This window comes from Microbacterium sp. SORGH_AS_0888, from assembly GCF_030818905.1.
Lineage (GTDB): Bacteria > Actinomycetota > Actinomycetes > Actinomycetales > Microbacteriaceae > Microbacterium.
The window spans coordinates 625,270-682,940 of sequence record NZ_JAUTAZ010000001.1 but is presented as its reverse complement, the minus strand read 5'-3'; the positions used below and the strand labels follow the sequence as shown (position 1 = coordinate 682,940).

The 57,671-nt window shown below is 71.1% G+C and carries 48 protein-coding genes, 1 tRNA gene and 2 pseudogenes (2 of these 51 only partly in view); 46 read left to right on the top strand and 5 right to left on the bottom strand.

The window, feature by feature from the left end; all coding sequences use genetic code 11:
* The 6 genes in view from alaS to aroB are tightly spaced (at most 41 nt apart) and all read left to right on the top strand, a layout consistent with a single transcriptional unit that may run on beyond the window.
* Window positions 1-1,488 carry the 3' end of an alanine--tRNA ligase gene (alaS, locus tag QE381_RS03320; protein WP_307215495.1) on the top strand. It extends 1,644 nt beyond the left edge of the window, so the window shows 1,488 of its 3,132 coding nt (coding positions 1,645-3,132); its start codon lies off the left edge, out of view; its stop codon occupies window positions 1,486-1,488.
* A gap of 1 nt (window position 1,489) precedes the next feature.
* Window positions 1,490-2,725, top strand: a complete 1,236-nt coding sequence (mltG, locus tag QE381_RS03315) for an endolytic transglycosylase MltG (RefSeq protein ID WP_307215493.1) — start codon at window positions 1,490-1,492, stop codon at window positions 2,723-2,725.
* Window positions 2,719-3,567 carry a shikimate dehydrogenase gene (locus QE381_RS03310; RefSeq protein WP_307215491.1) on the top strand — a complete coding sequence of 283 codons (849 nt, stop codon included), beginning with the start codon at window positions 2,719-2,721 and terminating at the stop codon, window positions 3,565-3,567. Before mltG ends, QE381_RS03310 begins: the two co-directional genes overlap by 7 nt.
* A gap of 4 nt (window positions 3,568-3,571) precedes the next feature.
* A complete protein-coding gene (aroC, locus tag QE381_RS03305) occupies window positions 3,572-4,783 on the top strand; it encodes a chorismate synthase (protein ID WP_307215489.1) in 1,212 nt (403 codons plus the stop codon).
* Window positions 4,784-4,824: 41 nt separating this feature from the next.
* Window positions 4,825-5,316, top strand: a complete 492-nt coding sequence (locus QE381_RS03300; RefSeq protein WP_307220392.1) for a shikimate kinase — start codon at window positions 4,825-4,827, stop codon at window positions 5,314-5,316.
* The gene (gene aroB / locus QE381_RS03295) at window positions 5,313-6,398 is read left to right on the top strand and encodes a 3-dehydroquinate synthase (protein WP_307215486.1); all 1,086 of its coding nucleotides are present in this window, start codon (window positions 5,313-5,315) and stop codon (window positions 6,396-6,398) included. The genes QE381_RS03300 and aroB overlap by 4 nt, the downstream gene beginning before the upstream one ends.
* 63 nt (window positions 6,399-6,461) lie before the next feature.
* Here aroB and QE381_RS03290 read toward each other — a convergent pair whose 3' ends face one another.
* The 3 genes from QE381_RS03290 to QE381_RS03280 all read right to left on the bottom strand — a co-directional run bounded on the left by QE381_RS03290 (window position 6,462) and on the right by QE381_RS03280 (window position 9,423).
* Window positions 6,462-7,784 carry an MFS transporter gene (locus QE381_RS03290; protein ID WP_307215484.1) on the bottom strand — a complete coding sequence of 441 codons (1,323 nt, stop codon included), beginning with the start codon at window positions 7,782-7,784 and terminating at the stop codon, window positions 6,462-6,464.
* Between the two features lie 15 nt (window positions 7,785-7,799).
* Entirely contained in the window at window positions 7,800-8,672 is an 873-nt protein-coding gene (locus QE381_RS03285) for a shikimate dehydrogenase (protein ID WP_307215482.1), read from the bottom strand.
* A gap of 103 nt (window positions 8,673-8,775) precedes the next feature.
* On the bottom strand, window positions 8,776-9,423 hold the full coding sequence (locus QE381_RS03280) for a TetR/AcrR family transcriptional regulator (protein WP_307215480.1): 648 nt from the start codon (window positions 9,421-9,423) through the stop codon (window positions 8,776-8,778).
* 59 nt (window positions 9,424-9,482) lie between these two features.
* On the opposite strand from QE381_RS03280, the gene QE381_RS03275 reads away from it, so the two are divergent.
* The 34 genes and pseudogenes from QE381_RS03275 (at window position 9,483) to pyk (ending at window position 49,848) form a co-directional block, all read left to right on the top strand.
* A complete protein-coding gene (locus QE381_RS03275) occupies window positions 9,483-11,324 on the top strand; it encodes a bifunctional sugar phosphate isomerase/epimerase/4-hydroxyphenylpyruvate dioxygenase family protein (RefSeq protein WP_307215478.1) in 1,842 nt (613 codons plus the stop codon).
* A gap of 2 nt (window positions 11,325-11,326) precedes the next feature.
* Complete coding sequence (gene aroQ, locus QE381_RS03270) at window positions 11,327-11,785, top strand: type II 3-dehydroquinate dehydratase (RefSeq protein ID WP_307215476.1); 459 nt, start codon at window positions 11,327-11,329, stop codon at window positions 11,783-11,785.
* Window positions 11,786-11,881: 96 nt separating this feature from the next.
* Window positions 11,882-12,442, top strand: coding sequence for an elongation factor P (gene efp, locus QE381_RS03265; protein ID WP_307215473.1), 561 nt, complete (start codon window positions 11,882-11,884; stop codon window positions 12,440-12,442).
* 3 nt (window positions 12,443-12,445) lie between these two features.
* Window positions 12,446-12,856, top strand: a complete 411-nt coding sequence (gene nusB / locus QE381_RS03260) for a transcription antitermination factor NusB (RefSeq protein WP_307215471.1) — start codon at window positions 12,446-12,448, stop codon at window positions 12,854-12,856.
* 44 nt (window positions 12,857-12,900) lie between these two features.
* Window positions 12,901-16,206: a DEAD/DEAH box helicase gene (locus QE381_RS03255; RefSeq protein ID WP_307215469.1), complete on the top strand. Its 3,306-nt coding sequence runs from the start codon at window positions 12,901-12,903 to the stop codon at window positions 16,204-16,206.
* Between the two features lie 78 nt (window positions 16,207-16,284).
* On the top strand, window positions 16,285-17,880 hold the full coding sequence (locus QE381_RS03250; RefSeq protein ID WP_307215467.1) for a Rieske 2Fe-2S domain-containing protein: 1,596 nt from the start codon (window positions 16,285-16,287) through the stop codon (window positions 17,878-17,880).
* Window positions 17,877-18,383 (top strand): histidine phosphatase family protein, encoded by a 507-nt coding sequence (locus QE381_RS03245; protein WP_307215465.1) that lies wholly within the window; start codon window positions 17,877-17,879, stop codon window positions 18,381-18,383. Before QE381_RS03250 ends, QE381_RS03245 begins: the two co-directional genes overlap by 4 nt.
* A 134-nt stretch (window positions 18,384-18,517) precedes the next feature.
* Window positions 18,518-19,105: pseudogene (gene pyrR / locus QE381_RS03240) on the top strand (bifunctional pyr operon transcriptional regulator/uracil phosphoribosyltransferase PyrR); the annotation flags it as partial.
* Window positions 19,106-19,107: 2 nt separating this feature from the next.
* On the top strand, window positions 19,108-20,073 hold the full coding sequence (locus QE381_RS03235) for an aspartate carbamoyltransferase catalytic subunit (protein ID WP_307215463.1): 966 nt from the start codon (window positions 19,108-19,110) through the stop codon (window positions 20,071-20,073).
* On the top strand, window positions 20,070-21,380 hold the full coding sequence (locus QE381_RS03230; protein ID WP_307215461.1) for a dihydroorotase: 1,311 nt from the start codon (window positions 20,070-20,072) through the stop codon (window positions 21,378-21,380). The genes QE381_RS03235 and QE381_RS03230 overlap by 4 nt, the downstream gene beginning before the upstream one ends.
* On the top strand, window positions 21,377-21,898 hold the full coding sequence (locus tag QE381_RS03225) for a hypothetical protein (protein ID WP_307215459.1): 522 nt from the start codon (window positions 21,377-21,379) through the stop codon (window positions 21,896-21,898). The genes QE381_RS03230 and QE381_RS03225 overlap by 4 nt, the downstream gene beginning before the upstream one ends.
* Window positions 21,895-23,047 (top strand): annotated as a pseudogene (gene carA / locus QE381_RS03220) (glutamine-hydrolyzing carbamoyl-phosphate synthase small subunit). The gene QE381_RS03225 and the pseudogene carA overlap by 4 nt, the downstream one beginning before the upstream one ends.
* Complete coding sequence (gene carB, locus QE381_RS03215; protein ID WP_307215457.1) at window positions 23,040-26,324, top strand: carbamoyl-phosphate synthase large subunit; 3,285 nt, start codon at window positions 23,040-23,042, stop codon at window positions 26,322-26,324. The pseudogene carA and the gene carB overlap by 8 nt, the downstream one beginning before the upstream one ends.
* Window positions 26,325-26,361: 37 nt before the next feature.
* A complete protein-coding gene (pyrF, locus tag QE381_RS03210) occupies window positions 26,362-27,252 on the top strand; it encodes an orotidine-5'-phosphate decarboxylase (RefSeq protein WP_307215455.1) in 891 nt (296 codons plus the stop codon).
* Window positions 27,245-28,141: a guanylate kinase gene (gmk, locus tag QE381_RS03205; RefSeq protein WP_307215453.1), complete on the top strand. Its 897-nt coding sequence runs from the start codon at window positions 27,245-27,247 to the stop codon at window positions 28,139-28,141. Before pyrF ends, gmk begins: the two co-directional genes overlap by 8 nt.
* Window positions 28,142-28,263: 122 nt before the next feature.
* Entirely contained in the window at window positions 28,264-28,518 is a 255-nt protein-coding gene (gene rpoZ, locus QE381_RS03200) for a DNA-directed RNA polymerase subunit omega (protein ID WP_307215451.1), read from the top strand.
* 89 nt (window positions 28,519-28,607) lie between these two features.
* Window positions 28,608-29,801: a methionine adenosyltransferase gene (gene metK, locus QE381_RS03195; RefSeq protein WP_307215449.1), complete on the top strand. Its 1,194-nt coding sequence runs from the start codon at window positions 28,608-28,610 to the stop codon at window positions 29,799-29,801.
* A gap of 7 nt (window positions 29,802-29,808) precedes the next feature.
* The gene (locus tag QE381_RS03190) at window positions 29,809-31,788 is read left to right on the top strand and encodes a primosomal protein N' (protein ID WP_307215447.1); all 1,980 of its coding nucleotides are present in this window, start codon (window positions 29,809-29,811) and stop codon (window positions 31,786-31,788) included.
* Between the two features lie 17 nt (window positions 31,789-31,805).
* Window positions 31,806-32,726, top strand: a complete 921-nt coding sequence (fmt, locus tag QE381_RS03185; protein ID WP_307215446.1) for a methionyl-tRNA formyltransferase — start codon at window positions 31,806-31,808, stop codon at window positions 32,724-32,726.
* Entirely contained in the window at window positions 32,723-34,075 is a 1,353-nt protein-coding gene (locus QE381_RS03180) for an RsmB/NOP family class I SAM-dependent RNA methyltransferase (protein ID WP_307215444.1), read from the top strand. Before fmt ends, QE381_RS03180 begins: the two co-directional genes overlap by 4 nt.
* A gap of 30 nt (window positions 34,076-34,105) precedes the next feature.
* Window positions 34,106-34,771, top strand: a complete 666-nt coding sequence (gene rpe / locus QE381_RS03175) for a ribulose-phosphate 3-epimerase (protein ID WP_307215442.1) — start codon at window positions 34,106-34,108, stop codon at window positions 34,769-34,771.
* 109 nt (window positions 34,772-34,880) lie between these two features.
* Window positions 34,881-35,144, top strand: coding sequence for a phosphoribosyl-ATP diphosphatase (locus QE381_RS03170; protein ID WP_307215440.1), 264 nt, complete (start codon window positions 34,881-34,883; stop codon window positions 35,142-35,144).
* Between the two features lie 45 nt (window positions 35,145-35,189).
* Window positions 35,190-36,032 (top strand): ATP phosphoribosyltransferase, encoded by an 843-nt coding sequence (gene hisG / locus QE381_RS03165; protein WP_307215438.1) that lies wholly within the window; start codon window positions 35,190-35,192, stop codon window positions 36,030-36,032.
* Window positions 36,032-36,829 carry an imidazole glycerol phosphate synthase subunit HisF gene (gene hisF / locus QE381_RS03160; protein ID WP_307215436.1) on the top strand — a complete coding sequence of 266 codons (798 nt, stop codon included), beginning with the start codon at window positions 36,032-36,034 and terminating at the stop codon, window positions 36,827-36,829. Before hisG ends, hisF begins: the two co-directional genes overlap by 1 nt.
* Window positions 36,826-37,176, top strand: coding sequence for a phosphoribosyl-AMP cyclohydrolase (hisI, locus tag QE381_RS03155; RefSeq protein ID WP_307215434.1), 351 nt, complete (start codon window positions 36,826-36,828; stop codon window positions 37,174-37,176). The genes hisF and hisI overlap by 4 nt, the downstream gene beginning before the upstream one ends.
* Complete coding sequence (locus QE381_RS03150) at window positions 37,173-37,778, top strand: Trp biosynthesis-associated membrane protein (RefSeq protein ID WP_307215432.1); 606 nt, start codon at window positions 37,173-37,175, stop codon at window positions 37,776-37,778. The genes hisI and QE381_RS03150 overlap by 4 nt, the downstream gene beginning before the upstream one ends.
* 49 nt (window positions 37,779-37,827) lie before the next feature.
* Complete coding sequence (locus QE381_RS03145; protein ID WP_307215430.1) at window positions 37,828-38,058, top strand: DUF6704 family protein; 231 nt, start codon at window positions 37,828-37,830, stop codon at window positions 38,056-38,058.
* 2 nt (window positions 38,059-38,060) lie between these two features.
* Window positions 38,061-38,837 (top strand): indole-3-glycerol phosphate synthase TrpC, encoded by a 777-nt coding sequence (trpC, locus tag QE381_RS03140; RefSeq protein ID WP_307215428.1) that lies wholly within the window; start codon window positions 38,061-38,063, stop codon window positions 38,835-38,837.
* A complete protein-coding gene (trpB, locus tag QE381_RS03135; RefSeq protein WP_307215427.1) occupies window positions 38,834-40,042 on the top strand; it encodes a tryptophan synthase subunit beta in 1,209 nt (402 codons plus the stop codon). Before trpC ends, trpB begins: the two co-directional genes overlap by 4 nt.
* Window positions 40,039-40,824 (top strand): tryptophan synthase subunit alpha, encoded by a 786-nt coding sequence (gene trpA, locus QE381_RS03130; RefSeq protein WP_307215426.1) that lies wholly within the window; start codon window positions 40,039-40,041, stop codon window positions 40,822-40,824. The genes trpB and trpA overlap by 4 nt, the downstream gene beginning before the upstream one ends.
* A 438-nt stretch (window positions 40,825-41,262) precedes the next feature.
* Window positions 41,263-42,255 (top strand): prolipoprotein diacylglyceryl transferase, encoded by a 993-nt coding sequence (gene lgt / locus QE381_RS03125; protein ID WP_307215424.1) that lies wholly within the window; start codon window positions 41,263-41,265, stop codon window positions 42,253-42,255.
* Window positions 42,256-42,307: 52 nt separating this feature from the next.
* Window positions 42,308-46,891, top strand: coding sequence for a glutamate synthase large subunit (gene gltB / locus QE381_RS03120; RefSeq protein WP_307215422.1), 4,584 nt, complete (start codon window positions 42,308-42,310; stop codon window positions 46,889-46,891).
* Complete coding sequence (locus QE381_RS03115) at window positions 46,884-48,350, top strand: glutamate synthase subunit beta (protein ID WP_307215420.1); 1,467 nt, start codon at window positions 46,884-46,886, stop codon at window positions 48,348-48,350. The genes gltB and QE381_RS03115 overlap by 8 nt, the downstream gene beginning before the upstream one ends.
* 49 nt (window positions 48,351-48,399) lie before the next feature.
* On the top strand, window positions 48,400-49,848 hold the full coding sequence (gene pyk, locus QE381_RS03110) for a pyruvate kinase (protein WP_307215418.1): 1,449 nt from the start codon (window positions 48,400-48,402) through the stop codon (window positions 49,846-49,848).
* A gap of 54 nt (window positions 49,849-49,902) precedes the next feature.
* Here the strand turns inward: pyk and QE381_RS03105 are convergent.
* A tRNA-Leu gene (locus tag QE381_RS03105) sits at window positions 49,903-49,985 on the bottom strand.
* Window positions 49,986-50,095: 110 nt separating this feature from the next.
* Between QE381_RS03105 and QE381_RS03100 the strand changes: the two genes are divergently transcribed.
* Window positions 50,096-50,713 (top strand): ANTAR domain-containing response regulator, encoded by a 618-nt coding sequence (locus tag QE381_RS03100; RefSeq protein ID WP_307215416.1) that lies wholly within the window; start codon window positions 50,096-50,098, stop codon window positions 50,711-50,713.
* A gap of 22 nt (window positions 50,714-50,735) precedes the next feature.
* On the top strand, window positions 50,736-51,584 hold the full coding sequence (locus QE381_RS03095) for a bifunctional 2-polyprenyl-6-hydroxyphenol methylase/3-demethylubiquinol 3-O-methyltransferase UbiG (RefSeq protein ID WP_307215414.1): 849 nt from the start codon (window positions 50,736-50,738) through the stop codon (window positions 51,582-51,584).
* A gap of 8 nt (window positions 51,585-51,592) precedes the next feature.
* Here QE381_RS03095 and QE381_RS03090 read toward each other — a convergent pair whose 3' ends face one another.
* Window positions 51,593-52,045: a hotdog fold thioesterase gene (locus tag QE381_RS03090; RefSeq protein ID WP_307215412.1), complete on the bottom strand. Its 453-nt coding sequence runs from the start codon at window positions 52,043-52,045 to the stop codon at window positions 51,593-51,595.
* A 55-nt stretch (window positions 52,046-52,100) separates the two neighbouring features.
* Between QE381_RS03090 and polA the strand changes: the two genes are divergently transcribed.
* The 4 genes from polA to QE381_RS03070 all read left to right on the top strand — a co-directional run.
* Entirely contained in the window at window positions 52,101-54,737 is a 2,637-nt protein-coding gene (gene polA, locus QE381_RS03085; RefSeq protein ID WP_307215410.1) for a DNA polymerase I, read from the top strand.
* Between the two features lie 19 nt (window positions 54,738-54,756).
* Entirely contained in the window at window positions 54,757-56,427 is a 1,671-nt protein-coding gene (locus tag QE381_RS03080; RefSeq protein ID WP_307215408.1) for a DUF885 domain-containing protein, read from the top strand.
* Between the two features lie 71 nt (window positions 56,428-56,498).
* Window positions 56,499-57,530, top strand: coding sequence for an LLM class flavin-dependent oxidoreductase (locus QE381_RS03075; protein WP_307215407.1), 1,032 nt, complete (start codon window positions 56,499-56,501; stop codon window positions 57,528-57,530).
* A 20-nt stretch (window positions 57,531-57,550) separates the two neighbouring features.
* Window positions 57,551-57,671, top strand: the 5' end (the start) of a protein-coding gene (locus tag QE381_RS03070) for an SGNH/GDSL hydrolase family protein (RefSeq protein ID WP_307215406.1). It continues 653 nt past the right edge of the window; the window shows 121 of its 774 coding nt (coding positions 1-121); the start codon lies at window positions 57,551-57,553; its stop codon lies off the right edge, out of view.

Here is a 57,671-nt window from a genome sequence, read left to right as displayed (position 1 = left end):
GTCGCCGTCGGCGCCGCCGCCACGACCGTCGTGGATGCGGTCAATCGCCGCGCCGCACGTCAGGCGCACTCCGCGACCCACCTGGTGCACGCGGCCCTCCGCGACACGCTGGGCCGCAGCGCCACGCAGGCCGGCTCGCTGAACCGTGCCGGATACCTCCGCTTCGACTTCACGTGGAGCCAGGCACTGTCGGATGCGACCAAGAGCGAGATCGAGGAGATCACCAACAACGCCGTGCGCGACAACCTCGAGGTCACGACGCGGGTGCTCTCGCTCGCGGAGGCCAAGGAGCTCGGCGCGATGGCGCTGTTCGGCGAGAAGTACGGCGACACGGTGCGCATGGTCGACATCGGCGGCCCCTGGTCGCGCGAGCTGTGCGGTGGCACGCATGTCTCCTCGAGCGCCGAGATCGGGCTCGTGAGCCTCGTGGGCGAGTCGTCCGTGGGCGCCTCGAACCGCCGTGTCGAAGCCCTCGTGGGACTCGACGCCTTCCGCGAGCTCGCCGCAGAGCGGTCGATCGTCTCGCAGCTCTCGACGGCGCTGAAGGCGCCGCGCGATCAGCTGCCCGCGCGGATCGCCGAGCTGACCGCGAACCTGAAGGCGGCGGAGAAGAAGATCGCCGCCTTCGAGGCGCGTGCGCTCGCGGAGCGGGCGCCGGCGCTGGCCGAGTCCGCCACCCGCATCGGGGACGTGTCGCTGGTGGCGGCATCCGTCGGCGAAGCGGCCTCGGCCGACGACCTGCGTACCCTCACCCTGCAGGTGCGGGACCGGATGAACGACCGTGCGGCGGTCGTCGCGCTGGGCGCGATCGTGGGAGGTCGCCCGACGGTCGTCGTCGCGACGAACGACGGCGCGCGCGGTCACGGAGCCCGAGCGGGCGTGCTCGCCAAGGCCGCGGCCGCCGTGCTCGGCGGAGGAGGCGGTGGACGTGACGACGTCGCCCAGGGCGGCGGCGCCGACCCTGGCACGTCTGGGCGACGCCCTCGCCGAGGTCCGCCGCCTGATCGGCGCCGCGTGAGCGGATTCCGCCGTGGCGTGCGCCTCGGCGTCGACGTGGGCAAAGCCCGGGTCGGGGTCGCACGATGCGACCCCGACGGGCTGCTCGCGACCCCGGTCGAGACCGTTCGGCGCGATGGCGTCGCGGTGGCGCGGGTCGTGGAGCTGGCTGTCGAGCACGAGGCGGTCGAGATCCTCGTCGGGCTCCCGACGTCGCTGAGCGGCGCCGACACGCCCTCCACCACGGATGCGCGAGCGTTCGCCGGGGCCGTCGCCGCCGCGGCGCCCGTCCCGGTGCGCCTGGTCGACGAGAGGCTGAGTACCGTATCCGCCCACGCTGTTCTGCGCCAGTCCGGTCGTTCGCAGCGGAACTCTCGTAGCATTGTCGATCAAGTCGCCGCCGTCATCCTGCTGCAGAGTGCGCTCGACGCGGAGAAGCAGACGGGGCGACCGGCCGGAGCACCCGTACCCCCGGCCGAGGAGAACGTCTGACATGTCCGACACCCCGCCGCCCTCCCGACGTGCCGCCCGCGAGGCGCGGGAGGCACGGCCCACCGCCGAGACCCCGTCCACGGGACAGGCGGGCGACCTGGAGGACCTGTTCACCGGGCGTGCGACGACGGAGGCTATCGGCGCCCCGCCGGCGCGTCCGACCCGTCGCCGCCGCCGCGCCGCAGGCTGGATCGCGTTCGCGATCGTCGTCGTGCTGCTGGGCGGGCTCGCGGGAGCCGGCCTGTGGGTGTGGAACACGTACGAGCCGCAGATCCGCTCGCTCATGGGATGGCAGGAGCCGAGCGACTACGAGGCCGGCATCGCCGAGGGCGAGGCCACCGTCACGATCACGTCCGGCGACACGGGCGCGAACGTGTCCGACGCGCTGTTCCAGGCCGGCGTCACCAGGACTTCCGGCGTGGTCTACTCGTACCTGGTCTCCTCGGGCCAGAACCCCGACTTCCAGCCCGGCGTCTACAAGCTGCAGCTCAAGATGACGGCGGCGGCCGCGGTCGCCGCACTGCTCGATCCCGCGAACCGCATGTCGAACACGGTCCAGCTGCAGGAGGGGCTCACGGTGTCCACCTCGCTCGAGCGGATCAGCAGCGCGCTGCAGATGTCGCTCGACGACCTGAAGGCGGCCGCCGCGGACCCGTCGGCCTACGGCGTGAGTGCGCCGTCGCTGGAGGGGTGGCTGTTCCCGGCGACGTACACCTTCGATCCCGGGACGACCCCGCACGACGTCATCCGCACGATGGTCGATCGCAGCGTGAAGGCGCTCGACGATGCGCAGGTCGCCGCGACGGACCGTGAACGCATCCTCACGATCGCGTCGATCATCCAGCGCGAGGCGCGCAACACCGACGACTTCTACAAGGTCTCGCGGGTGATCCAGAACCGTCTGGACATCGGCATGAAGCTGCAGATGGACTCGACGGCGCAGTACGGCTACGGCTCCATGCACGACGGCACGGTGTCGAGCTCCGCCGCCGCACTCGCCGATGACAACAAGTGGAACACCTACGTCATCACGGGTCTGCCGGCGACGCCGATCGCGAACCCCGGCGATCTCGCGATCGATGCGGCGCTGCACCCCGCCGCCGGGGACTGGCTCTACTTCGTCACCGTCAACCTCGACACGGGCGAGACCGTGTTCACATCCAACGACGCAGACCACGAGGCGGCGGTCGAGCAGTGGCGCGCGTGGTGCACGGATCATCCGGATGCGGGATGCTGACGCACCTCGCCGTCTGGGGTGACCCGATCGACCACAGCCGGTCGCCCGACCTGCACGCCGCGGCGTACCGCGTGCTCGGACTTGACTGGGTGTACGGGCGTCGCCGGGTCGCCGAGCACGAGTTCGCGCGCGAGCTCGAGGGGCTGGGACCGAGCTACCGTGGCCTCTCCCTCACGATGCCGCTCAAGCAGGTCGCGCACCTGCGTGCGTTCCAGCGCGATCGGCACGCGCGGCTCACGGGAGCCGTCAACACCTACCTGTTGAGCGCGGCGGGACCGCACGGGTTCAACACCGACGTCGGCGGGCTCGTACGCGACCTGCGGGAACGCGGGTTCACGGGCGTCGAGCGGGCGCGCATCATCGGCGCCGGCTCCACCGCGACGTCTGCGCTGGTCGCCCTCGCCGAGCTGGGGGCGAAGGAGGTCGAGGTCGTCGCGCGCCGGCGCACCGCGGTCGGGCCGCTGCAGCACCTGGGAGGCGACCTGCTGGGGGTCGCCGTCACGCCGGTCCCGTTCTTCGCAGACGCCTATGCGCCGGTGCCGCTCACGGTCGCCGCCCTTCCCGGCGGCGCCCCGCTGTCGGACGACGCCGCGGCCACGCTCGCGGATGCCGGCGGCGCGCTCTACGACGTGGTCTACGGCCACTGGCCGAGTGTGCTCGGGACGGCATGGCAGCGCCGGGGCGGCGAAGCCTGGGACGGGCTCGGCATGCTGCTGCAGCAGGCGGTCCTCCAGGTGCGCATCTTCGTGGGCGGCGCTCCCGACCGACCGCTCGAGAACGAGGACGAGGTGATCGCCGCGATGCGTGCGGCACTCGCCGGCGACGCCGCCGTGGGAGACTAGAGCAATGCTCCGCGTCCTCACCGCCGGCGAATCGCACGGCCCTGAACTCGTCGCCATCATGGAAGGGCTCCCCGCGGGTGTCCCCATCTCGCGAGCCGCCATCCAGGCCGATCTCGCGCGCCGCAAGCTCGGCTATGGGCGCGGTTCGCGCATGAAGTTCGAAGAGGACGAGCTCACGATCTCCGCGGGCGTGCGTCACGGTCTGTCCCTTGGCAGCCCGATCGCGGTGCGCATCGGCAACACGGAGTGGCCCAAGTGGGTCGAGGTCATGAGCGCGGAGCCCGTCGAGCTGACCGAGAAGTCGCGGGGGAGGGGCGCCGAGCTGACGCGTCCGCGCCCGGGACACGCCGACCTGGTCGGAATGCAGAAGTACGGCTTCGACGAGGCGCGCCCGATCCTCGAGCGTGCGAGCGCGCGCGAGACGGCTGCCCGCGTGGCGCTCGGCACTCTGGCCCGCGCGTTCCTCGGGGAGCTCGGCATCCGACTGGTGAGCCACACGCTCTCGATCGGGCCGGTGCGCGTGCCCGAGGGCGCCGCCCTGCCGCATCCGGACGACGTCGACACGCTCGACGCGGATCCGTTGCGCTGCTTCGATCCGGACACGAGCGCCCTCATGGTCGCCGAGGTGGACGCGGCCAAGAAGGACGGGGACACTCTCGGCGGGATCGTCGAGGTCCTCGCGTACGGTCTGCCCCCGGGGCTCGGTTCCCACGTGCAGTGGGATCGTCGACTCGACGGCAAGCTCGCGCAGGCGCTCATGAGCATCCAGGCGATCAAGGGCGTCGAGGTGGGCGACGGCTTCCTCACGACGACCCGTCGGGGATCCGCGGCCCACGACGAGCTGTTCGCGTCGGAGGACGGCATCGTGCGCGGCAGCGATCGCGCGGGCGGCACCGAGGGCGGGATGTCGACCGGGACCGTGCTGCGGGTGCGCGCCGGGATGAAGCCCATCGCGACGATCCCGCACGCATTGCGGACCGTCGATGTCGCGACGGGCGACACGGCTTCGGCCCACCACCAGCGTTCCGACGTCTGCGCCGTGCCGGCTGCGGGCGTCGTGGCCGAGGCGATGGTCGCGATCGTGCTCGCGGAGTCGGTGCTCGAGAAGTTCGGCGGCGACAACGTCGCCGAGACCCGCCGCAACCTCGAGACGTACCTCGCGGCGATCCCCGACACGCTGCGCTCCACGACGGCGAGCGACCCGGGGCTTCTGTGACCCAGGCGCCCGCCGCGCCCACGCTCGTGCTCGTCGGGCCGATGGGGGCGGGGAAGACGAGCATCGGGCGGCGCGTCGCGCGCGCGCTCGACGTGCCCTTCGTCGACACCGACGCGCTCGTCGTGCGCGACCACGGCCCGATCCCGGACCTGTTCCGGTCGCGCGGCGAGGCGGAGTTCCGGCGCATCGAGCGCGAGACCGTCGCCCGTGCCCTGGGCAATGAGGGTGTCATCGCCCTCGGCGGCGGATCGGTCATCGATCCGCAGACGCGGGCGGACCTGGCCGCGCACCGGGTCGTGCTGCTCACGGTCGCTCCCCACGTCATCGGGCACCGCATCGGCGGGGGGAACCGGCCGCTCCTCGCGGGCGAGGACCCGGTCACGCAGTGGCAGCGCATCATGGCCGAGCGCCGGCCGTTCTACGACGAGGTGTCCGACGTCGAGTTCGACACCTCGCGCGGCCCGATCTCGGAGGTCGTGCAGGCGATCGTCGACTGGGCGCGGGAGCGCATCGCAGGAGAGGCACACGTATGACAGACCAGCCGACCGTTGTCTCCGTGGGCGGCGACGCGCCGTATGACGTGACGGTGGGACGCGGCGTCCTCGACCGGATCGACGCGGCACTGCCGAGCGCGACACGGAAGGTGCTCGTCGTGCATCCGCCGACCCTGAGCGCCAAGGCCGCCGAGCTGCGGGAGCGGCTGCAGGCCTCGAGCGCCCGGGAGGTGCTGCTGGCCGAGATCCCGGACGCGGAGTCCGGCAAGCGGGTCGAGGTGGCCGCCTTCTGCTGGCAGGTCATGGGCCAGGCGGACTTCACACGGACGGACGCGGTCGTCGGGTTCGGCGGCGGCGCGGTGACCGATCTCGCGGGCTTCGTCGCCGCGACCTGGCTGCGCGGCGTCGCGCTCGTGCAGGTGCCCACGACGGTGCTCGGGATGGTCGACGCGGCCGTCGGCGGCAAGACCGGCATCAACACGGCAGAGGGCAAGAACCTCGTGGGCGCGTTCTGGCCGCCGCGCGCGGTGATCTGCGACCTCGATCTGCTGGACACGCTCAGCGCCAACGAACGGGTCGCGGGCTTCGCGGAGGTCGTGAAGGCGGGGTTCATCTGGTATCCCGAGATCCTCGACCTCATCGAGGCGGACCCGGTCGCGGCCGTCGACCCCGCGAGCCCCGCGTTCCGTCGCTGCATCGAGCTGGCGATCGAGATGAAAGCGCGGGTCGTCGGGGAGGACCTCCGTGAGGCGGGCCTGCGCGAGGTCCTCAACTACGGGCACACGCTCGGGCACGCCATCGAGCACGCGGAGCGGTACCAGTGGCGGCACGGTGCGGCGATCTCGATCGGGATGATGTACGCGGCCGAGCTGTCCCGGCTGGCGGGGCGTCTCTCGGACGAGGCGGTCGATCGGCATCGCCGCATCCTCGAGATGCTCGGCCTGCCCCTGAGCTACCGGGCCGGTGCGTGGCCGCAGCTGCTCGCCACGATGCAGCGCGACAAGAAGTCCCGCGGCGGGATGCTGCGGTTCATCGTGCTCGACGACATCGCGCGGCCGACCGTGCTGCAGGCGCCCGACGAGTCGCTGCTGTTCGCGGCCTATCAGGAGATCGGCCAGTAACCGCGAACGGGCCCCGGTGCGGGCTCCCGGTTGTGGGAGCGGCGCGCCGGGGCCCGCGGCGGCTCAGACGGCGACCGGCTGCGGCGTGCGCTGCGGGGTGACCCCGAGGTCGCCGGTCGCGACGTTCCTGGTCTCGCGTGCCGTGAGCGCCGAGCCCGCCGCGATGAGCGCGACGACCGCGGTGAACACGCTGATGACGACCCAGCCGCCCTGCGCGACGCCGCCGAGCGCCGCGACGATCGTGGGGGCGAAGCCGGCCATGAGGAAACCGAGCTGCGTGCCGATCGCCATCCCGGAGAACCGCACTCTGGTGCTGAACATCTCGCCGTAGAAAGCGGGCCAGACGGCGTTGGCGGCCGCGTAGCCGCACGAGAAGGTGAGCACGGCGAGCGCGAAGATGAGCCAGGTCTGGCCGCTCGACATCGACAGCATGTAGAACGGCATGAGCGCGGCGGACGAGAGCGCGCCGTAGACGAAGACCGGCTTGCGTCCGACGCGGTCGGCGAGCTTCCCGAACAGCGGCTGGGTGAGGAGGGCGACGAGGTTGGCGACGACGACGAGCCACAGCGTGAGACTCTCGGCCAGGCCGACCTGCTTGCCGTACGCGAGCGCGAGATTGCCGAAGACGGTCGAGACCGCGGCGATCGTGGCGCAGAGGATGACCCGGATGACGTCGCGCCAGTGATCGCGCAGGAGCGGCACGAGCGGAACGCGGGCGATCGCGCCGGCGGCCTTCGCCTGCTCGAACTCGGGCGTCTCGTGCAGGCTCCGCCGGATGAAGAACGCCACGATCACCACGACGGCCGACAGCCAGAACGGGATGCGCCATCCCCAGGTCAGCTTGAACTCGTCCGGCGCGGCGACCACGGGGATGAACACGAGCGCGGCGAGGATCTGTCCGCCCTGCGTTCCCGTCAGGGTCCATGAGGTGAAGAACGCGCGACGGTCGTCGGGCGCATGCTCGAGGGTGAGGGAGGAGGCCCCGGCCTGCTCGCCCGCCGCGGAGAGGCCCTGCAGCAAGCGGCACAGCACCAGCAGCACGGGGGCGAACCAGCCGATCTGCGCGAAGCCCGGCAGACAGCCGATGACGAAGGTCGACAGTCCCATCGTGAGCAGCGTGAACATGAGGACCTTCTGGCGCCCGATGCGGTCGCCGAAGTGCCCGAGGAAGAAGGCGCCGACCGGTCGTGCGATGTAGGCGAACCCGAAGGTCGCGAAGGACATCACGAGGGCGGCGTTATCCCCGGAGGGAAAGAAGATCTGGGGGAAGATCAGGGCGGCGGCGGAGCCGAACAGGAAGAAGTCGTAGTACTCGACGGCGCTGCCCATGAAGCTGGCGACAGCGGCCTTCACGGGGGTCTTCCGCGTCGTTGCGGCGGTGGTCATCTGTGTGGGTCCCTTTCAGACGAGGATCTCGTGGTCGGCCACGAGGGTATGGAAATGCTGCGTCATGCGGTCGGGGTCCGGGCGGACCCCGGTGATGAGCTCGAAGGCGTCGACGGCCTGGAACACGGCCATCCGTCCGCCGTCGAGGGTGCGGGCCCCGAGCGCGCGGGCCGTGGCCAGCAGCTCGGTCACGTAGGGGCGGTAGACGATGTCGGCGACCCACAGATCGGACCGGAGCAGGGCTGCCGGGAGGGGGAGACCGGGGTGCTCCGCCATGCCGGTCGGCGTGCAGTGGACGAGGCCGGACGCCTCGGCCAGGATCGTCGGCAGCTCGAGGGGAGTCGCGGCGGTCACCTGCCGGTCGTGGCGGTGGGCGAGGTCGGCGGCGAGTGCCCGCGCGCGGCTCTGGTCGACGTCGACGATCGTGAGAGCGCCCGCGCCCAGTCGCAGGAGGGCGGCGCCCACCGCGGCGCCGGCGCCGCCGGCGCCCAGCTGCACGACCCGCGTGAGGTCCGCGCCGTCCATGCCCGCCCGGAACCCGCTCTCGAATCCCGTCGTGTCGGTGTTGTGACCGCGGCGTCCGCCGTCGCCGAGCAGGACCGTGTTGACGGCGCCGAGCTCCTGGGCGACCGGGTCGATGCGGTCGAGGTAGGGGATGACCGCCTGCTTGCACGGGTGGGTGATGTTCAGCGCGTCGAAGCCGAGCCGCTCCGCCCAGTCGAGGATCTCGCCGATCCGCTCGACGCCGAGGCCGATCACGGACATGTCGATCGGACGGTACACATAGGGGAGGCCGAGGGCGGTGGCCTCAGCCATGTGCATCGGAGGGGTGAGCGAGGGCGTCACGCCCGTGCCGACGAGCCCCACGAGGTAGGGACGGTCGCTCATGTCGCGGACTCCTTCGGCCGAACGGACGGGCGTCACCCGTATGAATGTACTAACTGGTACGTCCAGAGTGAACCAAACACCGCGCCCCGTGTCAACTGTGCCCTCACTCGGAGGGGGAGGAGCTGGTCGGGGCGGTCAGCCAGCCGACGACGACGTCGCCGATGACGGCGCGCAGATGCGTCCGGCGGGCGGGATCGTCGAAGTCGATGTCGAAGAGGTACCCGAAGGTGTGGCGGTTGGCGACCTGGAACACGCAGTAGGAGCTGATGACCAGGTGGACGTCGATGGCGTCGACATCCGTGCGGAACGCGCCGACGCCACGGCCCCGTTCGAGGATGTCGTCGAGGAGGGACTTCGCCGGCTGGCTGAGCGTGCGCACGCTCGCGAGTCGGCGGATGAACTCGCCCCGGTGGATGTTCTCGATCGCGACGAGCCGGATGAAGGCATCGTGGCCGACATGGTGGTCGAAGGTCAGCTCGGCGAGACGGCGGATCGCCTCGACCGGATCGGTGTGGTCGACGTCGATGCCACGTTCCGCCTGGCGGATCCCGCGGTAGGCGTTCTCCAGCACCGCGAGGTAGAGGCCCTCCTTGCTGCCGAAGTAGTAGTAGATCATCCGCTTGGTCGTGCGGGTGAGCTCGGCGATCTCGTCGACGCGGGCGCCGGAGTAGCCCTGCGCGGCGAAGACCTCGGTCGCGACCTCCAGCAGCTCCGCTCGGGTGCGGTCGGGATCACGTCGTCGGGCGGGCACGTCGTCAGGATATCCGAGCGCATGGACCGCCTTATGTACCGCGTGGTACATTGCGGTCGATGAAGACGTCGATCGCCACCGTGTGCCTCAGCGGAACCCTCCGCGACAAGCTCGCCGCCGCCGCGGCGGCGGGATTCGACGGCGTCGAGCTGTTCGAGCCGGACCTCGTCGCGGCACCGGAGAGCCCCGAGGAGATCCGTGCCCTCGCGGAGCGGCTCGGACTCGGACTCGACCTCTACCAGCCCATGCGCGACGTGGAGGGCGTGAGCCCGGCGGAGTTCTCGCGGGTGCTTCGTCGTGCGGAGGCGAAGTTCTCGCTCATGCAGCGACTGGGCATGGACACCGTGCTGTGCTGCAGCAACGTCGCGACCGCGACGATCGACGACGATGCCGTGAGCGCGGCCCAGCTGCGCACCCTGGGGGAGCTCGCTGCCGGCTACGGCGTGCGCATCGCCTACGAGGCCCTGGCGTGGGGACGCTTCGTGGACGACTATCGTCGCGCGTGGCGCATCGTGCAGCAGGCGGACCACCCCGCCGTCGGCGTCTGTCTCGACTCCTTCCACGTGCTCTCCCGCGGTCACGATCCGGCCGGGATAGCCGACATCCCGGGGGAGCGCATCCTCTTCCTGCAGCTGGCGGACGCTCCCGCCCTTTCGATGGATGTGCTCTCCTGGAGCCGTCATCACCGGCTCTTCCCCGGCGAAGGAGCGTTCGACCTCGCCGACTTCACCCGGCGCGTGCTGGATGCCGGCTATTCCGGACCGCTCTCGCTCGAGGTGTTCAACGACACCTTCCGGCAGACCGATCCGGTGCGCACGGCGCGCCAGGCCCGCCGGTCGCTGCGGTGGCTCGAGGATGCCGTCGCCGCCCGTGCGCACGGAGACGCCGCGATCTCCGCGGATGTGGCGCTGGAACGGCTGACCCCCGTCGCCCCGCCCCGCGGCTTCGACTTCGTCGAGGTGACGGCGGAGGACACGTCCTCGGTCGAGCAGCTGCTTCAGCTGGCCGGCTTCACGCCGCGCGGCAAGCATCGGACCAAGGCCGTCACGCTCTGGTCCGCGGGCCGGGCGCGCGTGATCCTGAACGAGCAGCATGCGCGGGACCTCGCGCCCCACCTGTCGGCGTTCGGACTCGCCGTCGACGACCCGGAGGCGCAGTCGGCCCGCGCGCGCGAGCTCGAGGCGCCGCAGGCGTATCGGCGCACCTATGCGCAGGAGCACTCGCTGCCGGCCGTCGTGGCACCGGACGGCACCCAGGTCTACTGGGCGCCGGCGTCGGCGGGCGACCCCGAGTGGGCGGAGGAGTTCGAGCACGGTGACCCGCCGCATCCCTCGCCCGTCGTGGGGATCGACCACGTGAGCCTCACGCAGCCGTGGCAGGTCGTCGACGAGTCCGTGCTCTTCTACCCCGCCGTGTTCGGGCTCACCCCGATGAGTCGCACCGACGTCGCGGGCCCTCGAGGACTCGTGCAGTCGCGCGTGCTCGGCACGACGGACGGAGCCGTGCGGATACCGCTGAACGTCGCGCCGCCGATCGTCTCCGAGCGAGGTCTCGCGGGTGCCGCCGACCAGCACGTGGCCTTCCGCTGCGACGACGTCGTGACGCTCGCCCGTGAGGCTCGTCGTCGCGGGCTGCAGGTGCTGCCGATCCCGGAGAACTACTACGACGATCTGGCCGCTCGCACCGACCTCCGCGCGGACCGCATCGCCCTGCTGCGCTCGCTCGACCTCGTCTACGACCGCGACGAGGAGGGTGAGTACCTGCACTTCTACACGCAGACGGTCGGACAGGTCTTCTTCGAGTTCGTCGAGCGCGTCGGCGGCTACGAGGGCTTCGGCGCGGGCAACGCGCCCGTGCGGCTGGCGGCCCAGGGGAGCGCCCCCGTTGGAGTAGCGTCGTGACGGTGAGCACCCCGCGTCGTCTGCTGCTGGTCAACGGTCCGAACCTGAATCTGCTGGGCGTCCGCGAGCCGGCCGTCTACGGGCACGAGACGCTCGCCGACGTCGAGTGCATCGCGGCGCAGGCCGCCGCCGCTCGCGGTGTCGAGGTGCGTGCCGTGCAGAGCAACCACGAGGGGGTCCTGATCGATGCGATCCACGCCGCGCGCGAGGACTGCGCCGGGATCGTGATCAACCCCGGCGGGCTGACGCACACCTCGGTCGTCCTGCGCGATGCCCTCTCCGGGGTCGCCCTCCCGGTCGCGGAGGTCCACATCTCGAACGTGTACGAGCGCGAGGAGTTCCGTCACTTCTCCTACGTGCGCGACGTCGCGGTCGTCCACGTGATCGGCGAGGGCGTGGCAGGCTACGCCACGGCCGTCACCCGCCTCCTCGACACGATCGCCGGCGTCGCCGACGGCTGAGCCCACGTCGCGGTCAGGGGTCGTCGGTACGCCGTAGAATAGGCGGTCGGGCCGCGCGGCGAGCCCACGAACCTCCACCGAACGGAAACTCCACGCATGGCATCCACCGCAGACATCAAGAACGGCGTCGTCCTCAACATCGACGGCCAGCTCTGGAGCATCGTGGAGTTCCAGCACGTCAAGCCCGGCAAGGGCGGTGCGTTCGTCCGCACGAAGATGAAGAACGTCCTGACCGGCAAGGTCGTCGACAAGACGTTCAACGCGGGCGCGAAGATCGAGATCGAGAACGTCGACCGCCGCGACTTCCAGTACCTCTACACCGACGGCGACTCCTTCGTGTTCATGGACACGAGCGACTACGACCAGATCAACGTGCCGGCGGCGACGGTGGGCGATGCGGCCAACTTCCTGCTCGAGAACCAGATGGTCACGATCGCCCTCAACAACGGCAACCCGCTCTACATCGACCTGCCGGCTTCTGTCGTGCTCGAGATCACCTACACCGAGCCCGGCCTGCAGGGCGACCGCTCCTCGGCCGGCACGAAGCCCGCGACGGTCGAGACCGGCTACGAGATCCAGGTGCCGCTGTTCCTCGAGACCGGCACCAAGGTCAAGGTCGACACCCGCACCGGGGACTACCTCGGTCGCGTCAACTGACGCGTGAGCGCCCGCAGCAAGGCGCGCAAGCGCGCCCTCGACATCCTCTTCCAGGCCGACGTCCGCGGCGACGAGCCGGCGGTCGTGCTGGCGGCCGAGGCCCAGCGCGCCGCGAGCGAGCCCGCGCGGCAGGCCTCGTGGCTCTACGCACGGGAGATCGTCGACGGGGTCATCGACCACCGTGACGAGATCGACGAGCAGATCGTCACGCACGCGCGCGACTGGAAGCTCGAACGGATGCCGGCGGTCGACCGGGCGGTCCTGCGCATCGGCGTGTGGGAGCTGCTGTTCAACGACGAGGTGCCGAGCGCGGTGGCGATCGACGAGGCGGTGGAGCTCGCGAAGGAGTTCTCGACCGACGAGTCGGGCTCTTTCGTGCACGGTGTGCTGGGACGCATCGCCCGCACCGCCTGACGCGACCGCCCGCCCTGTCGGTGGCGGCTGCGAGGATGGGACGCATGCCCGCGCCGTACGTCGACCTCGTCGAGGTGCGCGCGATCGCCTGGGGCGGCGCCTATGACCGGGGCGTCGCCTGCTTTCGTGCGGGTGCCGTGGCGAGCCTCGCCTGGGACGCGCCCACCCGCACCCTGACGAGCGTCGTCCGAGGAAGCGGCAGCGTGCCCTATCGCTGCACGATCCTGCTGGACCCAGCGCGTGAGCGGGGACGGATCCTCTCCACACGCTGTTCCTGCCCTCTGCAGGAGGACTGCGAACACGCGATCGCGACGCTGCTCGCGGCCAACGCGCGTGCGGCCCCGGTGCCGCCGTCACACGCCGAGCCGGTCCCGTCCCCTTCGCGGCCGTCGGCCCCGCCACCGGCGAAGCCCGGATGGCGGGCACTGCTGGCCGACCGAGCGCCGGCGGGCGAGGTGCCCCTCGCGCTCGGCCTGGAGCTGCGACAGCGCGCGCCCTACCGAGCCGACGACTGGGCGCCGCGACGGACGGCCGCCGCCACGGCGCGGAGTCTGGTCCACGCCCGGCCCGACGACCTCACGCTCGCGGCTCGCCCGCTCCTGCGCAGCGAGCGCACGGGCGCCTGGATCAAGGGCGACGCGTCATGGGATGTCGTGCGTCGCGACCGCGCGCGTTTCGCGCCCGCGCAGGCCCGTTGGATCAGGGAGCTCGGCGAGATCCTCGGCGCCGCGCGGCCAGGAGCGCCCGCGGCCGACCCGGGCGAGTGGCTCGCGCTCGACACGGCTGGTTCCTCCCTGCTGTGGACGCACCTCGCGCGGGCCGCCGGGGCGGGCGTGGCGCTCGTGCCGGTCTCCGCGGAGCAGACCATCGCGCTGGCCGATGCCGCCGATGCGGCCGTCGGGGTCGAGGTCCAGGACGACGCGGACCGGCTGCGCGTGCGCGCCGTCGCGACGATCGCCGGCACAGAGCCGGGTCTCGTGCGCCCGATCGGCTCGTCCGGTGTGTACACGGTCGCGCCCGACCGCGACCCGGTTCCGATCGTGCTCGCACCGGTCGCGCTCTCCGACCCGATCCGAGAGCTGCTCCGCGCGGGCGGCGAGCTCGAGGTCCCCGCCGCGGACCGCGAGGCGTTCGTGGCCGAAGCGGTGCCCCGGCTCGCCCGCCGGACCACGCTACGACTGCCCCGCAGCATCCCGCCACCGCCGGCGGCGAGGCCCACCGCGGTCGTCGCCGTCCGGTTCGGTGCCGACGACACGGTCGAGGTCGGCTGCGCCTGGTCGTACCCCGGCCTGCCCCGGATCGACGCGGATGCCCGCCCGGACGCGGATCGCGACGTCGCCGCCGAGAGCCGTATCCTGGCCGCCCTCGCCGCGCCGTGGCAGGAGGCGCTGGACACGCCGTTCGCTCCGGCGGCCACCCTCCGGGGAGACGAGACGGCCGTGTTCGCCGCCGACGTCCTGCCCTCGTGGCAGCGCCTGCCGGAGGTTCGGGTCGAGGGCAACACGCCGTCGAGGCGTTACACCGAGCTGACGGAAGACCCGAAGATCCGGGTCACGACGGTCGAGACGGCGCAGCCGGACTGGTTCGACCTGGGCGTCGTCGTGTCGGTGGGGGAGCGACGTGTTCCGCTCGCGGCGCTCATCACGGCGCTCACACGCGGCAGGAAGCGGCTGCTGCTCGCCGACGGCGCATACTTCTCCCTCGCGCAGGCGTCGCTGCACCGCCTGCGCGATCTGCTCGCCGAGGCGGCCGAGCTGGACGAATGGGAGCCCGAGGCGCTGCGGCTGAGTCGCCACCAGACGGACCTGTGGACCGATTTCGAGGATGTCGCCGACATCGCCGAGCCGGCGCTCGCCTGGCGTGCGCTCGTCGAGGGGCTGCGCGATGCCGACTCGGTTCCCGCGGCCGAGCTGCCCGCCTCCGTGCACGCGACGCTGCGTCCGTATCAGAAGCGGGGCTACGACTGGCTCGCATTCCTGTGGCGCCATCGGCTCGGCGGCATCCTCGCGGACGACATGGGTCTCGGCAAGACGCTCCAGCTGCTGAGCCTGGTCGCGCACGTCCGCTCGGACGCCGATGCGGGGCCCGTGCTGGTGGTCGCGCCGACGTCGGTGATGCCGACGTGGGCCGCGGAGGCGACGCGTTTCACCCCGGGGCTGGTGGTGGTCGGCCTCGAGGAGACGCGGGGTCGCCGCGGCCGTCCGCTCGCGGACGCGATCGCGGGGGCGGACGTCGTGCTCACCTCTTACGCGATCCTGCGGCTCGACGCCGCCGAGTTCGCCGGAGTCTCATGGTCGGCCGTCGTCCTCGATGAGGCGCAGTTCGCCAAGAACCCGCGTACGAAGGTGTACCGCGCGATCGCCGGTCTTCGGGCCCGTGCCGTGTACGCCGCGACCGGGACCCCGCTGGAGAACGGGCTGGAAGACCTCTGGGCGCTGCTCTCGCTCACCGCGCCCGGGCTCTTCCCCTCCGCCCGACGGTTCCGCGAGGAGTACGTGCAGCCGATCGAGCAGGGCAAGGTTCCCGAGAACGCCGAGGCGGCTCCCTTCCGGGCGGATCGGCTCGCGCGTCTGCGCCGCCGCATCCGCCCGCTCCTGCTGCGCCGCACGAAGGCGGCCGTCGTGACCGAGCTGCCGCCCAAGCAGGAGCTCGAGCTGCGTGTCGCGCTCGACCCGGCGCATCGCGCGCTCTATGACCGGGTGCTGCAGCGCGAGCGGCAGAAGGTGCTGGGGCTGCTCGACGATCTCGACCGGAACCGGTTCATCGTGTTCCGCTCGCTGACGCTGCTGCGGATGCTGAGCCTCGCGCCCGTGCTGGTGGACGAGCGCCACGCGGCGATACCGTCCCGCAAGCTCGAGGCGCTCCTCGACCGTGTCGTGGAGCTCGCCGCCGAGGGACACCGTGCCCTCGTCTTCAGCCAGTTCACCTCGTTCCTGCGGCTCGCCGCCGACCGGCTGACGGCGGCGGGCATCGCCCACGAGTACCTGGACGGGTCGACGGCTCGGCGGGGCGAGGTCGTCGACCGGTTCCGGTCCGGAGACGCGCCCGCCTTCCTCATCAGTCTGAAGGCGGGCGGCTTCGGCGTGACCCTCACGGAGGCGGACTACGTCTTCGTCCTCGATCCGTGGTGGAACCCCGCCGCCGAGGCGCAGGCCGTCGACCGGGCGCACCGGATCGGCCAGGAGAACACCGTGCTGGTCTACCGCCTCATCGCCGCCGACACGATCGAGGAGAAGGTCCTGGCGCTCCAGCAGCGCAAGGCGCGGCTGTTCCAGGCGGTCGTGGACGACGACGCGTTGTTCTCGCAGGCGTTGTCGGCCGACGACATCCGGGCCCTGCTCGAGCGCTGACCGTTTTGCACGGCGGGCCCGAAGGGTGCCCGTGCCGGCCCCGCGTAGACTCGTGAGTCGTTCGACAGGAGGAACCGCATGCGGATCACCGGCCTCGGCCACGCGGGAATGTTCATCGAGACGACGGGCGGCAGCATCCTCTGCGATCCCGTGATCGGCCCCTCGTTCTTCGGCTCGTGGTTCCCGTTCCCCGACAACCGCGGACTCGACTGGGAGCGGTTCGGCGCCGCCGACTTCCTCTACATCTCGCATCGTCACCGCGATCACTTCGATCCCCGCCTGCTGGAGCGATACGTGCGCAAGGACATCCGCGTCCTGCTGCCGGACTACCCGACGGACGACCTCGAGACCGATCTTCGTGCGCTCGGATACGACAACATCGTGTACACGCAGGCCGGTGTCCCGCTGGAGTACGAGAACGGGCTGACGCTCATGGTGACGCCGCTGCGTGCGCCCAGCGACGGCCCGATCGGCGACTCGTCGTTGAGCGTCGACGACGGGACGGCGTCGATCCTCAACCAGAACGACTCGCACCCGCTGGACCTCGAGAAGCTCCTGTCGTTCTCGCACCCCGACGCCTACTTCACGCAGGTGTCCGGAGCGATCTGGTGGCCGATGGTCTACGACCTGCCGCAGGACGCGAAGCAGAACTTCGCCAAGCTCAAGCGCGACGCGCAGAACAAGCGCGCGATGTACTACATCGACAAGGTCGCCGCGCCCCACGTGTTCCCGATGGCGGGGCCGCCCATGTTCCTTCGTGAGGAGCTGTTCCGCTACAACGGCCACGGGCTCGAGGACGACTCGATCTTCACGGACCAGGCGCAGTTCCTCGCCCACATGGCCGAGGCATCGCCGCAGCAGAAGGGCTACCTGTTCGTGCCGGGCACGCAGGTCGACCTCGAGGGGGGCGAGATCCGGGTCACCCAGACGCTCTACACGGAGGCCGAGATCGAGCGGATCTTCGCCGACAAGTGGGAGTATCTGGCCGAGCAGCGCGACAGTCGCCAGGGCGAGGTGCGCGCCGAGGAGGCGCGGCGTTCTCCCGTGCTGGCCCCCGATGAGATGCTCGCCGCGATCAAGGAGTGGTGGGAGCCGCTGCTGCGCCGCGCCCGCACGATCCGCAACGGGGTCGGCGGCAACGTGCGGTTCCGGATCAGCGAGCTCGACATGGTCGTCGACTTCCCGAAGGCGAAGGTGCGCGAGTACGCCGGCGAGGAGTGCGTGTACTGGTACACGATCCCCGCCGATCTCGTCTCCACCAACATCGCCGACCACGAGATCGACTGGTCGAACTCGATCTTCCTCTCGATGCAGTTCTCGGTCGGACGGGCCGGCAAGTTCAACGAGTTCCTGACGACGTTCCTCAAGTGCCTCTCGCGCGACCGGATCGAGTACGTCGAGAACTGGTACGCCGAGCAGTCCGACCAGACCGAGGATGCCGAGATCGGCGACTGGGTCGTGCAGCGCCGTTGCCCGCACCTGCGCGCCGACCTCACCAAGACGGGCAAGATCGAGGACGGCGTGCTGACCTGCTCGCTCCACGACTGGAGCTGGGACCTCGCGAGCGGCAAGTGCCTCACGACGCAGGGGCACCCCATCCGGTCCCGGCGTCGGACGGACACGCCCGCGGGAGCCGACGCGGAGGCACCGGCCGAGACGGTCGCGCGCGCGTGAGCCCGGAGGCTCCGGAGCGCACGCTCGTCGTGCTGCGGCACGGCAAGGCCGCTTATCCTCACGGCGTCGCCGATCACGATCGTCCTTTGGCCGACCGCGGCCGTCGCGAGGCGGCACGCGCCGGGGATTGGCTCCGCGCGCACGTCCCTCCGGTCGACCTCGTGCTGTGCTCGTCCGCCGTTCGTACCCGTGCGACGCTCGCGGCGACGGGGATCGACGCGCGGGCTGAGGTTCTCGACGAGCTGTACGGGGCGTCGGCGCCGGACTGCATCGACCTCGTGCGCGCCCATGGCGGGGATGCCCGCACCGTGCTCGTGGTCGGCCACGAGCCCTCCGTGTCGCTGACGGCACGGCTGCTCGCGGCGGACCGTGACGGCGAGACGGCGCTGCGCATGCGGGACGGGTTCCCGACCTCGGGCATCGCGGTCCTCCAGGTGCCGACGGCCTGGGCCCACCTCGCGCCGCGTTGTGCGGAGCTCGTCGACTTCCACGTGCCGCGCTGACCGGGCTCGCCGTCCGCCGCTCCCCACCGCGTGCCTCCGCGACGACGTCGGCATCGTCGCGCGACCCCCGATACCACACCGCGCCGCGCCGGCGGCACGCTGGCGGGCCCGGCTGCCGGACCGGCTAAAATCGATCGACACCACAGCAACCTTTAACACCGTCCGAGAGGCGGAGAAGGGAGCGGCGGATGAGCACGCGAACCGTGCTGCATGAGGCCGACATCGCCCGCGCGTTGACGCGGATCGCCCACGAGATCCTCGAGTCGAACAAGGGATCGGAGGGCCTCGTGCTCCTCGGCATCCCGACCAGGGGAGTGCCGCTCGCACGTCGCCTCGCGGGCCTCATCGGAGAGTTCGGCGGCGACTCGGTTCCCTCCGGGGCCCTCGACGTGACGATGTATCGCGACGACCTGGCGCAGCACCCCACCCGCACACCGCATCGCACCGACATCCCGGCCGGAGGCATCGACGGCAAGACCGTCGTGCTGGTCGACGACGTGCTCTTCAGCGGCCGCAGCATCCGCGCGGCGCTCGACGCGCTCGGCGACATCGGACGTCCGTCGGCGGTGCGGCTGGCGATCCTGGTCGACCGCGGCCACCGCGAGCTGCCGATCCGCCCCGACTTCGTCGGCAAGAACCTCCCGAGCGCCCGTGACGAGCGCGTCAACGTGCGGCTCGCCGAGACCGACGGCGAAGAGTCCGTCACGATCGAGGGGCGCTGAGGATGCGGCACCTGCTCGACACGCGCGGCCTCGACCGTGCCGATGCGCTGCGCATCCTCGACGTCGCCGAGGACATGGCGGACACGCAGCGGCGCGAGGTCAAGAAGCTCCCGACGCTGCGGGGCAAGACGGTGGTCAACCTCTTCTTCGAGGACTCCACGCGCACCCGGATCTCCTTCGAGGCCGCGGCGAAACGGCTGAGCGCGGATGTCATCAACTTCGCCGCGAAGGGCTCCAGCGTCTCGAAGGGGGAGTCGCTGCAGGACACCGCCCAGACGCTGCAGGCGATGGCCGCCGACGCGGTCGTGATCCGCCATCAGGCCTCGGGCGCGCCGCGGACGCTCGCGACGAGCGGCTGGATCACGGCGGGGGTGGTCAACGCGGGCGACGGCACGCACGAGCACCCGACCCAGGCGCTGCTGGACGCCTTCACGATCCGCAAGCGCTTCTTCGGCGAGGACAGCAGGGGGCGCGACCTCGCGGGACTGCACGTGACCATCGTCGGCGACATCCTGCACTCCCGGGTGGCCCGCTCGAACGTGTGGCTGCTGCACACGCTGGGCGCCGAGGTGACCCTCGTCGGCCCGCCCACCCTCATCCCGCAGGACGTCTCGGCGTGGCCGGCCGGCGTGTCCTACGACCTCGACGAGGCGATCGCCGAGGGACCGGACGCGCTCATGATGCTCCGTATCCAGCTCGAGCGGATGAACGCGGCGTATTTCCCGACCGAACGGGAGTATTCCCGCGCCTGGGGGCTCGACGCGCGGCGCCTGGCGGCCCTGCCGGCCGATAGCATTGTCATGCACCCGGGACCCATGAACCGTGGCCTGGAGATCTCGGCCGATGCGGCGGACTCGCCCCGGTCGACGGTGCTGGAGCAGGTGACCAACGGCGTCTCGATCCGGATGGCAGTGCTGTACCTGCTGCTGGCGGGCGAACGCGGCGAACAGAACGAGGAGGCACGGTGAGCGAGACACTCCTCATCCGCGGCGCACGCATCCACGACGGGGACGCCGCGGACATCCTGATCGCCGACGGCACGATCGCCGAGATCGGCACCGGCGTCTCCCGCTCCGGGGCGACCGTGGTCGACGCCGACGGCCTCATCGCCCTCCCCGGGCTCGTCGATCTCCACACGCATCTGCGCGAGCCCGGCTACGAGGCCAGCGAGACCGTGCTCACGGGCTCCCAGGCGGGAGCCGCGGGCGGCTACACGGCGCTGTTCGCGATGCCGAACACGTCCCCGGTCGCCGACACGGCCGGCGTGGTCGAGCAGGAGCTCGCGCTCGGCGAGGCGGCGGGCTACCTGGCGGTGCAGCCGATCGGCGCGGTGACGGTGGGCCAGAAGGGCGAGCGTCTCGCCGAGCTGGGCGCGATGGCGCAGTCGCGCGCCCGCGTGCGCGTGTTCAGCGACGACGGGTTCTGCGTCTGGGACCCGCTCATCATGCGCCGCGCCCTGGAGTACGTGAAGGCCTTCGACGGCGTCGTGGCGCAGCACGCCCAGGACCCCCGTCTCACGGAGGGCGCCCAGATGAACGAGGGCACGGTGTCGGCCGAGCTCGGACTCGCCGGCTGGCCGGCGGTCGCCGAGGAGTCGATCATCGCGCGGGACGTCCTGCTGGCCGAGCACGTGGGTTCGCGGCTGCACGTGTGCCATCTCTCGACGGCCGGCTCGGTCGACATCATCCGCTGGGCCAAGAAGCGCGGCGTCAACGTCACGGCAGAGGTCACGCCCCACCACCTCCTGCTCACCGAGGAGCTCGCTCGGGGCTACGACGCGCGGTTCAAGGTCAATCCGCCGTTGCGACGCGATGAGGACGTGCACGCGGTGCGAGAGGGGCTCGCCGATGGGACGATCGACATCGTCGCGACCGATCACGCTCCCCACCCGCACGAGGCGAAGGCCTGTGAGTGGGCTGCGGCGGCGAACGGCATGGTGGGGCTCGAGAGCGCCCTCCGGGTCGTTCAGCTCGCGATGGTCGAGACCGGCCTCCTCGGCTGGGGCGACGTCGCGCGCGTCATGAGCGCGGCGCCGGCGCGCATCGGGCGTCTCGCCGGGCAGGGACGGCCGATCGCGGTCGGCGAGCCCGCCCATCTGAGCCTGCACGACCCCGCGGGTGCCACGGTCTTCGACCGTGACTCGCTCCGGGGACGCAGCATCAACTCGCCGTATCTCGGCCGGGAGCTCCCCGGGCGCGTGGCGTGGACCCTGTACGCCGGAAGGCCCACGCTCCGAGACGGTGTCCTGGCTCCGGCAGAGGAGGTCGCCCGATGACCCGCGAAGCCGCACTTCTGGTCATGCTCGGCGCGGCCGTGCTCCTTCTCGGCCTCATGGCATGGGGCTGGTGGCGTCGCACGCGACGGGACGCGGGCCTGATCGCCCCGGCGGGGGAGATGCCCGCCGACGCGCGCGTGCTCGGCGACTTCCCCGGCCTCTACGTCGCGACCACGGCGCAGGGGAATCCCCTCGAGCGGCTCGCGGTCAGGGGACTCGGCTTCCGGGCGAGGGGACTCGTCGTCGTCACGGACGCCGGGATCCTGTTCGACCTCGCCGGCGCTCAACGCCTGTTCATCGACCGCGCGCGCATCGCCGGCGTCGGGCAGTCCACCGTCGCGATAGACCGCGTGGTCGAGCGAGGCGGGCTCGTGCGCCTCAGCTGGCGTGCGGGCGATCCCGGTGACGACACGGTCGTCGACTCGTACTTCCGGCCGCAGGAGGCCTCGGCGCGCGCTCTCGTCGCGGCGATCGAGCCCCTGCTGCCCTCCGCCACCCCGACAGGAACGCAAGGATGACTCGTTTCACCACTGACCCCGCCGTGCTCGTTCTCGAGGACGGCACCCGGCACACCGGCCGGGCCGTATGGCGCTCGCGGCACGACGCTCGGCGAGGTCGTCTTCACGACCGGCATGACCGGCTACCAGGAGACGCTGACCGATCCGTCGTACGCCGGCCAGATCGTGCTGCAGACCGCCCCCCACATCGGCAACACCGGGATGAACTCGGAGGATGTCGAGTCCCGTCGCATCTGGGTCGCGGGCTACGTCGTGCGCGACCCCTCGCGCGTCGTCTCGAACTGGCGCTCCGAGAACTCCCTCGACGAAGCGCTCGAGGCCGACGGCATCGTCGGCATCAGCGGCATCGACACGCGGGCGGTGACACGCCGCATCCGCTCGGAGGGCTCCATGCGCGGCGGTGTCTTCTCCGGCGAGGCCGCCGGCCTCGACCCGGAGGAGCAGCTGCGCATCGTCCGCGAGGCGCCGCAGATGGCGGGGCAGAACCTCTCCGCGCACGTCTCGGTCGCCGCCGTCGAGGTGACGCCCGCCACGGGTGAGCGGATCGGCAACCTCGCCGTGCTCGACCTCGGCGTGAAGCAGGCGACGATCCACAATCTCGCCGCGCGCGGTTTCGACGTGCACGTGCTGCCGCAGACCGCCACGATCGAGGACGTCCGGGCGATCGAGCCCGTCGCCGCGTTCTACTCGAACGGTCCGGGCGACCCCGCTGCCTCCGAGTCGCACGTCGCGCTGTTGCGGGCCATGCTCGACGAGCGCCTGCCCTTCTTCGGCATCTGCTTCGGGAACCAGCTGCTCGGGCGCGCGCTCGGCTTCGGCACCTACAAGCTGCCGTTCGGCCACCGCGGCATCAACCAGCCGGTCCTGGACAAGCAGACCGGCCGCGTCGAGATCACGGCGCAGAACCACGGCTTCGCGGTGGACGCCCCCATCGAGGGGGTCGTGGACAGCCCCCACGGCTACGGCCGGGTCGAGGTCAGCCACATCGGCCTCAACGACCAGGTCGTCGAGGGGCTTCGTGCACTCGACATCCCCGCGTTCAGCGTGCAGTACCACCCCGAGGCGGCCGCCGGTCCCCACGACGCCAACTACCTGTTCGACCGCTTCCGTGACCTCGTCGTCGCGAACCTGAAGGAGAAGAATGCCTAAGCGCGACGACATCCATTCCGTCCTCGTCATCGGCTCCGGCCCGATCGTCATCGGCCAGGCCTGCGAGTTCGACTACTCCGGCACCCAGGCGTGCCGCGTGCTGCGCGCCGAGGGCGTGCGCGTGATCCTCGTCAACTCCAACCCGGCGACGATCATGACCGATCCCGACTTCGCCGACGCGACCTACATCGAGCCGATCACGCCAGAGGTGATCGAGACGATCATCGCGAAGGAGAAGCCCGACGCGATCCTGCCGACCCTCGGCGGGCAGACGGCGCTCAACGCGGCGATGGCCCTCCACCAGCGCGGCATCCTGGAGAAGTACGGCGTCGAGCTCATCGGCGCCAAGGTCGAGGCGATCCGCAAGGGCGAGGACCGGCAGATCTTCAAGGAGCTCGTGATCGAGGCGGGCGCGGATGTCGCGGCCTCCGTGATCTGCCACTCGATGGACGACCTCCTCGCCGGCGCGGAGAAGCTCGGCTACCCGCTCGTGGTGCGTCCGAGCTTCACGATGGGCGGTCTCGGCTCGGGCTTCGCCTACGACGAGGCGGACCTGCGCCGCATCGGCGGGGCGGGGCTCCACGACTCGCCCACGCACGAGGTTCTGCTGGAGGAGTCGATCCTCGGGTGGAAGGAGTACGAGCTCGAGCTCATGCGCGACATGGCCGACAACACGGTCGTCGTCTGCTCGATCGAGAACGTCGATCCCGTCGGCGTGCACACGGGCGACTCGATCACGGTGGCGCCCGCCCTCACGCTCACGGATCGCGAGTACCAGCGTCTCCGCGACATCGGCATCGACATCATCCGCGCGGTCGGCGTCGACACCGGCGGCTGCAACATCCAGTTCGCGGTCGATCCGGCGACGGGACGCATCATCGTGATCGAGATGAACCCGCGGGTGTCGCGCTCCTCGGCGCTCGCGTCGAAGGCGACGGGCTTCCCGATCGCCAAGATCGCGGCGAAGCTCGCGATCGGCTATCGCCTCGACGAGATCCCGAACGACATCACGAAGGTGACGCCGGCGAGCTTCGAGCCGACGCTCGACTACGTCGTGGTCAAGGTGCCGCGGTTCAACTTCGAGAAGTTCCCGGCCGCAGACGCGACCCTCACGACGACCATGAAGTCGGTGGGCGAGGCGATGGCGATCGGCCGCAACTACACGACGGCGCTCCAGAAGGCCTTGCGCTCGCTGGAGAAGCGCGGGTCGAGTTTCCACTGGGGCGAGGAGAAGCGGTCGGTCGCCGAGCTGCTCGAGATCGCGAAGACGCCCACGGACGGGCGCATCGTCGTGCTGCAGCAGGCGCTGCGACTCGGCGCCACCGCGGAGCAGGCGTTCGAGGCCACCAAGATCGACCCCTGGTTCATCGACCAGATGGTGCTGATCAACGAGGTCGCGGAGTTCGTGCGGACGGCGGCGGAGCTCGATGCCGGCACCCTCCGCATCGCGAAGGAGCACGGCTTCAGCGACGCGCAGCTCGCGCAGCTGCGCGGCATCACGGAGGAGGAGGTCCGGGGGCTGCGTCACGGCCTCGGCATCCGCCCGGTCTACAAGACGGTCGACACCTGCGCGGGCGAGTTCCCGGCGCTCACGCCCTACCACTACTCGTCCTATGACACCGAGACCGAGGTCGCGCCGAGCGACCGCACGAAGGTCGTCATCATCGGCAGCGGGCCGAACCGCATCGGACAGGGCGTCGAGTTCGACTACTCGTGCGTGCACGCCTCCTTCGCGCTCGCGGATGCCGGGTACGAGACCGTCATGGTCAACTGCAACCCCGAGACCGTCTCGACCGACTACGACACGAGCGACCGGCTCTACTTCGAGCCGCTGACGCTCGAGGACGTCCTCGAGGTCCTGCACGCGGAGTCCGCCTCGGGCGAGATCCTCGGCGTCATCTGCCAGCTGGGGGGCCAGACCCCGCTCGGCCTCGCGAAGGGGATCGAACAGGCCGGCTACCGCATCCTCGGCACGAGCCCCGCCGCCATCGACCTCGCCGAGGAGCGCGAGCTGTTCTCGCGGCTCCTCGACGACGCCGGCCTCGTGGCGCCGCGCAACGGCACCGCGATCGATGTCGACGGCGCGGTCGCGGTCGCGGAGGAGATCGGCTACCCCGTGCTGGTCCGCCCGAGCTTCGTGCTCGGCGGCCGCGGCATGGAGATCGTCTACGACACCCCGAGCCTGCGCGACTACTTCGTCCGCGTCGCCGACCAGGCGATCATCGGCCCCGGGATGCCGCTGCTGGTCGACCGGTTCCTCGACGACGCCGTGGAGCTCGACGTGGACGCGCTGTTCGACGGCACCGACCTGTACATCGGCGGCGTCATGGAGCACCTGGAGGAGGCCGGCATCCACTCGGGCGACTCGAGCTGCACGCTGCCGCCGATCTCCCTCGGACGCACCGAGATCGACCGCGTCCGCGAGGCGACGCGGGCCATCGCGCAGGGCGTGGGGGTGCGCGGGCTGCTGAACGTCCAGTTCGCCGTCTCCGCGGGTGTGCTCTACGTCATCGAGGCGAACCCCCGTGCCTCTCGCACGGTGCCGTTCGTGTCGAAGGCGCTCGGCATCCCGCTCGCCAAGGCGGCCAGCCGCATCATGGCGGGCGCCACGATCGCCGAGCTCAAGGCCGAGGGGATGCTGCCGCCCGAGGACGGCTCGCGCGTCCCGCTCGACGCGCCGGTCGCCGTCAAGGAGGCCGTGCTGCCGTTCAAGCGGTTCCGCACGGCCGACGGCCGCACCGTGGACTCCGTGCTCGGTCCGGAGATGCGCTCCACCGGCGAGGTCATGGGAATCGACCTCGACTTCCCCGCAGCGTTCGCGAAGAGCCAGGCGGCCGCCTACGGGGGGCTCCCGACATCCGGGACCGTCTTCATCTCCGTCGCCGACAGCGACAAGCGCGAGGTCATCTTCCCCGCACGGCGCCTGCAGGAGATGGGCTTCCGCATCATCGCCACGGAGGGCACCGCGGAGATCCTCGCCCGCAACGGCATCCGCGCCGAGGTCGTGAACAAGTACTCCGCGACCCAGGCGTCGGGCGAGCGCAACATCGTCGATCTGATCGACGCCGGTGAGGTCGACATCGTCGTGAACACGCCCTCGGGCGGCTCGACGCGCGCCGACGGCTACGAGATCCGCGCGGCTGCCGTCGCGGGCGACAAGGCGCTGTTCACGACGATCGCGGTCATGGGTGCCGCCGTCAGCGCGCTGCCGATCCTGCGCGAGGGCTTCGCGGTCAAGAGCCTGCAGGAGTACGCGGCAGACCGGGCGAAGGCGTGACCCGCTCATCACGCGCGCGGGTCGCAGATTCGCGCGGATGTCGCAGGATGTCGCCCGAATCGTGCGACATCCGCGCGGTCGTGCGACCGTGGACGGCGTCGTGAGCTTCGGCGACCGCCTGCGGGCGGCGCTGGAGGCCCACGGGCCGTTGTGCGTCGGCATCGATCCGCACGAGCACCTGCTCCGGGAGTGGTCGCTGCCGGTGAACGCGCAGGGCGTGCGCGAGTTCGGCCTGCGGGTCGTCGCCGCGGCCACGGGGCGCGTGGGCGTGGTGAAGCCGCAGGTGGCGTTCTTCGAGCGTTTCGGCGCCGCGGGCTTCACGGCCCTCGAAGAGGTGCTCCGCGCGGCGCGTGACGCGGAGCTGATCGTGATCGCCGACGCCAAGCGCGGTGACATCGGCTCCACGATGGCGGGCTACGCCGCTGCCTGGCTGGACGAGGGGTCGCCGCTCGAGGCGGATGCGGTCACGCTCAGCCCGTATCTCGGACCGGACTCGCTCGACGAGACGTTCGCGTACGCGCGCGAGCGGGGCAAGGGCGTCTTCGTGCTGGCTGCGACCAGCAACCCGGAGGCGGGAGAGCTCCAGCGTGCCGTCGGCGCGTCGGGCAGCGTCGCCGCCGACGTCGCCCGAGCGGTGCGCGCGTTCGCCGTCGCGCCGGGTCTGCACGACCTGGGGCTCGTCATCGGGGCGACGGTCGACCGCTCGACCTTCGGGCTGTCCGACGACGCCCTCGCGGACGTTCCGATCCTCGCGCCCGGATTCGGCGCGCAGGGCGCGGAGCCGGCCGACCTCGGACGTCTGTTCGGCGCCCTCGCGGGAAACGTGGTCGCGAGCGAGAGCCGCAGCATCCTCTCGGCGGGCCCGGAGGGTCTCGCCGCCCGAATCGAGCAGCGCCGAGCGCTGTACCCGGAGGCACGGCATGGTTGACGCGCAGCACCCGCCCGAGGTGGATCGTGTGGCGGCGTCGCGGCGTGCGGTCGAGGCTCGACGCGCGCGCGCGAGCCTCAAGCGCGACATCGCGACCCGGGTCGTCTCGCCGCAGGAGGCTCTGCGCCGAGCGATCGCGGACCCGACCTCGCCCGCCGGGACGCTCCGCGTACCCGACTTCCTCACGGCTCTCCCCGCGATCGGGGAGAGCAAGCGCGACCGGATCCTGGCCGAGCTGGGCATCTCCCCGGTCAAGCGGCTGGGTGGTCTGGGCGTGCGTCAGCGTCGTACGTTGGCGCAGTGGCTCGACACGCGGATGCCCGAGCCGACGCCGCGTCCCCATCGGAGCCGGCTGGTCGTGCTGGCGGGTCCCACCGCCGTCGGCAAGGGCACCGTGGCGGAGCAGATCCGCCGCGAGCACCCGGAGATCCTCCTGTCGGTGTCGGCGACGACCCGCCCGCCGCGTCCCGGGGAGGTCGACGGCGAGCACTACTTCTTCGTCGACGACGCCCGTTTCGACGCGATGGTCGCGGGCGGCGAGCTGCTCGAGCACGCGACCGTGCACAACAAGTACCGGTACGGCACGCCGCGGGGACCGATCGAGCAGGCTCTCGCCGCCGGCCGCTCCGTGCTGCTGGAGATCGATCTGCAGGGCGCGCGCCAGGTGCGCCGGGCGGCTCCCGACGCGACGCTCGTCTTCCTGCTCCCGCCGAGCTGGGACGAGCTCGTGCAGCGTCTGGTCGGACGGGGCACGGAGGACGCCGAGGAACGCGCCCGCCGGCTGAGGACGGCGAAGCGCGAGCTGGCCGCGCAGGGCGAGTTCGATTTCCACGTCGTCAACGCCGAGGTCGCCGAGGCCGCTCGGCAGGTCGCCGCCCTGGCGAGCTGACCCGCGCCGTCCGCGTGGCACCGGAGCGTGCGCACGGCGACGTGCCTTAGAATAGAGGGATGCTTCGTGCGCCGGCCGTGCGCACGACTCTCCGCCGTCTTCTTGAACCAGGAGGTTCCGCCGTGGCCGGACACACCCAGGGCATCATCGACCCGCCCATCGACAGCCTGCTCGAGAAGGTCGACTCGAAGTACCAGCTCGTGATCTACGCCGCCAAGCGCGCCCGCCAGATCAACGACTACTACTCGGACCTCCACGAGGGAAACCTCTTCGACAACGTCGGTCCGCTCGTGGACTCCACGATCGAGGACAAGCCCCTCACGATCGCGCTGCACGAGATCCACGAGGACAAGCTGCGCCTTCGCCAGGCCGACTGATCCTGCCGTGAACGCAGCCCCGACACCCCGGTGTCCGGGGCTGCGTCCATAATGATGGCTGAGCCCGCGATGCACCAGGAGATACACCGATGACCGAGTTGCGCCTGTTCACGTCCGAGTCCGTCACCGAGGGGCATCCCGACAAGATCTGCGATCAGATCTCGGACTCGATCCTCGACGCTCTGCTCGCGGTCGACCGCGACAGCCGTGTCGCGGTCGAGACGCTCGTGACGACGGGGCTCGTGCACGTCGCCGGCGAGGTGCGCACCTCGGGCTATGTCGACATCCCCACGATCGTCCGGCAGGTCGTCAACCGCATCGGCTACACCTCCAGCGACACCGGCTTCGACGGCGACTCGTGCGGGGTGAGCGTATCGATCGGTGAGCAGTCGACCGACATCGCCCACGGCGTCGACACGGCGCTGGAGCACCGCGAGGGCGCGTCGTCCGATCCGCACGACGCGCAGGGCGCGGGCGACCAGGGCATCATGTTCGGGTACGCCACGAACGAGACGCCGCAGCTCATGCCGACGGCGATCTGGGCCGCGCACCGCATCGCCGAGCGACTCACGGACGCGCGCCGCAGCGGAGCGCTGCCCTTCCTCCGGCCCGACGGCAAGACCCAGGTCACGCTCGGCTACGAGGGTCAGGTGCCGCGCACCGTCGAGACCGTCGTGCTGTCCACGCAGCACCACCCCGACATCTCGCAGGCGGCCCTGCGCGCCGCGGTGCAGGCGGAGGTCATCGACCCCGTCCTCGCCGAGACCGGTCTCGACGTCTCGAACGTCGAGTACTTCGTCAACCCCGCGGGCCCGTTCGTCACGGGCGGGCCGAAGGGCGACGCCGGGCTCACGGGGCGCAAGATCATCATCGACACCTACGGCGGGGCGGCTCGTCACGGCGGCGGCGCGTTCAGCGGAAAAGACCCGTCCAAGGTCGACCGGTCCGCGGCGTACGCGATGCGGTGGGTCGCCAAGAACGCCGTCGCCGCAGGCCTGTCCGACCGCCTCGAGGTCCAGGTCGCCTATGCGATCGGCAAAGCCAAGCCCGTGGGGCTGTACGTCGAGACGTTCGGCACGGGACACGTGTCCGACGAGCTGATCACGCGGGCGATCCTCGAGGTCTTCGACCTGCGACCGGCCGCGATCATCGAACAGCTCGACCTGCTGCGTCCGATCTACGCTCGCACGGCCGCCTACGGGCACTTCGGTCGCGAGCTGCCCGAGTTCACCTGGGAGCGGCTGGACCGCGTCGACGAGCTGCGCGCCGCCGCCGGGGTCTGAGCGGCCCGTGAGCGCCCGCCGCGTCGCGCGCGTGCTCATCGATTCGCCGCTGCCGCAGCTCGATCGGCTGTTCGACTACGACATCCCGCCCGAGCTGGTGGACGCCGCGGTTCCCGGCGTGCGGGTCAAGGTGCCGTTGCGCTCCCTCGGCCGCGTCGTCGACGGCTACCTCGTGGAGGTGGGCGAGGCAGCGGATGCGGAGCGTCCGCTGTCCGCGCTGGATGTCGTGGTGTCACCTGCCCGGGTGCTGCCGGAGCGGCTCTATCGTGTCGCGCGTCGCGTCGCCGACCGCGCGGCCGGCAGCGCGAGCGACGTCCTGCGGCTCGTCATCCCGCGCCGCATGGTGCGTGCCGAGAAGGCCTGGGCCGCAGCACCTGCGCCCGCGGCGCCCGAGGTCGCTCCCGAGACCCTCCGGTGGGCTCAGGAGGTCCTGGGCGCCTATCCCGGGCTCACATCGGCCTTGGCGGCGGGGGAGCGTCTCGCGGTCGACGCCCCGCCCCGCCCTCTCACCCTGCCGGACGGCACCGTCATCGGCGCATGGGCCGTGCTGCTGTGCGCCGCCGCGGTCTCGACTCTTGCGCAGGGCCACAGCGCCGTGCTGGTCGTGCCGGACCATCGTGACCAGGAGCAGCTGGCCGCCGCGCTGGCCGCGCACCTGCCCGGCGATGCGGTCGTGCGCGACGACGCGCGCAGGCCGGCACCCGCTCGCTACGCTGCCTACCTGCGCGTCCTGGCCGATGCGCCCTGCGTCGTGATCGGCAACCGTTCGGCCGTGTACTCGCCCGCGGCGCGGACGGGGCTGGTCGCGATCTGGAACGACGGGGATCCCCTTCTCGGCGAGCCGCTGAGTCCCGGGGTCCATGCGCGGGACGCGGCCCTCGTTCGGCAGGAGCTCGAGGGCGGTGCGCTCCTGTTCGCCGGGCACACCCGGACGACGGACGTCGAACGTCTCGTCGCCGTGGGCTGGGTGCGCGATGTGCCCGCCGTGCGACGGCAGAGCCCCCGAGTGGTGCTGAGCGCGCCCGCCGACGGACTCGCGCAGGCGCGTATTCCATCGCAGGCGTTCGCCGCCGTCCGGGAGGCGCTCACGACCGGTCCGGTACTGGTGCAGGTGGCGCGGCCGGGCTACGCACCCGTCGTGGTGTGCGCCGATTGCCGGCGACCGGCGCGATGCGTGCACTGCACGGGCCCTCTGCGCGTGCGCAGTGCGCGGCGGCTGCCGGAGTGCTCGTGGTGCGGGCGGGCGGCCACGGGCTGGCGCTGCGGGCACTGCGAGGGTTCCGGTCTGCGTCTGGCCTCGGCGGGCAGCGAGCGGACCGCGGACGAGCTCGGACGGGCGTTCCCGAACACGCGTGTGATCGTCGCGGACGCCGATCATCCCGTCACCCAGGTCGAGGGCCGACCCGCGCTCGTCGTCGCGACCCGCGGCGCCGAGCCGCTCGCCGACGGCGGGTACCGAGCCGTGCTGCTGCTCGACGGCGATCGGATGCTGCTGGCCGAAGACCTGCGCATCGGCGAGTTCTGCCTGCGCTGGTGGTCGGATGCGGCGGCTCTCGTCGCGCCCGGAGCGCCGGTGCACCTCGTCGGCGTGACGGGGCCGGTGGCCCGCGCGCTCGCGACCTGGACGCAGCCGGCCTATGCCCGGTCGGAGCTCGCCGAGCGGGCGCCGCTGAAGATGCCGCCGGCGGTGCGGGTCGCCTCGCTCGAGGGCTCGCCCGCGTCGGTCTCTCAGGCGCTCGAGACCCTTCGCGCGGAGGTGCCCGGCCTCGCGCCCGACGCCGTGATCGGTCCCGCCCGCCAGCCGGGAGAGGACCCGCCGCTCGACCGCGCCCTCGTGCGTTTCGAGTACGCGCAGGGTTCGGTGGTGTGCCGGTCGCTGCGCGCGAGCGTCGTCGCGGACGCCGTGCGGGGCCGCCGTCCCCGACGCGGCGGACCGGGTCGGCCTACACTCAGAGTGCGGGTCGACGTACCCGATCCCGACCTCTGATCCGGCCCAGGAGCTTCATGCGTCTCGTTTTCGCGGGCACCCCCGCGGCCGCCGTCCCGTCACTCGAGCGGCTCGCCGCATCCGGTCACGAGATCGCGCTCGTGGTGACGCGCACCGACGCACCGCTGGGTCGGAAGCGTGTGCTCACGCCGTCGCCGGTGGCGGCAGCGGCGGAGCGCCTGGGGCTGGAGGTGCTGCGCGCGGATCGTCTCGACGGCGCCGCGACGGCGCGCGTCGCCGCGCTCGAGCCCGACCTCGGCGTCATCGTCGCGTACGGCGGGCTCGTGCGGGAGCCGTTGCTGTCGACGCCGCACCACGGCTGGATCAACCTGCACTTCTCGCTCCTTCCGCGCTGGCGCGGTGCCGCCCCGGTGCAGCGCGCGCTGATCGCAGGCGATCGCGAGGTCGGAGCCGCCGTCTTCCGCCTCGTCCCGGAGCTCGACGCCGGCGACGTCTTCGCCCAGGAGCGCGTCCCGGTGCCTCCGCTCGCGACAGCCGGCAGCCTGCTCGACGAGCTCGCGGCGAGCGGCAGCGCGCTGCTCGCCGATGTCGTGGACGAGATCGGCGCGGGCACGGCGATCGCCCGGCCCCAGGTGGGGGAGCCCACCTACGCGGCCAAGCTGACGGTGGAGGACGGCCGCATCGACTGGAGCGCCGACGCGGACGCCGTGCTGGGCCGTCTGCGTGGCACGACGCCCGAGCCCGGTGCGTTCACGACGGTCGACGGCGCGCGTCTGAAGGTTCTGTCGGCGCATCGCGCGGATGCGGCCGTGGCGCTGCCTCCGGGGCGGATGGCCGCCGCGGGGCGCGAGGTGGTGGTCGGAACCGCCTCCGACCCCATCGCCCTCGACCGTGTACAGCCGGCGGGCAAGCAGCCGATGGCCGCCGGCGACTGGTGGCGCGGGCTGCGCGGCGGCGACCCGGTGGCGGGATCATGACGGGGCCGCGTCGCGTCGCCTATGACGTGCTGCGGGCCGTCCATGCGGACGACGCCTACGCGAACCTCCTCCTGCCGACGGCGATCGACCGTGCCGGGCTGCCACCGAAGGACGCCGCGCTGGCGACGGAGCTCGCCTACGGCACGCTTCGTCGAGAGGGCACCTACGATGCCGTCATCGCCGCGGCGTCGAACCGCGACATCGCCGCGATCGACCCCGAGGTGCTCGACGCCCTGCGACTGGGCGCGCACCAGATCCTCTCGACCCGCGTCGCCTCCCACGCGGCGGTCCACGAGACGGTCGATCTCGTCCGTCGCGTCGCCGGACCCGCGGCGACCGGCTTCGCGAACGCCGTGCTCCGGCGCATCGCGCGCGACACGCCGGGCGAGTGGATGTCGCGCATCGAGGCCGCGGCGCGCTCGGACGACGAGCGCATCGGCCTCGCCACGGCCCACCCGGTCTGGATCCTCCGCGCCTTCCGGCGCGCGCTGGCGGCGGAAGGGCGGGCCGACGAGCTCGACGACCTCCTGCGCGCCGACAATCTCGCACCCCAGGTGACCCTCGCGGTGCTGCCCGGTCTTGCCGAACGGCCGCACGACCTCGCGCCGACGCCCTATTCGCCGCTCGGCGCGCGTTCGCCCGGCGGCGATCCGGGCGAGCTCGTCCGGAGCGGCCGCATCCGGGTCCAGGACGAGGGATCACAGCTGGCGGCCCTCGCCCTGACCCGCGCCGTCCCGGTGAGCGCCGGGGAACGGTGGCTCGACCTCTGCGCCGGCCCGGGAGGCAAGACCGCGGTTCTCGCGGCCGAGGCGCTCGCGCACGGCGCGACGCTCGAGGCCAACGAGCCGGTGCCGGCACGGGCGGGCCTGGTGCGGCAGGCGCTGGCCGGCGTCCCGCTGGAGGTCGCTGTCAGCGAGGAGGACGGTCGCGTGCGCGCCGGGCGCGGCGGCTACGACCGCATCCTCGTCGACGCCCCGTGCACGGGGCTCGGGGCGCTCCGCCGACGCCCGGAGGCCCGCTGGCGCAAGCATCCGGGCGACGTGCCCGAGCTCAGCGCGCTGCAGGGCGAGCTCCTCTCGGCGGCACTCGCGGCGCTGAAGCCCGGCGGCGTCGTGGCGTACGTCACGTGTTCGCCTCACCTGGCGGAGACGGCGGCGGTGGTCGCCGACGCCCGGCGGGAGTGGGGCGAGCGCGTGGACGAGCTCGACACGAGAGCGGTGCTGCAACGCGTCTCGCGAACGCCGCTGGATCTGCCCGAGCCCGCCGACGGGTCCGGACGCGCCCAGTTGTGGCCGCACCGGCACGGGACGGACGCGATGTTCGTCGCCCTGCTGCGCCGGCGCGACTGAGCCCGGCTCGCCGGCCGCGATAATGGGGCGGTGAGTCAGCCCCGCATCAACCCCTCGATCCTCGCCGCCGACTTCGTCAACATGCAGTCCGAGCTCGCCCGCATCGCGGCGGCCGACTTCGTGCACGTCGACGTCATGGACAACCACTTCGTGCCGAATCTGACGTTCGGCCCGCAGATGGTCGAGCGGATCCAGCAGACCAGCCCGGTCCCGCTCGACGTGCACCTCATGATCGACGACCCGGACCGGTGGGCGCCGGGCTACGCCGAGCTGGGGGCCGCGAGCGTGACGTTCCACCTCGAGGCGGCGCGCGAGCCGCTCGCGCTGGCCCGACGGCTGCGCGAGATCGGCGCGCGTGCCGGTGTCGCCATCAAGCCGGGCACGCCGGCCGAGGCGTTGTACGACCTGCTGGGCGAGGTCGACCAGTTCCTCGTCATGACGGTGGAGCCGGGCTTCGGCGGGCAGTCGTTCATGCCGGAGACGATGCCCAAGCTCCGCGCGCTCGCGGCCGAGGCCCGCAGGCGCGGCACGGAGGTGTGGCTGCAGGTCGACGGGGGCATCTCGCTGTCCACGATCGGCCAGGCGGCCGAGGCGGGCGCCGACACGTTCGTCGCCGGGTCCGCGGTCTTCGGCGCCGAGGATCCCGAGCGCGCGATCACGGCCCTCCGCGACGCCGCCGCCACCCACCGCCACTGACCGCGAGACCAGTCCCGCGCGCCGAGACCGGCGGGTTACCCACTGGTCTCGGCGGCGCAGACTGGTCTCGCGGGTCCGGGAGCGTTCCGGGGGACGGTAACCTGGGTGGGTGAAGACGTTCGACACTCTGTTCGCTGAGCTGAGCGAGAAGGCGGCCACCCGTCCCGCCGGCTCCGGCACGGTGGCGGAGCTGGATGCCGGTGTGCACACGATCGGCAAGAAGATCGTCGAGGAGGCCGCCGAGGTGTGGATGGCGGCCGAGTACGAGCCGCTCGACGCCGCCGCCGAGGAGATCTCGCAGCTGCTCTACCACCTCCAGGTGCTCATGCTCGCGAAGGGCCTGAGCCTGGAGGACGTCTACCGACATCTGTGAGCGCGTCCCTCGACCCTCCGCTCTAGACCCGAAAGCTGCCGCACCATGCTGCGTATCGCTGTGCCGAACAAGGGATCACTGGCCGAGACGGCCGCCGAGATGCTCGCCGAGGCGGGCTACATCGGCCGCCGCGACCCCAAGGACCTGCACGTCATCGACCCCGTGAACGAGGTCGAGTTCTTCTACCTCCGCCCGAAGGACATCGCCACCTACGTCGGCTCGGGAGCCCTCGACGTCGGGATCACCGGTCGCGACCTGCTCCGGGACGCTCGGATGCCGGGGGCACGCGAGATCGAAGCGCTCGGCTTCGGCGGCTCCACCTTCCGCTTCGCCGGCCCTCCCGGCCGGTTCTCGGAGATCGCGGACCTCGAGGGCATGCGGGTGGCGACCGCCTATCCGGGCCTCGTGGACTCCTTCCTCGACGAGCTCGGCGTCGCGGTCGATCTCGTGCCCCTCGACGGCGCGGTGGAGTCGGCCGTGCAGCTGGGGGTCGCGGATGCGGTGGCCGACGTCGTGTCCACGGGAACGACGCTGCGGCAGGCCGGACTCGAGATCTTCGGACCGAAGCTCCTGGAGTCCGAGGCCGTCCTGATCACGGGCGCCGACGAGCCCGAGGGGCTGGACACGCTCCTGCGCCGCCTGCGCGGTGTGCTCGTCGCCCGTCGTTACGTGCTGATCGACTACGACCTGCCCGCCGACCTGGTCGAACAGGCGGTCGCGATCGCACCGGGGATCGAGTCGCCCACGATCTCGCCCCTGCGCGACCCCGCGTGGGTCGCGGTGCGGGTCATGGCGCCGCGCAGGACGGTGAACCAGGTGATGGACGATCTCTACGCGATCGGGGCCCGCGCCATCCTGGTCTCGGCGATCCACAACGCGAGGCTCTGATGAGCCTGGTGTGCCGGGTCATCCCGTGCCTCGATGTCGCCGCCGGACGCGTGGTCAAGGGCGTCAACTTCGAGAACCTGCGCGACATGGGGGATCCGGTCGAGCTCGCCCGGATGTACTTCGCGCAGGGCGCCGACGAGCTGACGTTCCTCGACGTGACCGCGACGGTCGATGAACGCGCGACGACGTACGACGTCGTGCGGCGCACCGCCGAGGAGGTCTTCATCCCGCTGACGGTCGGGGGAGGCGTGCGCAGTGCCGATGACGTCGCGCGGCTGCTCTCGGTCGGCGCCGACAAGGTCGGCGTGAACTCCGCCGCGATCGCCCGCCCGGCGCTCCTGGACGAGATCGCGGACCGCTTCGGCGCGCAGGTGCTCGTGCTCTCGCTCGACGTGAGGCGGGCCGAGGGCACGCCGTCGGGGTTCGTCGTGACGACCCACGGTGGACGCACACAGACCCAGCTCGACGCGCTCGCGTGGGCGCGCGAGGCGATTGATCGCGGTGCCGGCGAGCTGCTGGTGAACTCGATCGACGCCGACGGCACGAAGGACGGATTCGACCTGGAGCTGGTCGCGCTGATGCGCGAGATCTCGAGCGTCCCGGTGATCGCGTCCGGCGGAGCCGGTGCGGCGGAGCACTTCGCCCCCGCCATCCGCGCCGGCGCCGATGCCGTGCTCGCCGCGTCCGTCTTCCACTCCGGACAGCTCACGGTCGGTGACGTCAAACGGGCCATGACCGCGGAGGGCATCGCCGTGCGCGAGACCGCCACGAGTGACGAACGGAGCATGCTCTCATGAGCGAGAGCGTCGAGGAACGGATCGCCCGCGTCGCCTTCAACGCCGACGGTCTCGTGGCCGCCATCATCCAGCAGTGGGACTCGGGCGAGGTGCTCATGCTCGCGTGGATGGATGCGGAGGCCCTCCGCCGCACCCTCACGACCGGACGGGTCACGTTCTGGTCGCGCTCGCGGCAGGAGTACTGGCGCAAGGGCGACACGTCGGGCCACATCCAGCTCGTGAAGGGCGCGCGCCTGGACTGTGACGGCGACGCCGTGCTCATCACGGTCGAGCAGGTGGGCGCCGCCTGCCACACCGGCACCCGAACCTGCTTCGACTCCGACGACCTGGACCCGGTGCGCGCGTGATCCGTCGGGCCCGGCTGCTCTCCGTCGTGGCGATCCTGCTCGGCGGTGCGCTCGGCCTCATCTCGTCGACGCAGACGTGGATCCACGTCGCGCTGACCGACGGGGCGTCGGCGGACCTCACGGTGGCGGGCGCGGGGGCGATCCCCGTCCTCGCGCCGCTCAGCCTGGCGGTGCTGGCGCTCGGCCTCGCGCTCTCGATCGTCGGGCCGGTGCTGCGCTACGTCTTCGGCGTCATCAGCATCCTCGCCGGCGGCGCCCTCATCTGGGCGATCACGGCGATCCTGCTCGGTCCTCCGGTCTCGGCGATGGCCGCGGCCGTCACCCAGGCGACGGGGATCGCCGGCGGCACAGCGGTGGCGGCGCTGGTCGGCGGCACGACCCTGACCGCCTGGCCCGCCGTCGCGCTCCTCTCGTTCGTGCTCGTCACGGCGGCGGGTGCGTTCGTGATCGCGACCGCGCGGCGCTGGCAACGCGGCGGACGCCGGTACGAGGCGGCGCGCGCGGCACGGCGCGACGTCACTGCGGGTCCGCTCGACGCGATCGACTCCTGGGACGATCTGAGCCGGGGCGACGACCCCACGACGACCGGGACGGCCCGCTAGACTGGCCATCGGGGCGCGACAGCCGCGCGCCCGCATGCGAAGGAGACACATGAGCAACCCCATCGGCGACCCCGGACACGGACACTCGCCGGCGGCCTGGGCCGCCGTGATCATCATGCTCGTCGCGGTGTCGATCGGCACGCTCTTCTTCTTCCTCGATGTCCCCGCGATGGTCTGGGCCTCGGCCGTCCTGCTCGTTGTGGGCCTGATCGTCGGCTGGATCCTCTCGAAGGCCGGCTACGGCGTCAACGGCCCGAAGTACGCGCCGAAAGAGCATTGAGCATGCTCGCCGACCTCACGGCCGGCGCGGTGGAGGATGCGGAGTCCCGCGCCGAGCGGACCCCGTTGGCGGCGCTCGAGCGCGAGGCGCTCGCGCAGCCCGCCGCGCGCGACGCGCTTCTGGCGCTCGCTCCCGGCGACCGCGTGAAGATCATCGCCGAGGTGAAGCGCGCGAGCCCTTCCCGTGGCGACCTCGCCGACATCCCCGACCCGGCCCATCAGGCGCGCCAGTACGAGATCGGCGGCGCGAGCGCGATCTCGGTGCTCACCGAGCAGCGCCGTTTCAAGGGCAGCCTCGACGATCTGCGCGCTGTCCGCGCCGCGGTCGACATCCCGGTCCTGCGCAAGGACTTCATCGCGACCCCGTACCAGGTGGTCGAGGCGCGCGCCGCGGGCGCGGACATCGTGCTGCTGATCGTCGCTGCCCTCGACCAGCAGCGGCTGGTCGAGCTGCACGCACTCGTCCGCGAGTGGGGGATGACGCCGCTCGTGGAGGCGCACTCCGCGGAGGAGCTCGCGCGCGCCGCCGACCTCGGCGCTCAGCTGATCGGGATCAACGCCCGTGACCTCACGACGTTCGAGCTGGACCGTGACCTGTTCGGAAGGTTGGCGGGATCCTTTCCGGAAGGCGCCATCAAGGTGGCCGAGTCAGCCGTGCTCACCCCTGCGGACGTGGCGCACTACCGTTCCGCCGGCGCCGACGCCGTGCTCGTCGGCGAGGCGCTGGTCACGGGCGAGCCGGTGTCGACGCTCCGCTCATTCCTGGGAGAAGACGTATGAAGCTCCGTGAGGCCAAAGGCCCCTTCTTCGGCGAGTTCGGCGGGCGCTACATGCCCGAGTCGCTCATCGCCGCGATCGACGAGCTGACCGAGGTCTACGAGAAGGCGATCGTCGATCCGACGTTCAGCGCAGAGCTGGAGCGGTTGCTGCACTCCTATGCGGGTCGACCCTCGGCGCTCACCGAGGTGCCGCGCTTCGCCGCGCACGCCGGCGGCGGGCGGGTTTTCCTCAAGCGCGAGGATCTCAACCACACCGGCTCCCACAAGATCAACAACGTCCTCGGCCAGGCCTTGCTCACGCAGCGGCTCGGCAAGACGCGCGTCATCGCCGAGACCGGCGCCGGCCAGCACGGGGTGGCGACGGCGACCGCGGCGGCGCTGTTCGGTTTCGAGTGCGTCGTGTACATGGGCGAGGTCGACACCGAGCGTCAGGCGCTCAACGTCGCGCGCATGCGGCTGCTCGGCGCCGAGGTCATTCCCGTACGCACCGGCTCGCGCACGCTGAAGGACGCGATCAACGAGGCGTACCGCGACTGGGTCGCGAGCGTCGAGAACACGAACTACATCTTCGGGACGGCGGCGGGGCCGCATCCGTTCCCCGCCATGGTGCGCGACTTCCAGAAGATCATCGGCGAGGAGGCGCGCGCGCAGCTGCTCGATGAGGTCGGACGGCTCCCCGATGCGGTGTTCGCCTGCGTGGGCGGCGGCTCCAACGCGATCGGCATGTTCGATGCCTTCCTCGACGACGACGGCGTGAAGCTGTTCGGCGTCGAGGCGGCCGGCGACGGCGTCGACACCGAGAAGCACGCGGCATCCATCGAGCGCGGACGTCCCGGCGTCCTCCACGGCGCGAAGACGTTCGTGCTGCAGGACGAGGATGGGCAGACGATCGAGTCGCACTCGATCTCGGCGGGCCTGGACTACCCGGGAGTCGGCCCGGAGCACGCCTGGCTCGCCTCGATCGGACGGGCCGACTACATCCCCGCCACCGACGACGAGGCCATGCAGGCGCTGCGGCTGCTGAGCGAGACCGAGGGGATCATCCCGGCGATCGAGTCGGCGCATGCTCTCGCCGGTGCGTTGCGCGTGGGCCGGGAGCTCGGCCCGGACGCGTTGATCGTGGTGAGCCTGTCGGGCCGCGGCGACAAGGACATGGACACCGCCGCCCGCTACTTCCACCTCTACGACCAGGAGGCGCAGGCATGACCTCCCGTGTCGCCGCCGCGATCGACGCGGCGGCCGCCGAGGGGCGCGGCGCGTTCGTCGGCTACCTCCCGTTGGGCTACCCGGATCTGCGCACGAGCATCGAGGCCGCCGTCGCGCTGGCGGAGGCCGGTGCGGACGTCATCGAGCTCGGACCGCCCTACTCCGACCCGGTCATGGACGGTCCGCTCATCCAGGAGGCCACCCAGGCGGCGCTGGCGGCGGGATTCCGGCTGCGCGACCTGTTCCCGGCGGTCGCCGAGATCACCTCGCGCGTCGAGGTGCCGGTGCTCGTGATGACGTACTGGAACCCCGTGTTCCAGTACGGCGTCGATCGCTACGCCGACCAGCTCGCTGCCGCGGGCGGGGCCGGCCTCATCACGCCCGACATCACGCCGGAGGCGGCGGCGGACTGGATCGCGGCGAGCGAGCGCACCGGGCTCGACCGTGTCTTCCTCGCGGCGCCGACCTCGAGCGACGAGCGCCTGCGGCTCGTCGCGGAGAACTCGACCGGCTTCGTCTACACGGTCTCCACGATGGGCATCACGGGCGAGCGCTCCGAGTTGGACGCCGCCGCTCGCACGCTCGTCGGCCGGCTGCGCGAGCACGGCGCCGGGCACGCGTGCGTCGGCATCGGCATCTCGACCCCCGAGCAGGTGTCGACGACCGTCGGCTATGCGGACGGCGCGATCGTCGGCTCCGCGCTCGTGCGCGCCCTTCGCGACGGTGGGGTGGAGGGTCTGCGGACCGCCGCATCCGCTCTCGCCGCGGCTACGCGCCGCTGACTCTCGTCCCACGCTGCGTGCCGCCCCGGACCGTCGCACCGTCCGCCGTTCTCGGGTGCGCATAACTCAGGCAGAACGGTCCTGTGCCCGCGCCTCGGGCTTGTTCGACGCGGTTCTGCCTGAGTTATGCGCAGTGGCGCGCCGTGGGCATGGCGGAGGGTCGTGCGGTCGGGGGAGGCGGGCGTCGGGTCTGTCGGGAGCGCGCCGCAGGCCCGCGGGGGACTGTCTCGCCGACCCACACGCCGCGCGGCCGTCCGGGGTGGCCGCACCGTCCGCCGTTCTCGGGTGCGCACAACTCAGGCAGAACGGTCCTGTGCCCGCACCTCGGGCTTGTTCGACGCGGTTCTGCCTGAGTTATGCGCAGTGGCGCGATCCGCAGCCCGGACCGCGCAGGGCCCCCCACACGCCGACGGCGCTCGGGCAAGTAGACTCGCGGGCGTGACTTTTGCCGCGCCGCTGTTCGCCAGCATCCCGAGCCCCTCGATCAGCTACTTCGACATCGGGCCGCTGCGCATCCACTTCTACGCGCTGTGCATCATCGCCGGCATCATCGTCGCGGTGCTCTTGACGAACCACCGACTCGTGAAGCGGGGGGTGGAGCCGTGGGCCGTCATCGACATCGCGCTGCTCGCGGTTCCGCTCGCGCTGATCTGCGCCCGCGCCTACCACGTGCTGACCCACTGGGGCTTCTACTTCGGCGACGGCAAGAACACGTGGAACCCGTTCCAGCCGGGCTCGGTGTGGGCGATCTGGGAGGGCGGGATCGCGATCTACGGCGCCCTGATCGGCGGTGCGATCGGCGCGTACCTCGGCTGCCGCTGGACGGGGATCCGGTTCTGGACGTTCGCGGATGCGCTGGCTCCCGGCCTCATCATCGCCCAGGCGATGGGCCGGTTCGGCAACTACTTCAACCAGGAGCTGTTCGGCCTGCCCACGACGGGCTGGTGGGGGCTCCAGATCGACTCCGACAACTCCGCCTTCCCGCCGGGACTGCCCGCGGACACGCTCTTTCTGCCGACGTTCGCGTTCGAGGTGATCTGGAATCTCCTCGGAGCGGCGGTGATCCTGTGGGCGGGTCGTCGGCTCATGCTGCAGTGGGGTCGCACGTTCGGCCTGTACCTCGTCTGGTACAGCGCGGGTCGCATCCTGTGGGAGTCGATCCGGATCGATCCGAGCGACGTCTACCTCGGCCTGCGCACGAACGTCTGGGCGGCGATCCTCGGCGTGATCATCGGTCTCTCGATCCTGGTCGTGCAGAAGAAGCGGCATCCGGGGCTCGAGCCCTCGCCGTATCGCCCGGGTCGGGAGTGGAAGGGCAAAGCGCCTGTACAATCGCAAGATACGGACGACTTCGTTGACGTGAGCGAACCACCTGCGACCGAAGTCTCCGCACCCGACGGCGCTGCCACAAGCTCTGCCACAGCGAACTAAGTCCCGGGCCGATGTCGTCCCAGCATCAATCATCAATGTGAGGACGGTAGGTATGGCATCGAGCCCCCGTCACAGTGCCGAGAGCGCTTTCGGCTCCTTCCCCGAGCGTCAGGGCATGTACAACCCTGCGTTCGAGAAGGACGCCTGCGGTCTCGCGATGGTCGCGACGCTGCGCGGCGAGCCCGGCCACGACATCATCGATCTGGCACTCACCGCGCTGCGCAACCTCGAGCACCGCGGTGCGATCGGGTCGGACGCGGGCACCGGCGACGGCGCCGGCATCCTGACCCAGATGCCGGATGCCTTCCTGCGCGCCGTTGTCGACTTCGACCTGCCGCCGGTGGGGGAGTACGCGGCCGGTCTCGCCTTCCTGCCGCGTGACGCGGACGAGCGTGCCGCGCAGAAGCGGAGGATCGAAGAGATCGCCGCCAGCGAGAACGTGGTCGTGCTCGGATGGCGCGAGGTCCCCACGGCCGAGGACAACCTCGGAAAGCTGGCGTTCGAGGCCCGGCCCGCGTTCGAGCAGCTGTTCGTGTCGCGGCCTGCCGTCGGAGACGCCGAGGCGCTCTCGGGGATCGCGCTCGACCGTCGCGTGTACCGCCTGCGCAAGCGTGCGCGGCGCGAGGCGGGGGCGTACTTCGTGTCGCTGTCCTCCCGCACCCTCGGGTACAAGGGCATGGTCACGACGCTGCAGCTCGAGCCGTTCTACCCCGACCTGCAGGACGAGCGGTTCGCCTCCGAGCTCGCAGTCGTGCACTCGCGGTACTCGACGAACACGTTCCCGTCCTGGCCGCTCGCCCAGCCGCTGCGCATGCTCGCGCACAACGGTGAGATCAACACCGTCAACGGCAACCGCAACTGGATGCGTGCGCGGCAGTCGCAGCTCGAGTCGGAGCTGCTCGGCGACATCCGTCCGCTGCTGCCGATCTGCACCGAGGGGGCGAGCGACTCGGCGTCATTCGACGAGGTGCTGGAGCTCCTCACGCTGACGGGGCGGAGTCTTCCGCACGCCGTCATGATGATGGTGCCCGAGGCCTACGAGAAGCAGCCCGACCTGGACCCCGACCTGCGCGCCTTCTACGAGTACCACTCGATGCAGATGGAGCAGTGGGACGGCCCGGCCGCCCTCATCTTCACCGACGGCACGGTCGTCGGCTCGACCCTCGACCGCAACGGCCTGCGTCCGGGACGCTGGACCGAGACGACCGATGGCCTGGTCGTCATCGGCAGCGAGACGGGCGTGCTCGACTTCGCGCCCGAGCGCATCAAGCGCCGCGGCCGCCTGCAGCCCGGGCGCATGTTCCTGGTGGACACGGCGCAGGGCCGGATCATCGAGGACGAGGAGATCAAGGCCGAGCTCGCCCACCTGCATCCGTGGCAGGAGTGGCTGGACGCCGGTCGCGTGCGCCTGGCGGACCTTCCCGAGCGGGAGCACATCGTGCACCCGATCGCGTCGATCACGCGGCGTCAGCGCACCTTCGGATACACCGAGGAAGAGGTGCGGATCCTCCTGACCCCGATGGGCCAGAACGGTGCGGAGCCGCTGGGAGCGATGGGCAGCGACACGCCCGTCGCGGTGCTGAGCGATCGTCCCCGGCTGCTCTTCGACTACTTCGTCCAGCAGTTCGCGCAGGTCACGAACCCGCCGCTCGACTCGATCCGCGAAGAGGTCGTGACCTCCCTCTCGCTCGGTCTCGGGCCGGAGCCGAACCTGCTGAGCTGGGGGCCCGACCACGCCCGTGCCGTCACGCTCGACTTCCCGGTCATCAACAACGACGAGCTCGCGAAGATCCAGCACATCGACACGGCGGTGCCCGGACGCAGCTCCGTGACCGTCCGCGGCCTGTACCGCGTCGAGGCCGGCCACAAGGGCATGCAGAAGCGCCTGGCGCAGATGTGCGCCGAGGTCGACCACGCGATCGAGGACGGCGCCGAGTTCATCGTGCTGAGCGACCGCGACTCGAACAAGGACCTCGCGCCGATCCCGTCGCTGCTCATGCTGTCGGCGGTCCATCACCACCTCATCCGCAACGAGACCCGCATGAAGGTCGGGCTCGTCGTGGAGGCGGGCGACGTGCGCGAGGTGCACCATGTCGCAACCCTCGTGGGCTACGGCGCGTCCGCGGTGAACCCGTACCTGGCGATGGAGACGGTGGAGTACCTGGTCCGCGCCGGCTTCATCACCGGCATCTCGCCGGAGAAGGCCGTCAAGAACCTGATCTACGCGCTCGGCAAGGGCGTGCTGAAGATCATGTCCAAGATGGGCATCTCGACGATCTCGTCCTATGCGGGCGCGCAGGCGTTCGAGGCGGTCGGCCTGAGCCAGGAGCTCGTCGACGCCTACTTCACGGGCACGGAGACCAAGCTCGGCGGCATCGGACTCGATGTGATCGCGTCCGAGAACGCGGCGCGTCACGCCTTCGCCTACCCGGAGGATGCGGCTGCCCGCGCCCACGAGCGGCTCTGGACCGGGGGCGAGTATCAGTGGCGCCGAGACGGTGCACCGCACCTGTTCAACCCGGACACCGTGTTCCGGCTGCAGCACTCGACGCGCACGCGCCGCTACGACATCTTCCGCGAGTACACGAAGCTCGTGGACGACCAGGCGGCCGAGCTCAAGACGCTGCGCGGCCTGTTCCAGCTGCGCACCGGCGAGCGTCCGCGCGTGCCGATCGACGAGGTCGAGTCGGTCGCCTCGATCGTCCGGCGCTTCTCGACGGGCGCGATGAGCTACGGCTCGATCTCGCGCGAGGCGCACGAGACGCTCGCGATCGCGATGAACCGGATCGGCGGCAAGTCGAACACGGGCGAGGGCGGCGAGGATGTCGAGCGCCTGCTCGACCCTGAGCGTCGCAGTGCGATCAAGCAGGTGGCATCGGGCCGCTTCGGCGTCACGAGCCTCTACCTCACCGAGGCCGACGACATCCAGATCAAGCTCGCGCAGGGCGCCAAGCCGGGCGAGGGCGGCCAGCTGCCGCCCACGAAGGTGTATCCGTGGGTGGCGCGGACGCGTCACGCGACCGCGGGTGTGGGCCTCATCTCGCCCCCGCCGCACCACGACATCTACTCGATCGAGGACCTCAAGCAGCTCATCTTCGACCTGAAGCGGGCCAACCCCGAGGCGCGCGTGCACGTGAAGCTCGTCAGCCAGTCCGGGATCGGCGCGGTCGCCGCGGGAACCGCGAAGGCGCTGGCCGACGTGATCCTCGTGTCCGGCCACGACGGCGGCACCGGCGCGAGCCCGGTGAACTCGCTCAAGCACGCGGGAACGCCGTGGGAGCTGGGCCTCGCCGAGACGCAGCAGACGCTCATGCTCAACGGCATGCGCGACCGCGTCGTCGTGCAGGTCGACGGCCAGCTCAAGACGGGACGCGACGTGATCATCGGCGCACTCCTGGGCGCCGAGGAGTTCGGCTTCGCGACCGCTCCGCTGGTGGTGTCCGGCTGCATCATGATGCGTGTGTGCCACCTCGACACGTGCCCGGTCGGCGTCGCGACGCAGAACCCCGTGCTGCGCGAGCGCTTCACCGGCAAGCCGGAGTTCGTCGTGAACTTCATGGAGTTCATCGCCGAGGAGGTCCGGGAGTACCTGTCGGAGCTCGGGTTCCGCTCGCTCGACGAGGCCATCGGCCACAGCGAGCTGTTGGACGTCGACCGCGCCGTGCGGCACTGGAAGGCGAGCGGGCTCGACCTCTCGCCCGTGCTGGAAGGGCCGCGGTTCGCGGACGACGAGCCGCGTCGCAACCTGCGTCATCAGGAGCACGAGCTCGACGAGCACTTCGACGTGCAGCTGATCGAGCGGGCTCAGGACGTGATCGCGCACGGCGGGCAGATCCGCATCGACCTGCCGGTGCGCAACACGGCGCGCGCGGTCGGGACGATGCTCGGTCACCACGTGACCAAGGCGCACGGCGAGAACGGGCTGCCGTCCGGATCGATCGAGGTCAACCTGTCCGGCTCGGCCGGTCAGTCCTTCGGCGCGTTCATGCCCGCCGGGATCACGCTCCGGCTGGAGGGCGACTCGAACGACTACGTCGGCAAGGGCCTCTCCGGCGGCCAGATCGTCGTGCGGCCTCCGAAGGGCGCGGGCTTCGACGCGGCGCGCAACGTGATCGCGGGCAACGTGATCGGCTACGGTGCGACGCAGGGCACGATGTTCCTGCGGGGCATGGTGGGCGAGCGTTTCCTCGTGCGCAACTCCGGGGCGACCGCGGTCGTCGAGGGCGTGGGCGACCACGCGCTCGAGTACATGACCGGCGGTTTGGCGGTCATCCTCGGACGCACGGGGCGCAACCTCGGCGCGGGGATGTCGGGCGGCATGGCATACGTCTACCGGCTCGACCCCGCGCAGGTGAACCGCGAGGCGCTGAGCAGCGGTGAGCTGTCGCTGGGCGAGCTGGGCTCCGGCGACGCCGAGATGCTGCACGACCTGCTCACGCGCCACGAGGCCGAGACGGGCTCGACCCTCGCGGCTGCACTCCTCGACGACTTCGAGGAGGAAGTGAAGAATTTCGTCCGGGTCCTGCCGCGCGACTACGCCGCGGTGCTGCAGACCCGGGAGGCGGCACTGGCCGAGGGGCTCGACCCCGACGGCGACGTCGTCTGGAACCGCATCCTGGAGGTGACGGGTGGCTGATCCCAAAGGCTTTCTGAAGGTCACCGAGCGCGAGCTGCCCCCGCGGCGGCCGGTGCCGGTCCGCATCCTCGACTGGAAAGAGGTGTACGAGCCGGGTGACTCGGCGGTGCTCCGTCGCCAGGCGGGTCGCTGCATGGACTGCGGCATCCCGTTCTGTCACAAGGGATGTCCGCTGGGCAACCTCATCCCGGAGTGGAACGACCTGACCTGGCGCGGCGAGGGTCGCTCGGCGTCCGAGCGTCTGCACGCGACGAACAACTTCCCGGAGTTCACGGGACGGCTGTGCCCGGCGCCGTGCGAGAGCTCGTGCGTCCTCGGCATCAACCAGCCCGCCGTGACCATCAAGCAGATCGAGGTGTCGATCGTCGACGAGGCGTTCGGCAACGGCTGGATCGAGCCCGAGCCGCCGGCCCGGCTGACGGGCAAGACCGTCGCGGTCGTGGGATCGGGTCCCGCCGGGCTCGCCGCCGCGCAGCAGCTGACGCGCGCCGGCCACACGGTCGCCGTGTTCGAGCGCGACGACCGCATCGGCGGGCTGCTGCGATACGGCATCCCCGACTTCAAGATGGAGAAGCGTCACATCGAGTCGCGGCTGCGGCAGATGCAGGACGAGGGCACGCGCTTCCGCGCGGGCGTCGAGATCGGCGTCGACATCTCCTGGAGCGACCTGCGCAACCGTTACGACGCGGTCGTGATCGCGACCGGTTCCACGGTTCCCCGCGAGCTGTCGATCCCCGGACGCGACCTGGACGGCGTGCACGTGGCGATGGAGTACCTCGTCGAGTCCAACAAGGCGATCGCCGGCGACCAGGTGCCTCACCAGATCACGGCCGAGGGCAAGCACGTCGTCGTGATCGGCGGCGGCGACACCGGTGCCGACTGCATCGGCACGGCGCACCGGCAGGGGGCGCTGAGCGTCACGAACCTCGCGATCGGCAAGCAGCCGCCCGCCAGCCGCACGGACGAGCAGCCCTGGCCCATGATGCCGACGATCTTCGAGGTGCAGTCCGCGCATGAGGAGGGCGGCGAGCGGGTGTACCTCGCCTCGACCGTCGAGTTCCTCGCGAACGACGCCGGCGAGGTCCGCGCGCTGCGCGTGGCCGAGACGGAGTTCGTCGACGGCCGCCGCGTGCCCAAGAGCGGCACCGAGCGCGAGATCCCCGCGGACCTCGTTCTGATCGCGATGGGCTTCACCGGCCCCGAGCGGGGAACCCTCGAGGCGCAGCTCGGCGCCCAGTTCACGGGTCGTGGCAACGTCGAGCGCGATTCCGAGTACCAGACGACCGCGCCGGGCGTCTTCGTCGCCGGCGACGCGGGGCGCGGGCAGTCGCTCATCGTGTGGGCGATCGCCGAGGGACGTGCCGCTGCGGCCTCCGTCGACCGCTATCTGATGGGCGAGACCCAGCTCCCGTCGCCGGTGCGGCCGACCGATGTCGCCATCGGACTGCAGCCCGCGTAGTCTGGAATTCCACCCGCACAATCGAACACAAACCGGAGCACACGAACGGATGAGACGCGCCAAGATCGTCGCAACCCTCGGCCCGGCAACGTCCTCGTATGAGATGGTCCGCGCGATCATCGATGCGGGGGTCGACGTTGCCCGACTCAACCTCAGTCACGGTGATTACTCCGTGCACGACGCGAACGTCGCGAACGTCCGGCGCGCAGCCGACGACGCACGACGAGCCGTCGCCATCCTCGTCGACCTGCAGGGGCCGAAGATCCGGCTCGGCCGGTTCGCGGACGGCCCGCACGAGCTCGCTCCCGGCGACATCTTCAAGATCACGGTCGAAGACGTCCCGGGCACGAAGGAGCTCGTCTCGACGACCTTCAAGGGACTGCCCCAGGACGTCAAGCCCGGTGACTTCCTCCTGATCGACGACGGCAAGGTCCGCGTCGAGGTCGTGGAGACCGACGGCACGGTCGTCACGACGAAGGTCATCGTCGGCGGCCCGGTGTCGAACAACAAGGGCATCAACCTGCCCGGTGTCGCCGTCAACGTCCCGGCGCTCTCCGACAAGGACGAGGCGGACCTGCGCTGGGGTCTTCGGGCCGGCGCCGACATCATCGCGCTCTCGTTCGTCCGCAACGCGGCCGACGTGACGCGCGTGCACGAGATCATGGCGGAGGAGCAGCGGCGTGTGCCGGTCATCGCCAAGATCGAGAAGCCGCAGGCGGTCGACAACCTCGAGGAGATCATCGACGCGTTCGACGGCATCATGGTCGCCCGTGGCGACCTCGGCGTGGAGCTGCCGCTCGAGGCGGTTCCGATCGTTCAGAAGCGCGCGGTCGAGCTGTGCCGCCGCATGGCCAAGCCGGTGATCGTGGCCACGCAGATGCTCGAGTCGATGATCTCGAACCCGGTGCCGACCCGTGCGGAGACGAGCGACGTCGCCAACGCGGTGCTCGACGGCGCCGACGCGGTCATGCTCTCGGGGGAGACGAGCGTCGGGGCCTACCCCGTGACGGTCGTCGAGACGATGGCGCGGATCATCGCCTCCACCGAGGACCACGGCCTCGAGCGCATCGCGCCGCTCACGACGAAGCCGCGGACGCAGGGCGGAGCCATCACGCTGGCCGCCATGGAGGTCGCGGAGTTCGTCGAGGCCAAGTATCTCTGCCTGTTCACGGAGTCGGGTGACACGGCCCGGCGGATGTCGCGGCTGCGCCCCCGCATCCCCATGCTCGCCTTCGCGCCCGAGCCGGCCATCCGTCGGCGGATGGCGGTGACCTGGGGCGTGCAGTCGGCACTCGTCGAGCACGTCGCGCACACCGACCTCATGTTCCTTCAGGTCGACGACTACTTCCTCTCGAACGGACTGGCCGCCGAGGGCGACAAGGTCGTCGTGATCTCCGGGTCCCCTCCCGGCATCATCGGCTCGACCAACGACATCCGCATCCACCGGATCGGCGACGCCGTCAACGGCCGTGCGCCGATCTACCAGGCCGGCAGGTAGCGGTCCGGATGCGACGGAAGGGGATGCCTCATGGGAGGCATCCCCTTCTTCGTGTGCCGGCGGTGGGAGTCGAACCCACACGCCCTTCCGGGCAACCGAGTTTGAGTCGGTCGCGTCTGCCATTCCGCCACGCCGGCCGGCCGATCGAGCCTATCGCGGATCCCCGTGCCACGGGATCCACGTGCCGCCTGGGTCGCGACCGTGGCGGTGGCCGTGCGGGCCGCGGCCGGTGCCGTAGGATTCAAAGGTGACTGAGCAAGACGAAACCGCGAAATCCGCCCCCGCCCCCCGACGCGTCGTGGTGGCCGAGGACGAGTCGCTGATCCGGCTCGACATCGTGGAGATCCTGCGCGACAACGGCTACGACGTGGTCGGCGAGGCCGGAGACGGCGAGACCGCCGTGGCGCTGGCGACCGAGCTGCGTCCCGATCTGGTGATCATGGACGTGAAGATGCCGCAGCTGGACGGCATCTCCGCCGCCGAGAAGCTCAGCAAGGCGCACATCGCGCCCGTTGTGCTGCTGACGGCCTTCAGCCAGAAGGAGCTCGTGGAGCGCGCCAGCGAGGCGGGCGCGCTCGCCTACGTCGTGAAGCCCTTCACGCCGAACGACCTGCTGCCCGCGATCGAGATCGCTCTCGCCCGGTACGAGCAGATCATCACGCTCGAGGCCGAGGTCGCCGACATGGTCGAGCGCTTCGAGACCCGCAAGCTCGTCGACCGTGCCAAGGGGCTCCTCAACGAGAAGATGGGGCTGAGCGAGCCGGAGGCGTTCCGCTGGATCCAGAAGGCGTCCATGGACCGCCGTCTGACGATGCAGGACGTCGCGAAGGCGATCATCGAGCAGCTCGCGCCAAAGAAGGGCTGAACGCCGCGCGCGTGGGTGCCGGATGACCGCTCAGGGCGAGCACGTCGACATCGACGCACGCGCGGCGCGCGAGGCCAACCTCGCGAACTGGAACGACCGCGCGGAGCTCCACGAGCACGCCTACGGCCTCGAGGCCTACGACGACCCCGCGCACCTGTCGCGTGTGGTCCGTGACGACCTGGCGGCGCTCGCGCCGTTCGTGCCCTCCGTCGAGGGGCTCGACATCTGCCACCTGCAGTGCCACATCGGCACGGACACGCTGTCGTTCGTCCGTGCCGGTGCGCGCGTCACCGGCGTCGATTTCTCGCCCGTGGCGCTGGAGGCGGCCGCGCGGCTCGCGGACCGGCTCGGTCTGACAGCCCGGTGGGTCCTGAGCGATGCCCTCGAGGCCCGCGCCCGTGTCTCGGGCGACTTCGATCTGGTCTACACCAGCATCGGCGCCATCTGCTGGCTCGACGATCTCGAGCGGTGGGCGGCGCAGGTCGCGGGCCTGCTCCGCCCCGGCGGGACGTTCTACATCCGTGACGGTCACCCCATGCTCTACACGCTCGACGAGAACGCGCCCGGTCTCGTCGTGCGGTACCGGTACCTCTCCGACGGCACCGCCGCATCCTGGGACGACGACTCGACCTACGTGGGCGACGGCACGGTCGCGCACGCGCGGAGCTACGAGTGGCCGCATCCGCTCTCCGAGATCGTGAACGCGCTGATCGGCGCGGGGCTCGTGCTGATGCGGCTCGACGAGGGCACGCTGCTGCCGTGGCGCTTCAGCGAGCGCATGGTCGAGGTCGACGGCGGATGGATGTGGCCCGAGGCCGAACGCCTGCTCGCGCCGTGCACCTTCACGATCGTGGCGCGCAAGCCGGCCTGAGCGCGGGGTCAGCCGGCGGCCGGAAGCTCCTTGATCAGATTGGTGATCCGGACCGTGCTGCAACGGCGGCCGTCCTCGTCGCGCACGACGATCTCGTGCACGGCGAGGCTGCGCCCCGCGTGCAGGGGCGTGCAGATGCCGGTCACGAGGCCGGAGACCGCCGAGCGCGTGTGCGTCGCGTTGATGTCCACGCCCACGGCGAGGCGCGTCCCGGCGCCCGAGGCGAGGGTGGCCAGCAGGTTCGCGTGCATGGATCCGAGGCTCTCCGCGAGCACGACGTAGGCGCCGCCGTGGAGGAGCCCCACCGGCTGCGTGTTGCCCTCGACGGGCATGGTCGCGATCGCCCGCTCGGGGGTGAACTCGACCCACTCGATGCCCATCTTCTCGGCGAGCGCGCCGCCCCCGCGCCGCCGCACCCAGGCGAGGCCCTCGGCCGGGTCGAAGGGCGTCGTCGGTTTCATGCGGCTCCTCGTGGACGGCGGATCGGGTGTCGGCGGTCGCGTCTAGGCTGACAGGGTGACCGACTCCTCGAAGCCTACTCTGCTGGTCGTCGACGGCCATTCGCTCGCGTTCCGGGCGTTCTACGCACTCCCCGTCGAGAACTTCACGACGAAGGACGGCCAGCACACCAACGGCGTCTACGGCTTCCTGTCGATGTTCGTGAACCTGCTCAAGAACGAGAAGCCGACGCACGTGGCCGTCGCGTTCGACACCTCGCGCGTGTCCTTCCGCACCCGTGAGTACCCGGAGTACAAGGCGAACCGCAGCGAGACGCCCCCCGAGTTCAGCGGTCAGATCCCGCTCCTGCAGGAGTGCCTTCGGGCGATGGGAGTCACGGTGCTGTCGAAGGAGGACATCGAGGCCGACGACATCCTGGCGACGCTGGCCACGCAGGGTGCCGAGACCGGTTTCGACGTGCTCGTGTGCTCGGGAGATCGTGACACGATCCAGCTCGTGACCGATGAGATCACGCTCCTGTACCCGAACGTGCAGGGCGTGTCTCAGCTCAAGCGCTACGACCCGGCGACCGTCCTGGAACGGTACGGCGTCCCGCCGGCGCAGTACCCCGAGATCGCGGCGCTCGTCGGCGAGACCAGCGACAACCTGCCCGGGGTGCCCAAGGTGGGAGAGAAGACGGCCGTGAAGTGGCTGACCCAGTTCGGCTCGCTCGACGCCGTGCTCGAGCACGCCGACGAGATCAAGGGCGTCGTGGGCGGCAATCTGCGGGAGCACATCGACGACGTCCGTCGCAATCGGGCGCTCAACCGGCTGCTGCGGGATGTCGAGCTCCCGGTGACGCCGGCCGAGCTCGAGCTGCGTCCGCTCGACGCGCAGGCCGTGCGCGACGTGTTCGCGCGGCTCGAGTTCCGCACGCTCCTGCCACGCGTGTTCGAGGCGACCGGAGCCACCGAGACGGCGGAGGACACGCGGACGCAGGCGGCGGCGCCGGTCCCGGCCGAGATGGCGACCGCGGGCGCTCTGGCCGAGTGGGTCGCGGCCGCAGCCGGCGTCGTGGGTCTCGTCCTGGTGATCGAGGGCGGAACGATCCGCCGGATCGGGCTCGCGGCGGGCGACGCCGCGGTCGAGGCGGACTGGACGGACGGCGTCGGCGCGGACCTCGGCGACTGGCTGGCCTCCGACGCACCCAAGGCCCTGCACGACGCCAAGCCGCAGCTGAAGGCGCTTCGCCGCATCGGCCTCGATCTCGGGGGGCTTCGTGTCGACACGCTCCTGGCGGGGTGGCTCGTGCGTCCGAGCTTCCCCGACAAGACCCTGGCCGACCTCGTCGAGCGATATCTCGACGAGAAGCTGCCCGAGGCCGACCCGAACCAGCTCGTGCCCGAGCACGACGGCGCCACACCCGGCCAGCTCGCCTGGTTCACGCGCCGTGTGGGCGAGGCGGTCCTCGCCGACCTGCCCGGTCGCGTGAGCGAGGTGCTCGCCGACATCGAGCTGCCGACGACGCGGTCGCTGGCCGACATGGAGCTTGCCGGGGTGACGGTCTCGCACGAGAAGCTCTCGAGCTTCTCCGCCGAGCTCGCGGCGCGCGCCGAGGGGATCGCGCAGCAGGCGTACGCCGCGATCGATCGCGAGGTCAACCTCGGCTCGCCCAAGCAGCTGCAGGAGGTTCTGTTCGAGCATCTCCAGCTGCCGAAGACGCGCAAGACGAAGACGGGCTACTCGACCGATGCCGCCGTTCTCGCGGAGCTGCAGGAGAAGAGCCCCCACCCGTTCCTCGACCTGCTCCTCCAGCACCGTGAGGCGACGAAGCTCCGGCAGATCATCGAGTCGCTCGACGCGGCGATCGGCGACGGCGGGCGCATCCGCACGACGTACCTGCAGACGGGCTCGCAGACGGGGCGTCTCTCCAGCACGGACCCGAACCTCCAGAACATCCCCGTCCGCACGGCGGAGAGCCGCCGCATCCGTGCCGCGTTCGAGGTCGGAGACGGGTACGAGACCCTGCTGACGGCCGACTACTCGCAGATCGAGATGCGCATCATGGCGCACCTCTCGGGCGATCCGGGCCTCATCGAGGCGTTCAACGCGGGAGAAGACCTGCACCGTTTCGTCGGTGCGCGGGTGTTCGGCGTCGATCCCGGAGAGGTGACGCCCGCCATGCGCACGAAGGTCAAGGCGATGTCGTACGGCCTGGTCTACGGTCTGTCGGCGTTCGGCCTGTCCAAGCAGCTGCGCATCGAGCAGTCCGAGGCGAAGCAGCTGATGATGGAGTACTTCGCGCGCTTCGGTGCGGTGCGCGACTATCTGCGCTCCTCGGTGGAGCAGGCCCGGATCGACGGCTACACGGAGACCATCTTCGGTCGCCGTCGTCCGTTCCCCGACCTCACCAGCCCGAACCGGGTGCTGCGCGAGAACGCGGAGCGCGCCGCGCTCAACGCTCCGATCCAGGGCAGCGCCGCCGACATCATGAAGCTCGCGCTCGTGCACATCCACGACGAGCTCGCGGCTGCAGGGCTCCGCTCGCGCGTGCTGCTGCAGATCCACGATGAGCTCGTGGTCGAGGTCGCACCGGGGGAGTGGGATGCCGCCGAGCGCATCGTCCGTGAGCGCATGGCCGACGCCGCCGAGCTGACGGTGCCGCTCGATGTGCAGATCGGCCGCGGCGCGAACTGGGATGACGCCGCGCACTGACCACGCCTAGGCTCGAAGGATGACCGAGTACGAACGCCTCCCCACTGCCGTCGATCGCATCGCCGAGGAGTGGGTCGACACGATCTCCGAGCTCGATCCCACGACGGCGACCTACATCGGTCGTCCCGGCTACGACGGGCGGTTCGGGGACTACTCGCCCGAGGGGGCGGAACGCCTCGCCGATGCCGTCCGCGGCACCCTGCGCGAGCTGGAGGCCGCGGACGCCGCCGACGACGTCGACGAGGTCACGAAAGCCGACCTGCGGCGTGAGCTGAGTCTGACGCTCGAGCTGCATGAGGCCCGGACGCACCTGCGCGACCTGAACGTCATCGATTCGCCGGCCCAGAACATCCGCGCGGTGTTCGACCTGATGCCCACCGACACGATCGACGACTGGGCGGTCGTGTCGGAGCGGCTCGCGGCGCTGCCCGCCGCCGTCGCGGGCTACGTGCAGACGCTGCGTGCCGGCATCGACGCCGGTGTCGTGCCGGCTCGCCGCCAGGTGCAGGAGGTCGTCACGCAGATCGGGCGCTACACGGCGCCCGACGGCTTCTTCGCCGCTTTCGCGGCGGACGCGGCGCCCGAGCAGGGCGAGCTCCCGGCGTCGCTTGCGCGGGACCTCGCCGAGCGGGCGGGTGCCGCGCGAGTGGCCTATGACCGCCTCGCCGACTTCCTCAGAGCCGAGCTCGCGCCGGCGGCATCGGCGACAGATGCCGTCGGGCGCGAGCTGTACGCACTGCACTCGCGTCGCTTCCTCGGCGCCGCGATCGATCTCGACGAGACCTATGCGTGGGGTGTCGAGGAGCTTGCGCGGATGACGGCCGAGCAGGAGCATGTCGCGGGGAGCATCGCGCCCGGGGCGAGCGTCGAAGAGGCCATCGCGCTGCTGGAAGCGGACCCCGCGCGCAAGCTCCACGGAACCGTCGAGCTGCAGGAGTGGATGCAGGCCACCAGCGACCGTGCGATCGAGGCGCTCGGCCGCTCGCACTTCGACATCCCGGAGCCGGTGCGCCGGCTCGAGTGCATGATCGCGCCGACGAACGAGGGCGGCATCTACTACACGGGGCCCACCGACGACTTCTCCCGTCCCGGCCGGATGTGGTGGTCCGTTCCGGAGGGCGTGACCGAGTTCGACACGTGGCGTGAGCTGACCACCGTGTACCACGAAGGTGTGCCGGGGCATCATCTCCAGATCGCTCAGGCCGTCGTCAACCGCGGCCAGCTGAACGCGTGGCGGCGGCTGCTGGCCGGCACCTCCGGGCACGCCGAGGGGTGGGCCCTCTACGCGGAGCGGCTGATGGCGGACCTCGGCTATCTCGACGACCCGGCCGATCGGCTCGGCATGCTCGACGGGCAGCGGATGCGTGCTGCTCGGGTCGTGCTCGACATCGGCGTCCACCTCGGAAAGCCGCGTCCCGACGGCGAGGGCGTGTGGGACCACGACTACGCGTTGGATTTCCTGCGCCGCAACGTGAACATGCCGGACCCGTTCATCCGGTTCGAGGTCAACCGTTACCTCGGCTGGCCCGGCCAGGCGCCGTCCTACAAGGTCGGGCAGCGCATCTGGGAGCAGATCCGGGACGATGTGCGCGAGCGCGAGGGAGACGCCTTCTCGATCAAGGAGTTTCACCGTCGCGCGCTCGGCATCGGAGGCGTCGGACTCGACACCCTGCGCAGCGCGCTCGCCTGAGCCGCGGGGAATGCGGGGGAGCCCGACGGGGTTGTCCCTGACCTATATGCGCGTGAATGAAAGGCAGGGACATGCGTCAACCCGTGGAGTTCGGACTGGACACGTTCGGAGACGTCACCGTCGATGACGAGGGCGTCCGCCTCAGCGATGCCCAGACCATCCGCAACGTCGTCGCGCAGGCCGTGCGCGCGGACGAGGTCGGCCTGCAGTTCTTCGGGGTGGGGGAGCACCACCGCAGGGAGTTCGCGGTGTCGAGCCCGGAGATCGTGCTCGCCGCCGCGGCCGCCCAGACGCGCGACATCCATCTCGGGACCTCCGTCACGGTGCTCTCCAGCGACGACCCCGTGCGTCTCTACGAGCGTTTCGCGACGCTGGATGCGGTCTCGAACGGCCGCGCGGAGGTGACGCTCGGACGGGGCTCGTTCGTCGAGTCGTTCCCCCTGTTCGGCTACGACCTCGCGGACTACGAGGTGCTGTTCGAGGAGAAGCTCGAGCTGTTCGCGCAGCTCCTCGCGGAGCGACCCGTGACGTGGCAGGGATCGAAGCGTGCCGCGTTGGAGCGTGCCGACGTGTTCCCCAAGACGGAGCACGGCATCCGTGCCTGGGTCGGCGTCGGCGGCAGTCCCGAGTCGGTTGTCCGCACCGCGCGCTACGGCTACGGGCTGATGCTCGCGATCATCGGAGGACCGGCGGCGCAGTTCCGCCCCTTCGTCGACCTGTTCCGACGCTCGCTCGACGCCTTCGGACACGAGTCGCAGCCCATCGGCATCCACTCGCCGGGGCACCTCGCCCCGACCGATGAAGAGGCCTGGGAGCAGCTGTATCCCGCGTTGAAGGCCAATCGCGACGCGATCGGCGCCGAACGCGGCTGGCCGCCCTACAACCGCATGCAGTTCCAGCGCGACATCGGGCCGGGCGGCGCGGTCTACGCGGGCTCGCCCGCGCGGGTGGCGGAGAAGATCGCGGACACGCTCCGGACGCTGGACGCCGACCGGTTCGATCTGAAGTTCTCGAACGGGACCCTGTCGCACGAGCACATGATGCGCTCGATCGAGCTCTACGGCACCGAGGTCGTGCCGCGGGTGCGCGAGCTGCTGGCGTGAGCGCGGCGTAGGCTGAATCGGTGAGTGCTGTCCGCTTCGTCGCGATCGGCGACTCGTTCACCGAGGGAGTGGGCGATGAGCAGCCGGACGGCACGGTACGGGGGTGGGCCGACATCGTCGCGCAGGGCTGGGCCGACGCGA

Bases quoted from the DNA above. Each gene is read 5' to 3' on its own strand.
- QE381_RS03180 (WP_307215444.1), top strand. From the start codon at position 32,723: ATGACGGGGCCGCGTCGCGTCGCCTATGACGTGCTGCGGGCCGTCCAT.
- QE381_RS03090 (WP_307215412.1), bottom strand. From the start codon at position 52,045: ATGAAACCGACGACGCCCTTCGACCCGGCCGAGGGCCTCGCCTGGGTG.
- aroB (WP_307215486.1), top strand. From the start codon at position 5,313: ATGACAGACCAGCCGACCGTTGTCTCCGTGGGCGGCGACGCGCCGTAT.
- QE381_RS03145 (WP_307215430.1), top strand. From the start codon at position 37,828: ATGAGCAACCCCATCGGCGACCCCGGACACGGACACTCGCCGGCGGCC.
- trpB (WP_307215427.1), top strand. From the start codon at position 38,834: ATGAAGCTCCGTGAGGCCAAAGGCCCCTTCTTCGGCGAGTTCGGCGGG.
- aroC (WP_307215489.1), top strand. From the start codon at position 3,572: ATGCTCCGCGTCCTCACCGCCGGCGAATCGCACGGCCCTGAACTCGTC.
- metK (WP_307215449.1), top strand. From the start codon at position 28,608: ATGACCGAGTTGCGCCTGTTCACGTCCGAGTCCGTCACCGAGGGGCAT.
- trpC (WP_307215428.1), top strand. From the start codon at position 38,061: ATGCTCGCCGACCTCACGGCCGGCGCGGTGGAGGATGCGGAGTCCCGC.
- QE381_RS03290 (WP_307215484.1), bottom strand. From the start codon at position 7,784: ATGACCACCGCCGCAACGACGCGGAAGACCCCCGTGAAGGCCGCTGTC.
- hisI (WP_307215434.1), top strand. From the start codon at position 36,826: ATGAGCGAGAGCGTCGAGGAACGGATCGCCCGCGTCGCCTTCAACGCC.
- hisF (WP_307215436.1), top strand. From the start codon at position 36,032: ATGAGCCTGGTGTGCCGGGTCATCCCGTGCCTCGATGTCGCCGCCGGA.
- QE381_RS03235 (WP_307215463.1), top strand. From the start codon at position 19,108: ATGCGGCACCTGCTCGACACGCGCGGCCTCGACCGTGCCGATGCGCTG.
- QE381_RS03095 (WP_307215414.1), top strand. From the start codon at position 50,736: ATGACCGCTCAGGGCGAGCACGTCGACATCGACGCACGCGCGGCGCGC.
- fmt (WP_307215446.1), top strand. From the start codon at position 31,806: ATGCGTCTCGTTTTCGCGGGCACCCCCGCGGCCGCCGTCCCGTCACTC.
- efp (WP_307215473.1), top strand. From the start codon at position 11,882: ATGGCATCCACCGCAGACATCAAGAACGGCGTCGTCCTCAACATCGAC.
- carB (WP_307215457.1), top strand. From the start codon at position 23,040: ATGCCTAAGCGCGACGACATCCATTCCGTCCTCGTCATCGGCTCCGGC.
- QE381_RS03285 (WP_307215482.1), bottom strand. From the start codon at position 8,672: ATGAGCGACCGTCCCTACCTCGTGGGGCTCGTCGGCACGGGCGTGACG.
- trpA (WP_307215426.1), top strand. From the start codon at position 40,039: ATGACCTCCCGTGTCGCCGCCGCGATCGACGCGGCGGCCGCCGAGGGG.
- QE381_RS03300 (WP_307220392.1), top strand. From the start codon at position 4,825: ATGGGGGCGGGGAAGACGAGCATCGGGCGGCGCGTCGCGCGCGCGCTC.
- QE381_RS03080 (WP_307215408.1), top strand. From the start codon at position 54,757: ATGACCGAGTACGAACGCCTCCCCACTGCCGTCGATCGCATCGCCGAG.
- hisG (WP_307215438.1), top strand. From the start codon at position 35,190: ATGCTGCGTATCGCTGTGCCGAACAAGGGATCACTGGCCGAGACGGCC.
- gltB (WP_307215422.1), top strand. From the start codon at position 42,308: ATGGCATCGAGCCCCCGTCACAGTGCCGAGAGCGCTTTCGGCTCCTTC.
- pyrF (WP_307215455.1), top strand. From the start codon at position 26,362: ATGTCGCAGGATGTCGCCCGAATCGTGCGACATCCGCGCGGTCGTGCG.
- QE381_RS03310 (WP_307215491.1), top strand. From the start codon at position 2,719: ATGCTGACGCACCTCGCCGTCTGGGGTGACCCGATCGACCACAGCCGG.
- QE381_RS03275 (WP_307215478.1), top strand. From the start codon at position 9,483: ATGAAGACGTCGATCGCCACCGTGTGCCTCAGCGGAACCCTCCGCGAC.
- QE381_RS03225 (WP_307215459.1), top strand. From the start codon at position 21,377: ATGACCCGCGAAGCCGCACTTCTGGTCATGCTCGGCGCGGCCGTGCTC.
- pyk (WP_307215418.1), top strand. From the start codon at position 48,400: ATGAGACGCGCCAAGATCGTCGCAACCCTCGGCCCGGCAACGTCCTCG.
- gmk (WP_307215453.1), top strand. From the start codon at position 27,245: ATGGTTGACGCGCAGCACCCGCCCGAGGTGGATCGTGTGGCGGCGTCG.
- mltG (WP_307215493.1), top strand. From the start codon at position 1,490: ATGTCCGACACCCCGCCGCCCTCCCGACGTGCCGCCCGCGAGGCGCGG.
- QE381_RS03255 (WP_307215469.1), top strand. From the start codon at position 12,901: ATGCCCGCGCCGTACGTCGACCTCGTCGAGGTGCGCGCGATCGCCTGG.
- QE381_RS03075 (WP_307215407.1), top strand. From the start codon at position 56,499: ATGCGTCAACCCGTGGAGTTCGGACTGGACACGTTCGGAGACGTCACC.
- QE381_RS03250 (WP_307215467.1), top strand. From the start codon at position 16,285: ATGCGGATCACCGGCCTCGGCCACGCGGGAATGTTCATCGAGACGACG.